56 protein-coding genes, 1 tRNA gene and 1 riboswitch (1 of these 58 cut by a window edge) are annotated in these 55,731 nt (G+C 72.0%); of the genes, 34 read left to right on the top strand and 23 right to left on the bottom strand.

Annotated features, from left to right (window positions below):
• The 4 genes in view from ACFWJO_RS11905 to ACFWJO_RS11890 are tightly spaced (at most 44 nt apart) and all read right to left on the bottom strand, a layout consistent with a single transcriptional unit that may run on beyond the window.
• Positions 1–199 carry the 5' portion of an MBL fold metallo-hydrolase gene (locus ACFWJO_RS11905; protein WP_386864572.1) on the bottom strand. The gene continues 644 nt to the left of window position 1, outside the view, so the window shows 199 of its 843 coding nt (coding positions 1–199); the start codon lies at positions 197–199; its stop codon lies beyond the left edge, outside the window.
• Positions 200–211: 12 nt separating this feature from the next.
• Positions 212–613, bottom strand: coding sequence for a VOC family protein (locus ACFWJO_RS11900; RefSeq protein WP_386864571.1), 402 nt, complete (start codon positions 611–613; stop codon positions 212–214).
• A 44-nt stretch (positions 614–657) separates the two neighbouring features.
• Positions 658–855 (bottom strand): DUF397 domain-containing protein, encoded by a 198-nt coding sequence (locus ACFWJO_RS11895; RefSeq protein ID WP_386864570.1) that lies wholly within the window; start codon positions 853–855, stop codon positions 658–660.
• Positions 837–1,679, bottom strand: coding sequence for a helix-turn-helix domain-containing protein (locus tag ACFWJO_RS11890; protein ID WP_386864660.1), 843 nt, complete (start codon positions 1,677–1,679; stop codon positions 837–839). The genes ACFWJO_RS11895 and ACFWJO_RS11890 overlap by 19 nt, the downstream gene beginning before the upstream one ends.
• Positions 1,680–1,905: 226 nt before the next feature.
• On the opposite strand from ACFWJO_RS11890, the gene ACFWJO_RS11885 reads away from it, so the two are divergent.
• The gene (locus ACFWJO_RS11885; RefSeq protein ID WP_386864569.1) at positions 1,906–2,259 is read left to right on the top strand and encodes a hypothetical protein; all 354 of its coding nucleotides are present in this window, start codon (positions 1,906–1,908) and stop codon (positions 2,257–2,259) included.
• On the opposite strand, the gene ACFWJO_RS11880 is transcribed toward ACFWJO_RS11885, so the two are convergent.
• Positions 2,235–2,705 (bottom strand): carboxymuconolactone decarboxylase family protein, encoded by a 471-nt coding sequence (locus ACFWJO_RS11880; protein ID WP_386864568.1) that lies wholly within the window; start codon positions 2,703–2,705, stop codon positions 2,235–2,237. The genes ACFWJO_RS11885 and ACFWJO_RS11880 overlap by 25 nt on opposite strands.
• 40 nt (positions 2,706–2,745) lie before the next feature.
• Positions 2,746–5,154: a YfhO family protein gene (locus tag ACFWJO_RS11875; protein ID WP_386864567.1), complete on the bottom strand. Its 2,409-nt coding sequence runs from the start codon at positions 5,152–5,154 to the stop codon at positions 2,746–2,748.
• A gap of 125 nt (positions 5,155–5,279) precedes the next feature.
• Here ACFWJO_RS11875 and ACFWJO_RS11870 point away from each other — a divergent pair, with 125 nt between their 5' ends.
• From ACFWJO_RS11870 to ACFWJO_RS11855, 4 genes are all read left to right on the top strand, one after another.
• The gene (locus ACFWJO_RS11870) at positions 5,280–6,296 is read left to right on the top strand and encodes a glycosyltransferase family 2 protein (protein ID WP_386864566.1); all 1,017 of its coding nucleotides are present in this window, start codon (positions 5,280–5,282) and stop codon (positions 6,294–6,296) included.
• Positions 6,293–6,709: a GtrA family protein gene (locus ACFWJO_RS11865; RefSeq protein ID WP_386864565.1), complete on the top strand. Its 417-nt coding sequence runs from the start codon at positions 6,293–6,295 to the stop codon at positions 6,707–6,709. The genes ACFWJO_RS11870 and ACFWJO_RS11865 overlap by 4 nt, the downstream gene beginning before the upstream one ends.
• Before the next feature lie 81 nt (positions 6,710–6,790).
• Positions 6,791–7,432: a SurA N-terminal domain-containing protein gene (locus ACFWJO_RS11860; RefSeq protein ID WP_386864564.1), complete on the top strand. Its 642-nt coding sequence runs from the start codon at positions 6,791–6,793 to the stop codon at positions 7,430–7,432.
• Between the two features lie 19 nt (positions 7,433–7,451).
• On the top strand, positions 7,452–8,459 hold the full coding sequence (locus ACFWJO_RS11855) for a nucleoside triphosphate pyrophosphohydrolase (RefSeq protein ID WP_386864563.1): 1,008 nt from the start codon (positions 7,452–7,454) through the stop codon (positions 8,457–8,459).
• 61 nt (positions 8,460–8,520) lie between these two features.
• Here the strand turns inward: ACFWJO_RS11855 and ACFWJO_RS11850 are convergent, their stop codons facing one another.
• Positions 8,521–9,738, bottom strand: a complete 1,218-nt coding sequence (locus ACFWJO_RS11850; RefSeq protein ID WP_386864562.1) for a globin domain-containing protein — start codon at positions 9,736–9,738, stop codon at positions 8,521–8,523.
• 95 nt (positions 9,739–9,833) lie between these two features.
• The gene (locus tag ACFWJO_RS11845; RefSeq protein WP_386864561.1) at positions 9,834–10,679 is read right to left on the bottom strand and encodes an alpha/beta fold hydrolase; all 846 of its coding nucleotides are present in this window, start codon (positions 10,677–10,679) and stop codon (positions 9,834–9,836) included.
• A 123-nt stretch (positions 10,680–10,802) separates the two neighbouring features.
• Here ACFWJO_RS11845 and ACFWJO_RS11840 point away from each other — a divergent pair, with 123 nt between their 5' ends.
• The 11 genes from ACFWJO_RS11840 to ACFWJO_RS11790 all read left to right on the top strand — a co-directional run bounded on the left by ACFWJO_RS11840 (position 10,803) and on the right by ACFWJO_RS11790 (position 23,316).
• On the top strand, positions 10,803–11,411 hold the full coding sequence (locus ACFWJO_RS11840; protein ID WP_386864560.1) for a TetR/AcrR family transcriptional regulator: 609 nt from the start codon (positions 10,803–10,805) through the stop codon (positions 11,409–11,411).
• Between the two features lie 19 nt (positions 11,412–11,430).
• On the top strand, positions 11,431–12,705 hold the full coding sequence (locus ACFWJO_RS11835; protein WP_386864559.1) for a cytochrome P450: 1,275 nt from the start codon (positions 11,431–11,433) through the stop codon (positions 12,703–12,705).
• Between the two features lie 119 nt (positions 12,706–12,824).
• Positions 12,825–13,844, top strand: a complete 1,020-nt coding sequence (locus tag ACFWJO_RS11830; RefSeq protein ID WP_386864558.1) for a transglycosylase family protein — start codon at positions 12,825–12,827, stop codon at positions 13,842–13,844.
• A gap of 257 nt (positions 13,845–14,101) precedes the next feature.
• Positions 14,102–14,275, top strand: a riboswitch (cyclic di-AMP (ydaO/yuaA leader).
• A gap of 3 nt (positions 14,276–14,278) precedes the next feature.
• Positions 14,279–14,983, top strand: a complete 705-nt coding sequence (locus ACFWJO_RS11825; RefSeq protein WP_386864557.1) for a transglycosylase family protein — start codon at positions 14,279–14,281, stop codon at positions 14,981–14,983.
• A 266-nt stretch (positions 14,984–15,249) separates the two neighbouring features.
• Positions 15,250–16,536: a phosphopyruvate hydratase gene (gene eno, locus ACFWJO_RS11820; RefSeq protein ID WP_384421286.1), complete on the top strand. Its 1,287-nt coding sequence runs from the start codon at positions 15,250–15,252 to the stop codon at positions 16,534–16,536.
• A gap of 138 nt (positions 16,537–16,674) precedes the next feature.
• Positions 16,675–17,145 (top strand): septum formation initiator family protein, encoded by a 471-nt coding sequence (locus ACFWJO_RS11815; protein WP_386864556.1) that lies wholly within the window; start codon positions 16,675–16,677, stop codon positions 17,143–17,145.
• A 26-nt stretch (positions 17,146–17,171) separates the two neighbouring features.
• Positions 17,172–17,711 carry a DUF501 domain-containing protein gene (locus ACFWJO_RS11810; protein ID WP_386864555.1) on the top strand — a complete coding sequence of 180 codons (540 nt, stop codon included), beginning with the start codon at positions 17,172–17,174 and terminating at the stop codon, positions 17,709–17,711.
• Entirely contained in the window at positions 17,708–18,622 is a 915-nt protein-coding gene (locus tag ACFWJO_RS11805; protein WP_386864554.1) for an exopolyphosphatase, read from the top strand. Before ACFWJO_RS11810 ends, ACFWJO_RS11805 begins: the two co-directional genes overlap by 4 nt.
• Before the next feature lie 380 nt (positions 18,623–19,002).
• Positions 19,003–20,382 carry an NAD(P)/FAD-dependent oxidoreductase gene (locus ACFWJO_RS11800; RefSeq protein WP_386864553.1) on the top strand — a complete coding sequence of 460 codons (1,380 nt, stop codon included), beginning with the start codon at positions 19,003–19,005 and terminating at the stop codon, positions 20,380–20,382.
• 244 nt (positions 20,383–20,626) lie between these two features.
• Positions 20,627–21,931, top strand: coding sequence for a class I SAM-dependent methyltransferase (locus tag ACFWJO_RS11795; RefSeq protein WP_386864552.1), 1,305 nt, complete (start codon positions 20,627–20,629; stop codon positions 21,929–21,931).
• Between the two features lie 161 nt (positions 21,932–22,092).
• The gene (locus ACFWJO_RS11790; protein WP_386864551.1) at positions 22,093–23,316 is read left to right on the top strand and encodes a phospholipase D-like domain-containing protein; all 1,224 of its coding nucleotides are present in this window, start codon (positions 22,093–22,095) and stop codon (positions 23,314–23,316) included.
• 99 nt (positions 23,317–23,415) lie between these two features.
• Here ACFWJO_RS11790 and ACFWJO_RS11785 read toward each other — a convergent pair whose 3' ends face one another.
• Together ACFWJO_RS11785 and ACFWJO_RS11780 are read right to left on the bottom strand one after the other, a co-directional pair.
• Positions 23,416–25,944, bottom strand: a complete 2,529-nt coding sequence (locus ACFWJO_RS11785) for an ABC transporter permease (RefSeq protein ID WP_386864550.1) — start codon at positions 25,942–25,944, stop codon at positions 23,416–23,418.
• Between the two features lie 97 nt (positions 25,945–26,041).
• The gene (locus ACFWJO_RS11780; protein WP_384421302.1) at positions 26,042–26,812 is read right to left on the bottom strand and encodes an ABC transporter ATP-binding protein; all 771 of its coding nucleotides are present in this window, start codon (positions 26,810–26,812) and stop codon (positions 26,042–26,044) included.
• Between the two features lie 456 nt (positions 26,813–27,268).
• Here ACFWJO_RS11780 and ACFWJO_RS11775 point away from each other — a divergent pair.
• Both ACFWJO_RS11775 and ACFWJO_RS11770 read left to right on the top strand, forming a co-directional pair.
• A tRNA-Leu gene (locus ACFWJO_RS11775) sits at positions 27,269–27,350 on the top strand.
• 118 nt (positions 27,351–27,468) lie between these two features.
• Complete coding sequence (locus ACFWJO_RS11770; protein ID WP_386864549.1) at positions 27,469–28,371, top strand: Bax inhibitor-1/YccA family protein; 903 nt, start codon at positions 27,469–27,471, stop codon at positions 28,369–28,371.
• Between the two features lie 91 nt (positions 28,372–28,462).
• Here ACFWJO_RS11770 and ACFWJO_RS11765 read toward each other — a convergent pair whose 3' ends face one another.
• Entirely contained in the window at positions 28,463–29,023 is a 561-nt protein-coding gene (locus ACFWJO_RS11765) for a TetR/AcrR family transcriptional regulator (protein ID WP_386864548.1), read from the bottom strand.
• A 102-nt stretch (positions 29,024–29,125) separates the two neighbouring features.
• On the opposite strand from ACFWJO_RS11765, the gene ACFWJO_RS11760 reads away from it, so the two are divergent.
• On the top strand, positions 29,126–30,001 hold the full coding sequence (locus ACFWJO_RS11760; protein ID WP_386864547.1) for an alpha/beta fold hydrolase: 876 nt from the start codon (positions 29,126–29,128) through the stop codon (positions 29,999–30,001).
• Positions 30,002–30,004: 3 nt separating this feature from the next.
• On the opposite strand, the gene ACFWJO_RS11755 is transcribed toward ACFWJO_RS11760, so the two are convergent.
• Positions 30,005–30,235, bottom strand: a complete 231-nt coding sequence (locus tag ACFWJO_RS11755) for a DUF4287 domain-containing protein (protein WP_384421309.1) — start codon at positions 30,233–30,235, stop codon at positions 30,005–30,007.
• Positions 30,236–30,334: 99 nt separating this feature from the next.
• Between ACFWJO_RS11755 and ACFWJO_RS11750 the strand changes: the two genes are divergently transcribed.
• Complete coding sequence (locus ACFWJO_RS11750) at positions 30,335–30,664, top strand: hypothetical protein (protein WP_386864546.1); 330 nt, start codon at positions 30,335–30,337, stop codon at positions 30,662–30,664.
• A gap of 15 nt (positions 30,665–30,679) precedes the next feature.
• Here the strand turns inward: ACFWJO_RS11750 and ACFWJO_RS11745 are convergent, their stop codons facing one another.
• The 3 genes from ACFWJO_RS11745 to ACFWJO_RS11735 form a co-directional block, all read right to left on the bottom strand.
• Complete coding sequence (locus tag ACFWJO_RS11745; RefSeq protein WP_386864545.1) at positions 30,680–31,573, bottom strand: hypothetical protein; 894 nt, start codon at positions 31,571–31,573, stop codon at positions 30,680–30,682.
• Between the two features lie 234 nt (positions 31,574–31,807).
• Positions 31,808–33,028 (bottom strand): acetyl-CoA C-acetyltransferase, encoded by a 1,221-nt coding sequence (locus tag ACFWJO_RS11740; protein WP_386864544.1) that lies wholly within the window; start codon positions 33,026–33,028, stop codon positions 31,808–31,810.
• 340 nt (positions 33,029–33,368) lie between these two features.
• Positions 33,369–34,511 (bottom strand): SGNH/GDSL hydrolase family protein, encoded by a 1,143-nt coding sequence (locus ACFWJO_RS11735; RefSeq protein ID WP_386864659.1) that lies wholly within the window; start codon positions 34,509–34,511, stop codon positions 33,369–33,371.
• A 129-nt stretch (positions 34,512–34,640) separates the two neighbouring features.
• Between ACFWJO_RS11735 and ACFWJO_RS11730 the strand changes: the two genes are divergently transcribed.
• Positions 34,641–36,035, top strand: a complete 1,395-nt coding sequence (locus tag ACFWJO_RS11730) for a cystathionine beta-synthase (protein WP_384423241.1) — start codon at positions 34,641–34,643, stop codon at positions 36,033–36,035.
• Between the two features lie 360 nt (positions 36,036–36,395).
• The gene (locus ACFWJO_RS11725; protein ID WP_386864543.1) at positions 36,396–37,229 is read left to right on the top strand and encodes a MurR/RpiR family transcriptional regulator; all 834 of its coding nucleotides are present in this window, start codon (positions 36,396–36,398) and stop codon (positions 37,227–37,229) included.
• Between the two features lie 5 nt (positions 37,230–37,234).
• Here ACFWJO_RS11725 and ACFWJO_RS11720 read toward each other — a convergent pair whose 3' ends face one another.
• The 6 genes from ACFWJO_RS11720 to ACFWJO_RS11695 all read right to left on the bottom strand — a co-directional run bounded on the left by ACFWJO_RS11720 (position 37,235) and on the right by ACFWJO_RS11695 (position 41,293).
• Positions 37,235–37,606, bottom strand: coding sequence for a hypothetical protein (locus tag ACFWJO_RS11720; RefSeq protein WP_386864542.1), 372 nt, complete (start codon positions 37,604–37,606; stop codon positions 37,235–37,237).
• A gap of 29 nt (positions 37,607–37,635) precedes the next feature.
• Entirely contained in the window at positions 37,636–38,070 is a 435-nt protein-coding gene (locus ACFWJO_RS11715) for a roadblock/LC7 domain-containing protein (protein ID WP_128983634.1), read from the bottom strand.
• The gene (locus ACFWJO_RS11710; protein WP_386864541.1) at positions 38,070–38,849 is read right to left on the bottom strand and encodes a transcriptional regulator; all 780 of its coding nucleotides are present in this window, start codon (positions 38,847–38,849) and stop codon (positions 38,070–38,072) included. The genes ACFWJO_RS11715 and ACFWJO_RS11710 overlap by 1 nt, the downstream gene beginning before the upstream one ends.
• Positions 38,846–39,241 (bottom strand): hypothetical protein, encoded by a 396-nt coding sequence (locus ACFWJO_RS11705; protein ID WP_386864540.1) that lies wholly within the window; start codon positions 39,239–39,241, stop codon positions 38,846–38,848. Before ACFWJO_RS11705 ends, ACFWJO_RS11710 begins: the two co-directional genes overlap by 4 nt.
• 205 nt (positions 39,242–39,446) lie before the next feature.
• Positions 39,447–39,926, bottom strand: coding sequence for an SRPBCC family protein (locus ACFWJO_RS11700; RefSeq protein ID WP_386864539.1), 480 nt, complete (start codon positions 39,924–39,926; stop codon positions 39,447–39,449).
• A complete protein-coding gene (locus ACFWJO_RS11695) occupies positions 39,923–41,293 on the bottom strand; it encodes a diaminopimelate decarboxylase (RefSeq protein ID WP_386864538.1) in 1,371 nt (456 codons plus the stop codon). The genes ACFWJO_RS11700 and ACFWJO_RS11695 overlap by 4 nt, the downstream gene beginning before the upstream one ends.
• A gap of 112 nt (positions 41,294–41,405) precedes the next feature.
• On the opposite strand from ACFWJO_RS11695, the gene hutU reads away from it, so the two are divergent.
• The 5 genes from hutU to ACFWJO_RS11670 are packed head-to-tail and all read left to right on the top strand — an operon-like array spanning position 41,406 to position 47,592.
• Positions 41,406–43,070, top strand: a complete 1,665-nt coding sequence (gene hutU, locus ACFWJO_RS11690; RefSeq protein WP_386864537.1) for a urocanate hydratase — start codon at positions 41,406–41,408, stop codon at positions 43,068–43,070.
• A gap of 17 nt (positions 43,071–43,087) precedes the next feature.
• Complete coding sequence (locus ACFWJO_RS11685; RefSeq protein ID WP_386864658.1) at positions 43,088–44,290, top strand: allantoate amidohydrolase; 1,203 nt, start codon at positions 43,088–43,090, stop codon at positions 44,288–44,290.
• A complete protein-coding gene (locus ACFWJO_RS11680) occupies positions 44,287–45,621 on the top strand; it encodes a formimidoylglutamate deiminase (RefSeq protein ID WP_386864536.1) in 1,335 nt (444 codons plus the stop codon). Before ACFWJO_RS11685 ends, ACFWJO_RS11680 begins: the two co-directional genes overlap by 4 nt.
• A gap of 17 nt (positions 45,622–45,638) precedes the next feature.
• On the top strand, positions 45,639–46,886 hold the full coding sequence (gene hutI / locus ACFWJO_RS11675; RefSeq protein WP_386864535.1) for an imidazolonepropionase: 1,248 nt from the start codon (positions 45,639–45,641) through the stop codon (positions 46,884–46,886).
• Positions 46,887–46,908: 22 nt separating this feature from the next.
• Positions 46,909–47,592: a VOC family protein gene (locus ACFWJO_RS11670; RefSeq protein ID WP_386864534.1), complete on the top strand. Its 684-nt coding sequence runs from the start codon at positions 46,909–46,911 to the stop codon at positions 47,590–47,592.
• Positions 47,593–47,677: 85 nt separating this feature from the next.
• Here the strand turns inward: ACFWJO_RS11670 and ACFWJO_RS11665 are convergent, their stop codons facing one another.
• Entirely contained in the window at positions 47,678–48,319 is a 642-nt protein-coding gene (locus tag ACFWJO_RS11665) for a phosphotransferase (protein WP_386864657.1), read from the bottom strand.
• A 31-nt stretch (positions 48,320–48,350) separates the two neighbouring features.
• On the bottom strand, positions 48,351–49,211 hold the full coding sequence (locus ACFWJO_RS11660; RefSeq protein WP_386864533.1) for an RNA polymerase sigma factor SigF: 861 nt from the start codon (positions 49,209–49,211) through the stop codon (positions 48,351–48,353).
• Between the two features lie 169 nt (positions 49,212–49,380).
• Between ACFWJO_RS11660 and ACFWJO_RS11655 the strand changes: the two genes are divergently transcribed.
• The 7 genes from ACFWJO_RS11655 (at position 49,381) to ACFWJO_RS11625 (ending at position 55,556) form a co-directional block, all read left to right on the top strand.
• Positions 49,381–49,746, top strand: coding sequence for an STAS domain-containing protein (locus ACFWJO_RS11655; RefSeq protein ID WP_386864532.1), 366 nt, complete (start codon positions 49,381–49,383; stop codon positions 49,744–49,746).
• 229 nt (positions 49,747–49,975) lie between these two features.
• Positions 49,976–50,407: an ATP-binding protein gene (locus ACFWJO_RS11650; protein WP_386864531.1), complete on the top strand. Its 432-nt coding sequence runs from the start codon at positions 49,976–49,978 to the stop codon at positions 50,405–50,407.
• A 133-nt stretch (positions 50,408–50,540) separates the two neighbouring features.
• Positions 50,541–51,248 (top strand): peptidase, encoded by a 708-nt coding sequence (locus tag ACFWJO_RS11645; protein WP_386864656.1) that lies wholly within the window; start codon positions 50,541–50,543, stop codon positions 51,246–51,248.
• Between the two features lie 452 nt (positions 51,249–51,700).
• Positions 51,701–52,420, top strand: coding sequence for a hypothetical protein (locus tag ACFWJO_RS11640; RefSeq protein ID WP_386864530.1), 720 nt, complete (start codon positions 51,701–51,703; stop codon positions 52,418–52,420).
• 29 nt (positions 52,421–52,449) lie between these two features.
• A complete protein-coding gene (locus tag ACFWJO_RS11635; RefSeq protein WP_386864529.1) occupies positions 52,450–53,556 on the top strand; it encodes a hypothetical protein in 1,107 nt (368 codons plus the stop codon).
• A gap of 47 nt (positions 53,557–53,603) precedes the next feature.
• Positions 53,604–55,007 (top strand): hypothetical protein, encoded by a 1,404-nt coding sequence (locus ACFWJO_RS11630; protein ID WP_386864655.1) that lies wholly within the window; start codon positions 53,604–53,606, stop codon positions 55,005–55,007.
• 84 nt (positions 55,008–55,091) lie between these two features.
• The gene (locus ACFWJO_RS11625) at positions 55,092–55,556 is read left to right on the top strand and encodes a hypothetical protein (protein WP_386864528.1); all 465 of its coding nucleotides are present in this window, start codon (positions 55,092–55,094) and stop codon (positions 55,554–55,556) included.
• Positions 55,557–55,731 lie beyond the last annotated feature (175 nt).

The following is a 55,731-nucleotide window of genomic DNA, read 5'->3' as shown; positions in this document are numbered from 1 at the left end:
GATCCACGACGGACCAGGCCGCCTCCAGCCACTGGGAGCGCACCGCGGGCGCACCGGTGTCCACCAGGACCGGCTCGGCTCCCCGTATCACCATCGAATTCATCGGGAAGTGACCGACCGGCGGGGCCTCGAGGGCCCAGGGGATGACGAACGTCTCGTCGGCGATCTCGTACGGCTCCAGCAGGCTGAAACTTTCCATCGCGAAACACCCCTAGCCCTGCGGCGCCGGAAGGTAGAACTCCAGGGCGATGGTGTCCGGATCCTTGAAGTTGAGATGAATCCCCCCGGCGGGGTCCTCGAAGACGCCCGAGTGCCCGATCTCCTGCTCGTCCAGCCGGGACTCCCACGCCTCGATCGCCGCCCGGTCGGCGACGTGGAAGGCCAGGTGGTCGAGGCCGACCCGGCTCGGATCGAAGGCGTCCGACGGGTTCGTCGCCTCGTGCGTACGGAACCCGATGACCATGACGGGGGAGGCGACGGCCACGAAGGGCCCGAACTCGTCCTCGACGTCGAGCACCGTCTGCGTGTCGAGCAGGCGGTTGTAGAACTCGGCGCTGCGCTTCACGTCGCTCACGGTGAGAGTGACGTGCCCGATTCCAGCGATCTCGGGCATGGGCTGCCACCTCCTCCAGGGAGGACCGCTGTCTCTCTTCGATGCTACGCCGTGGCCTTCACGTCGGCGACGAAGGCGGACCAGGCGCCGGCCGCGAAGAGGAGGGCGGGGCCGGCGGGGTTCTTGCTGTCGCGGACGGGGACGAGGGGGAGGCCGTCGGCGACCTCCAGGCAGGCGCCGGCGTCATCGTTGCTGTACGAGCTCTTGCGCCAAGTGACGGTGCTCAGATCGAGGGCTCGCACTGTGCTTCCTCCAACGTACGCATGATGAACTTCCGTGAATCCACCGGGGAAAGGGCCAGATCCCGAGCTCGATCGTAGCGGAGCTGCAACAGGTCCACGTCGGCCGTTCCCTCGATCAGGCTTCCGGAAAAGCTGGTCTCCAGCCAGGCCACCACGCGGCCGTCCGCGAGCCTCAGGAACGTCACATCGGTGCCGTTCAGCGCGTACAACCCGGCGGAGTGCGGTACCACCTGGATGGTGACGTTCCGGCTGTCGCCCATCGTGAGCAGATGTTCCAGTTGCTCCTGCCAATGTGCCTGATCCGGCAGCGGCCTGCGCAGCACGGCCTCTGGCAGGACCGTGCGGAAGCCAAGGGCGTCGGCTCCCCTCAGGCGCTCCTGGCGCCCTAGACGTGCCTCGACATGGCGTGTCAGATCGGCGCCCTCAAGTGTGCCTGTCTCCATCAGCGTGCGTGCGTAGGCCTCGGTCTGGAGCAGGCCCGGGAACACGCTGGCCGCGTGGTTCCAGACGCTGACTGCCTCTGCCTCCAAGGCAAAGTACTGGCGATATTTCGCCTTGAACTGCGATTGGTCCCCCGCCGCGAGCTCCCACAGCGCCAGTAACAGCCCCGGCAACCCGTAATACGTGTCCAGCGCCTGGACGACCTCCGGGCCGCCGATCGTCTCGCCCTTCTCCATCTTCGAGAACAGCGTCGCGTCCCAGCCCAGCGCGCCCCCCAACGCCCGGTAGCTCAGCTTCCGTTCCAGCCGCAGCTTCTTCAGTTCCTCCGCGAACCGCTTCCTCGGCTCCTGGCTGCGGCCCGTGATCACCCGTCTCGGCGGCATCGCACACACGCACCTCTCCTGGAAGGTGTGGAATTACCGGATCAACGACGGGGAACAACGGCCGCCAATCCGGCCTCCCCAACCTGCCCCGGGTCCATTCTCGACATGCCCCATCACGGAGGGTAGTCCAACACCTGGAGCGGTTGTCATGGAGTGCGGCGATTTTGTGTACGACGAAGTTGCTTGTGTGGTAGGGGAGTTCCGGGGCCACGCCGGGCCCCACGCGATGCTCCGTCACCTCGGCGGCGGGCGGGAATGGCAGGCCGATCCCGCCCACCTCAGGCCCGCGACGCAGGACGAGCGCCTCAGCGCGGGCGTGCGCGCGGTGAACGAGCGGGCGCGGGCCGCGGCCGTGGCGTTCCTGGACGTGGAGCTTCCGGCGCCGCCCGTGCCCGTACCGGGGTGTGCGGAGTGTGACGGTCTGGCGGACCGGCGGCGCCGGGCGTGGCTGCGCTACGACGGCAGCGGGGAGGCGGACGCGAACGTGCTCCTCCGCCGTCATCTGGCGGAGGAGCACGGGGTGGAGCAGGAGGGGGTCCGGGGCGGGGGCGCCGGTCAGCCGAACTGGCCGACCTTGTAGTCGCCGCCGGGCATCTGGAGCATGACGTTCATGCGGTTGAACGCGTTGATGAGGGCGATGAGTCCGACGAGGGCGAGCAGCTGGTCCTCGTCGTAGTACTTCGCCGCGTTCTGCCAGACGTCGTCCGGGATGCCGCTGCCGTCGGCGATGCGGGTGCCGAGCTCGGCCAGTTCGAGGGCGGCGCGCTCGGCCTCGGTGAACACCTTGGCCTCGCGCCAGGCGCCGACCATGATCAGCCGCTGCGTGGTCTCGCCGGCCGCCTCCGCCTCCTTGGTGTGCATGTCGAGGCAGAAGGCGCAGCCGTTGATCTGGCTGGCGCGGATCTTCACCAGCTCCTGGGTCGACGCCGGAAGGCCGGCCTCGTTCAGGGCGTTGCCGGCCGCCGCGAGGTGCTTGATGAGCTTGCCGGAGACCGCGCTGGCGAAGGGGTTGAGGCGGGGTTCCATGAGGGGCTCCTTGTGTGCCGTTGTCATCGTCGCTACACCCCTATGACGAGACGGCCGGAGGGACTGTGACACGGCTGGACGTGACCTGCGTCACACGCGTGTTCGGGGTGTCCGGGTCGCCCGGTCCGGCGGACCGCCGACGCCGCCGCCGGTCCCACAGCACCCACCCGGCCGGCGTCAGCAGCGACGCGACCGCCGTCGCCAGGCCCAGGCGCAGGCCCGGCGGGCGGAAGTCGCAGGAGATCTCGTGCCGGTCCGCCGTCACCGGCGCCGACACCAGGCCGCCGTACGAGCCCGCCGGGCGCCCGTCGCAGCGCCAGCCGGGGATCCTCGGGGCGGACAGGACGACCGTGCCGGCCGTGCCGGGGCGGAGGGTGGCGCGGAAGCCGGTGCCGGTGACGTCGACGGCGGTCGGGGCGGTGGCCCGCAGGGCGGTGACGGCGGTGCGCAGGCGCGTGTGGTCCAGGCAGGCCAGCTCGCCCTTCGGCGGGACCTCGGCGCGCAGGCCCGGGACCTTCTGGACGCCCAGCGACACCAGGGCCGCCCGCCACTTCAGGAGCTGCCCGCGGAGCCTGACCGTGCGGTCGCCCAGGCGTGCCGTGCCCGTGAAGTCGGGCGACCAGAAGAACACCTCGGTGCCGACCCGGCAGGCGCCGTCCGCCGCCGGCGGCTCGTACACCCGGGCGCCCAGCAGGAGTTCCTGGTTGCGGAAGGGCGAGGCGCCGTACACCGGGGCCGGTCCCGGCGGCCGTACCGTCACCAGCGGCAGTGCCGGGCCCGTGCGGACCGCCTCGCCGTCCCGCAGCCGCGCGCCGACCGCGAACAGGGCGTCGGTCACCGGGTTGTCCAGGCTCTGCAGGTTGCGGCCGCGGGAGGTCCAGCCGACGCCGAGCGCGGCCATCGTGCGCGTGAGGACCTCGGGCGTGAGGCTGCTGTAGTAGGAGCCGCCCTGGCCGCCCAGCATCATCGGCTCGTTGCCGGTGGTCTGCGGGCGGCCGGAGTCGGTGCGGTACGCGGGCCAGCCGTCGGCCCCGTCGAGCGCGGCGGCCCGCCGGGAGTCGGCCGCGCTCCACGCCGGGTAGTCGTCGAGCCGCGCGAGCCGTTCCTTGTCGCCCCACGCCGTCGTCGCCGAGGCCTGCGCCACGAGGACCGCGGCGAGCAGCGGAAGCGCGAGCCGCCGGTGCCGTACGAGGACGACGGCGAGGCCCGCCGCGAACAGCGCGAGGCCCCAGGGCGTCACCTGGTCGCTGCCGAGGGCCGCGAGGGCGGGCACGCCCACCACGGCCACGCCGCCGAGCAGCGACCGCCGGTCCGGCGGCCCGTCGGCGAGCGCGGCCCAGGCCGCCAGGACCAGCACGCCCGTCAGGACGAAGGTCTGGCGGTACGGGCTGCCGTTCGGCGTCGCGAAGACGTGCCACACCAGGTGCGTCGGGCCCCACTGCAGCGACAGCGCGACCCCGGCGACCACCGCCGGCCACAGCCACATCCGCCGGAACAGCAGGGACGCGGCGAGCACCGGCACCGCCGTGAACACGAAGAGCGCCGGCGTCGAGAAGCCGTACGTGGCGGGCATCAGCCGGGCCGCCAGGTCCGCGCCGTCCGCCGGTACGAAGTCCCGGACGACGCCCGGATAGGCGTACCGCGTCCCGAGGAACACCGGCGCCAGCACCGGCGCGGCGAGCCCCACGCCCAGGAGCACGGTCACCGCGCCCCGCACGACCACCCGCCAGCGCGGCGCCGTCACGACCAGCACCAGGGCCGCTCCGAGGGTCGCCATGTAGGCGGTGTAGAAGTTCGCGGTCCAGCAGAGCGCGACCACCAGCGGCCCGAGCAGCGGGCGCCGTCCCTCCCGTACCCACACGCCCACCAGGCAGAGCAGCGGGAAGGCGATCAGGCCGTCCATCCACATGGGGTTGTAGACGGCCTCCAAGAGCGCCCAGCCGCACAGCCCGTACGCGGCGCCGAGCAGTCCCGCGCCCCACCGCATCCGCGGATCGGCGGCCGGCCGCATCCGCGGCAGCGTGAACGCCATGGCGGCCGCCGCGGCCGCCGTCTTGAGGACGGTGACCGCGTAGAGCGCGTACGCGAGGTCCGCGCGCGGCGCGAGCGCGACCAGCGGGGCGAAGGGGCTGGTCAGGTAGGTGCCGAGGTCGGGCAGGAAGCTGGTGCCCCAGCCCGATTGCCAGTTCAGGAGCAGCCCCCCGTCGGCCCGGCCGTGCAGCAGGTCCCACAGACGGGCGTGGAACGGCAGGAACTGGTTGCCCAGGTCGTTCACGCTGCGCCGGTGCGGCCCGAACGGGAAGGTGCGGGCGACGGCGTCCCCCGCGCACATGGCGAGGGCGGTGAGCAGCGCCGCCAGCAGGGGAGCCCGGCCGGCGGCCCGCGCGGCGGCCCGTGTGGCGGTACGCCCGGCGGCCCACCCGGGGACACGCGGTTTCGGGATCTTCATCGTCTCCCGAATATCGCATCCGAATGCGCGAAATCGTCCGCGACGCCGGGCAGTTCATTCAATGGTCGCCTCGACGTCACCGGTGGAATCCGGCGGCGACATCCGGACCGGTTGTCGTGTCGTGCGTGCTGCTCTCGATCGTGGTCCCGTGCTTCAACGAAGAAGAGATCATCGGTCGCTTCCACGACCAGGTGACGGCCGAACTCTCCCGTTTCGACGGGGAATTCGAGATCGTTTACGTGGACGACGGAAGTCGTGACCGAACGCTGCCCCTCCTGGAGGAGATCGCCGCCGGCGATTCCCGGGCGCGCTACGTCTCCTTCAGCCGCAACTTCGGCAAGGAGGCCGCCATGCTGGCCGGCCTCCGGCACGCGGCCGGCGACGCCGTCGTCATCATGGACGCCGACCTCCAGCACCCGCCGGAGCTCGTGCACCGCATGCTCACGCTGCACGCCGAGGGATACGACCAGGTCATCGCCCGGCGCACCCGCACCGGCGACCGGGTCACCCGCACCCTGACCGCCCGGGCGTACTACTGGGCGATCAACCGCCTGGTGGACGTCGAGCTGGTCGACGGCGTCGGCGACTTCCGGCTGCTTTCCCGCCGCACGGTCGACTCGATTCTCGAGCTGACCGAATACAACCGTTTCTCGAAGGGCCTGTTCGCCTGGGTCGGATTCCGGACGACGACCTTCGAGTACGAGAATGCGGTCCGTGAGCAGGGCCGTTCGAAATGGACGTTCGGAAAGCTGCTCAACTACGGCCTCGACGGCCTTCTCTCGTTCAACAACAAGCCGCTCAGGGCCGCCGTCTATCTCGGCATGGTCCTGGTCGCCGTGGCATTCGCGTACGCCGCCTGGATCGTCGGTGTCGCCCTGGTGAACGGCGTGGAGACGCCCGGCTACGTCACCCTGCTCGTGACGGTCACCGCGCTCGCCGGCGTCCAGATGGTGATGCTGGGACTGGTGGGCGAGTACGTCGGCCGTATCTACTACGAGGTGAAGCGGCGCCCGCACTACCTGGTGAAGGCGACGAACACGCGGGTTCCCGCGTCCGCGTCCGCAGCCGGGCCCGCGGCCGCGGCCGGGTCCGCGCCCGCGACCGCGCCCGGACCCCGCGACGAGGAGCTCATCCGTCGATGACGACCGCCTGGCAGGTGCTGCGCTTCGCCCTCGTCGGCGTGGTCAACACCGGTACGTACTACGGGCTCTACCTCCTGCTCGGGCTGTGGCTGCCGTACCTGGCCGCGCACGTCCTCGCCTTCGCGCTCTCCATGGTCGGCTCCTTCTTCCTCACCTCCTACTTCACCTACCGCACCCGCCCGACCTGGCGGAAGTTCCTGCTCTTCCCGCTCACCAACGCGGCGAACTTCGTCATCACGACCGTCGGCGTCTACGTCCTGGTGGACCTCCTGGACTTCGACAGCCGTTACGCGCCGCTGATCGCCGCGGCGGCCGCGATCCCCGTGACGTTTCTGCTCTCCCGGACGATCATGCTGGGACCCGACACCACCCGAACACGTGAGTCGTTGACCGAAACAGTCGCCGCCAAGTAGTGGCCCGGGCCACGGCGACTGCCTAACATCGATCACCGCACGGTCGTCCCACTGACGCACGACCCACGCCGGGAGGCTCCTTTGCACCGCCGCACTGCGCTCTCCGTCTCCGCCGCCGCCCTGCTCGCCGCGGCCCCGCTGCTCACCGCCTGCGGCAGTGACGCCCACCCGGGCGCGGCGGCCGTCGTCGGCGGGCAGCGGATCGAGGTCTCCAGCCTCCAGGCCCAGGTCGAGGACGTGCGGTCGGCCCAGCAGGCCTCGCCGAACGCGGCCCAGCTGATCCGGGAGACCGGCGACCTCAGCCGCCAGAAGCTGCACGACATGATCTTCGACCGGGTGGCCGCGAAGGTCGCCGAGGACAACGGGATCACCGTGAGCCGCGGCGAGATCCAGCAGGCGCGCGGCGAGTTCGTCCGCCAGAGCGGCGGCGAGCAGCAGCTGCGCGCCGCGCTGCTCCAGCAGCGGGGCGTGGCGCCCGACCAGGTCGACGACGTGGCCCGCCGGGCCGTCCTGATGAACAAGATCGCCGCGAAGCTGGGCGTCAGCAACACCCCCGAGGGCCAGAAGAAGCTCACGGAGGCCTTCAGCCAGGCGTCCAAGGCGCTCCGGATCGACGTGAACCCGCGCTACGGCAGCTGGGACGACGAGAAGATCCAGCTGGCCACGTACACGGCGCCGTGGGTGCGGCAGATCAGCCAGACCGCCCCGGAGGCCGGTGCCTGAGCCGAGGTAGGTTCGAGAGGTGAACGCTGACACCTCCGACTCCGGCACCCCCGGCATCACCGAGCCCTCCGGCACCGGCCGCATCGTCCTGCTCACCGCCAGCCACCGGGTGGCGCCCGGACTGCTCTCCTGGCCCGCCTGGCAGGCGCTGCGCACGGCGGACCGGGTGCTGTGCCCGGACGCGGACCACCCGCAGCTGCCGTACCTGCGGGAGGCCGCGGTCGCCGTCGAAGTGCTGCGGCCCTCCGCACAGGAGCTGGTCGAGGCGTGCGCCGGAGGCCGCACGGTCGTCGTGCTGCCGTCGGGCGAGGGCGATGCGGCGCTCACCGACGGGCTCGCGCGGATGGCCGGGTCCGGCCGGTTCGCGATGCCGGACCTGGAGCTGCTGCCCGGCTCGTACGACCTGCCGGGCGCCCGGCTCCTCGACCTCGTGCAGGTCATGGACCGGATCCGCCGCGAGTGCCCGTGGTCCTCGCGGCAGACCCACGAGGACCTCGCGAAGTACGGCATCGAGGAGGCCTACGAGCTGGTCGAGGCCATCGAGGACGGCGACCGGGAGGCGCTGCGCGAGGAGCTCGGCGACGTGCTGCTCCAGGTGGTCTTCCACGCCCGGATCGCGCAGGAGGCCGCGGAGGAGCCGTTCTCGGTCGACGACGTGGCCGCGACGATCGTGGAGAAGCTGATCCACCGCCACCCGCACGTCTTCGGCGACGCGACCGCCGAGACCCCGGAGGACGTCAAGGAGCACTGGCAGCGCACCAAGGCCGCCGAGAAGCAGCGGGAGTCGGTGACCGACGGCGTGCCGCTCGGCCAGCCGGGCCTCGCGCTCGCGGCGAAGCTCGCGGGCCGCGTCCGCACGGCCGGCCTCGACGTCCCTCCGCCCGCCGGCGAGGGCATCGGCTACGAACTCCTCGCCCTCGCGGTACGCGCGGAGGCCGCGGGCGTCGACCCGGAAGCCGCCCTGCGCGCGGCGGGCCGCCTCTACCGCGACGCGATCCGCACGGCGGAGGGCGTGGACCGGGCGTAGGGCCTGTCCGGCGGATCAGGGCCGGACATGCCGCCCCCTCTGCCGCTTCGCGGACAGTGGGTCAGGCGTACGGCTCGCGCGGGGCGCGGGCCTCGGGGTTGTGCCAGTGGAGCTGTGGCGGTTCGAGCAGCCACTCGGCCCGGGTGCCCGGGCGGGTGGAGAAGCGGCCCACGGCCGGCAGCCGGTCGTGGAAGATCCGGTCCGGGTCGGTGCCGAGGTCGGTCAGTTCCTCGGTGACCTCGGTGAGGAGACCGGGCGGGCCGGCGAGGTAGACGTCGTGGGCGGGCCAGTGCACGGCGGCGCGCAGCGCCTGCACGAGCCGGTCGGTGGCCTGGTCGCGGGGCCGGCCGGGAGCGGCGGTGATGTAGGTGACGTGGAGGCCGGGGATCAGCTCGGTGAGACGGTCCACGTCGGCCCGCCCGTACAGGTACTCCTTGGCGCGGGCGACCAGGAACAGCCGTCCTTCCAGGCGCGGTTCGTCCTCCGCCGCCTCTTCGAGCAGCGCCCGCACCGGCGCCCAGCCGGTGCCGCCCGCTATGTAGGTGCGGGGTTTGCCGGGCGGGGTACGGGCGGTCAGCGCGCCGCCCGGCGCGGACAGGCGCAGGGTCTCGCCGACCCGCAGCTGCTCGGTGAGGGCGGTGCTCATCAGCCCGCCCCGGATCCGGCTGACGTGCAGGTCGAGCGTGCCGTCGGGGCGGGGCGCGTTGGCGAGGGAGTAGGTGCGCCAGACCCGCGGCACGTGGAGCGTGCTGACGCTCACGTACTGCCCGGCGGCGTACGGGTAGGGGCGGCGGGGCCGCAGGGTGAGCAGCGTGAGGTCGGCCCCGTACCGCTCGTGGCCCACGACGTCGGCGTCCCACCAGGCGGGTTCGCCGTCCGCGACGGACTCGTCGGCCCCGGCCTTCATCAGGTCGGCGACGAACCCGTAGGCCTCGGTCCACGCCTTCTCCGCCTCGACGGTCCAGGCGGCGCCGGCGGTGTGCGCGAAGGCGGCGAGCAGGCTGGCGCCGACCGCGCTGTAGAGCGCGGGAGTGGCCAGGAACTTGCGGTGGTCGCGGCCCAGCTGCCCGAGGTAGCCCGCCAGGCCCGGGTCCTCCAGGTGCGTCACGACATGGGTCAGCGCGGCGAACAGCCGGTCCCGCTGCGGCGCCAGGTCCTGCGGGAACAGCTCGCGGACGCCCGGGTTGTGCCAGAAGAGGTGCGAGTAGAAGAAGGTGACGGCGTGCTCGGCCCGTCTCTCGACGACCGCGAACGTACTTCTGAGCAAATGGGCATCCACGCGGTGAATCTAAGCCACTCAGCGTCACCGCGCGGGCGGTCTTGGTACTTCACCTGCGGACGCGGCATCCCGGCGCTGCCCCACATGTGTCACCTTCAGCTGCCGGCGTGCTCCTCGTCTGCCGTCGTCGGCGCGCTGAAGAAGTCGGCGAGGGCCGGGGCCAGGACCTGCGGGGATATCGCGTGCTCCTCGCCGGGGAAGACCCGCAGGGTGTAGTTGCCGGCCGACGCGGCGAGCTCCCGCGCTCCGGTCAGCATGTGGGGCGCTCCCGCGTCGCCGCTGCCGACGAGGACGGGCACGGTCACCGACGCCCAGCGCCCGACCGGCAGGGGCCGGCCGGACATGGTGTCGCCCATGATCCGCCCGTCGTAGGGGAGGGTGCGGGCGACGGCCTCCATGGCCGCCCAGAACGGGGCCTGGCGCATGCCCGCGACGACTTCGTCAGGGAGTCCGACCGCCGCCGTCATGAAGTGGGCGACGGCGTCCCCGTACGCCTCCTTCGCCACCAGCTCCGTCAGGTGCTCGACGTAGTCGGCGGGCAGCGGCGGGCGGCTGTCGTCGGTGACGAACGGCGGCTCGTACAGGGCGAGTCGGGAGACGGTGCTGCCCCGGGCGGTGGCCTCCAGGGCGAGGACGGCGCCGGAGGACATGCCGAAGAGCATGGCCGAGCCGCCGGCCGGCCCCTGGATCAGCGCGTCCAGGTCCTCCACCTCGCGCCCCACCTCGTACGGCGCACTGTCGCCGCTGTCCCCGCGCCCCCGGCGGTCGTACGTGACGACGGTGAAGCGTTCGGCGAGCAGCTCCGCGAGCTCGGCGGAGTCGCCGCGGGTCATGAAGGCGCCGCCGACGAGGACGACGGCGGGCCCGGTGCCCCGGCGCTCGTAGGCGATGCGGGTGCCATCGGCGGAGGTGACGGTCGCGAAAGGCGTGCTGACGGACATAGAGGATCCCTTCCCCCGGAGATCTTGGGAACTGGACAGTACAGTACCCGCGCGAGTACTGGTCGGTCCAGTACTCTTTCGGGTGCGGGGACGACGACGAAAGAAGACAGAGGGGAGCCGGGGATGGACGCCCGATCGGCGCGCAAGCACCAGTCGATCCTGGAGGCCGCCACCGAGGTGTTCCTGTCCAGGGGATACGCGGGGACGAGCATGGACGACATCGCCAGGCTGGCGGCGGTGTCGAAGCAGACGGTCTACAAGCACTTCGCCGACAAGGAGAAGCTGTTCGCCGAGATCGTCTTGGCCACCACCGACGGCATCGACGGCATGATCGACGCGGTGGCGGACATCCCCGTCGACGCGGCGGGCCTGGAGGACGGCCTGCTCCGGCTGGCCCGACGGTTCACCGTCACCCTCACCCAGACGCACGTGCTCCAGCTGCGGCGGCTGATCATCGCCAACGCCGACCAGTTCCCCGAGCTCGGCGCCACCTGGTACGAGCGGGGCTTCGAGCGGGTCCTCGCCAACCTCGCGGACACCTTCCGGCGGCTCGCCGACGCGGGACTGCTCAGGATCGACGACCCGCTCCTCGCCGCCCACCACTTCGCCGGTCTGCTGCTGTGGATCCCGGTGAACAAGGCGATGTTCCACGGCAGCGCCCAGCACGACGACACCGACCTGGAGCGCTACGCCACCGAGGGCGTCCGCGTCTTCCTCGCCGCCTACCGCTGAGCCGGTCCGCCCGCCCGCCTTGTACGGTCGGAAGGTGAGCAGCACCTCCGGCACCCCCTCCGTACCGCCCGCCCCCGAGCTCTTCACCTGGGAGTTCGCCACCGACCCGTACCCGGCCTACGCCTGGCTGCGCGAGCACGCGCCCGTGCACAAGGCCACCCTGCCCAGCGGGGTCGAGGCGTGGCTGGTGACGCGGTACGGGGACGCCCGGCAGGCACTGGCCGACCAGCGGCTCTCGAAGAACCCGGCGCACCACGACGAGCCCGCGCACGCCAAGGGCAAGACGGGCATTCCGGGCGAGCGCAAGGCCGAGCTGATGACGCATCTGCTCAACATCGACCCGCCGGACCACACCCGGCTGCGGCGGCTGGTCTCGAAGGCCTTCACGCCGCGCCGGGTGGCGGAGTTCGCGCCGCGCGTGCAGGAGCTGACGGACCACCTCATCGACGGCTTCGCCGCGCGGGGGAGCGCGGACCTCATCCACGAGTTCGCCTTCCCGCTGCCCATCTACGCGATCTGCGACCTGCTCGGCGTGCCCCGCGAGGACCAGGACGACTTCCGGGACTGGGCCGGGATGATGATCCGGCACGGCGGCGGGCCGCGCGGCGGCGTGGCGCGCTCGGTCAAGAAGATGCGCGGCTATCTCGCCGAGCTCATCCACAAGAAGCGGGAGGAGCCCGGCGACGACCTCATCTCCGGGCTGATCCGCGCCTCCGACCACGGCGAGCACCTCACCGAGAACGAGGCCGCCGCCATGGCGTTCATCCTCCTCTTCGCCGGCTTCGAGACCACCGTGAACCTCATCGGCAACGGGGTGTACGCGCTGCTGCGCAACCCCGGGCAGCGGGCCCGGCTCCAGGACTCGCTGGCGGCCGGGGAGACCGGGCTCCTGGAGACCGGCGTCGAGGAGCTGCTGCGGTACGACGGGCCGGTGGAGCTCGCGACCTGGCGCTTCGCGACCGAGGCGCTGACCGTCGGCGGGCAGGAGATCCCGGCCGGCGATCCGGTGCTCGTGGTGCTCGCCGCGGCGGACCGGGATCCGGCGCGGTTCGACGGGCCGGACACCCTGGACCTCGCGCGGCGGGACAACCAGCACCTCGGGTACGGGCACGGCATCCACTACTGCCTGGGAGCGCCGTTGGCGCGCCTGGAGGGGCAGACCGCGCTCGCGACGCTCCTGACCCGCCTGCCCGATCTGCGACTTGGCGCCGATCCGGCGGAACTGCGCTGGCGCGGCGGGCTCATCATGCGCGGACTTCGCACGCTTCCGGTGGAATTCTCCCCCGCCCCCTGACTGACATCCCGTCAATACTGTGATGTTTACGTGATCTGCGCTGCATCAGCTTGTGACTCACGTTCGAATGCCGCTACTTTCACCCGCAGTCTCAGCTGTCACGCGAAAGGGCATTCCGCATGCGCTCCGGAAACGGACGACACCGCAGACCCCGCCAGGCCCCCGCCATCGTCGTCGCCGCGGGTGTGACCGGCTCGGCCCTGGCGTTGCCGCTGCTCGCCACGGGTTCCGCCTCCGCCGCCGACGCCGCCACGTGGGACCGCGTCGCCGAGTGCGAGTCGGGCGGGGCCTGGAGCGCCAACTTCGGCAACGGGCTCTACGGCGGACTCCAGTTCACCCAGGAGAGCTGGGAGCGCCACGGCGGCCTCGCCTACGCGCCGAGCGCGGACCTCGCGAGCCGCGCCCAGCAGATCGCCGTCGCGGACAAGGCGCTCGCGGCCGGCGACAACCAGTGGGCCACCTGCGCCCCGATCGCCGGACTGACCAACGACGGCAAGGCGCCCGGCGTCGACCCCGGCCCCGGCACGCCCGCCAAGGAGTCCACGGGCCCCCGCCCCGAGTCGAACCGCACCGACGGCCTGCCCGCCGGCTCCGCCGGGACCACTCCGGAGCCCTCGGCCTCGACCACCGCTCCGGCGACGCCCGCCACCCCGACGAGCCCGGCGTCCGGCACTCCCTCGGCCGGCACCACGACCACGCCCGCGACTCCCGCGACGCCCGGTACGCCCGTAACGCCGGGAACGTCCGACACGTCGGTCACGCCGGGCACCTCGGGAACGCCGGACGCGACCACCGCTCCCGGCACCGGCAAGCACCGGGGTGACGCCGCGACAGAAGAACCGGGCATGACGGACACCTCGCCCGAATCCGGACGCCACGCGGCCCCGGACCCGACCGCGGCCGACAAGACCGGTGAGGGTGCCGAGGGTTCGGCGGATACCGACAACACGGACAAGGCGGACGAATACACCGTCAAGCCGGGTGACAGCCTGTCGGGCATTGCGCAGGAGAACGGCCTCGCCGGCGGCTGGACCGCCCTCTATGACGCCAACAAGAAGACCGTCGGATCCGACCCCGACCTCATCATCCCTGGTCAGAGCCTTGAGTTGGAGCTCGACGAGCTCGTGGGCAAGGGGTAGTTCGGGGCTGAATGTCCGTTCTGTGTAAGTGAGACATGGGTCTCTCTTCTCGAACTGGCGTGTCGCGACCGCAAAGTTTGCCGGCGTCGCCCCTCACCTGCGTAAACGCCTCCTGACGGGGTGCAAGTAGGGGCGATTTTCCCGGGTTGATGCCCTTTGAACTTCTCCCGGGTGTGTGTCTACGGTCGTGACCGCTCGCCACCGCGGGCCCCGCCGACCGGTACGCCGAATCCTGCCGCCGGACGGAGGGAACAGTCGTCGCGCAAGCGCCGAAGGCAGGAGCGGGGGACCCAAGGTAAGTGCCGGCCCCGGCCGTTGAGACAGACGGCCGAAGACCGGCTTGGGGTGAAGCCGCGTGCCAGGACACGCGGCCGGGCAGCTCACTCGCCCGAACCCGACAGCTCACCTCGCAGGCGTCGGTGAGGAGAACTTCCATGCTGCTTTCCGGCAAGGGCAAACACCGCCGTTCCTCCAAGGCCACCCGCGCCATCGCGCTCGCCGGTGCCGCCGGCGTCGCCGTCGCGGCCCCGCTGATGGCCGCCGGCACCGCCTCGGCCGCCACGGCCTCCGAGTGGGACGCCGTCGCCCAGTGCGAGTCCGGCGGCAACTGGTCCATCAACACCGGCAACGGCTACTACGGCGGCCTGCAGTTCTCGGCCTCCACCTGGGCCGCGTACGGCGGCACCGCCTACGCCCCCACCGCCGACCAGGCCTCCAAGTCGCAGCAGATCGCCATCGCCGAGAAGGTCCTCGCGGGCCAGGGCAAGGGTGCGTGGCCGAGCTGTGGCGTGGGCCTCTCCAGCGCCACGTACAGCGGCGGCTCCGCCGAGAGCACCACTCCGCAGCGCTCCACCGAGCAGCCGACGACCCGCAGCGAGCAGCGCCAGGCCCCGAAGCAGTCCGCCCCCAAGCAGACCGCTCCGAAGAAGGCCGACGCCAAGAAGACCGTCACCACGCCGACCGGCAAGAAGGTCAAGAAGGGTGACGGCGAGTACAAGGTCGTCGCCGGCGACACCCTCAGCAAGATCGCCCAGGCGCACGGCGTCAAGGGCGGCTGGGCCAAGCTCTTCGAGCTGAACAAGGACGTCGTCGAGGACGCCGACCTGATCTACCCGGGCCAGCAGCTCCACCTCAAGTGAGCCTGCCGACCCTCCCGCGGTGAGTGACCACCCCGGTCCGGAGTGCCCTTCCCCCGTGCGCTCCGGGCCGGGGTTTCCTCTGCCCCGCACCCTACTCGTGAGTAGGTAAGAGGTCTTTCGCCCCCAGATGCATGCCCTTGGGTCCTTTTTCGTCCCAGGGGGCGGGCGCCCGGCTGGCCGGAGCCCCCGAGCCGGTTAGGCTCGTGTCGCAAGGCGTACGAGACCTTGCCGCATGCGTCACAACCAGCGTCACATCCCAGAAGGAGATGCTCGTGCCGTCCATCGACGTCGTCGTAGCCCGGGAAATCCTGGACTCCCGAGGCAACCCCACGGTCGAGGTCGAGGTCGGCCTCGACGACGGCAGCACCGGCCGTGCTGCCGTCCCGTCCGGTGCCTCCACCGGTGCGTTCGAGGCCCTCGAGCTCCGCGACGGTGACCCCAACCGTTACCAGGGCAAGGGCGTGGAGAAGGCCGTTCTCGCCGTCATCGAGCAGATCGGCCCGGAGCTCGTCGGCTACGACGCCACCGAGCAGCGCCTGATCGACCAGGCGATGTTCGACCTGGACGCCACCCCGGACAAGTCCTCGCTCGGCGCCAACGCCATCCTCGGCGTCTCCCTCGCCGTCGCGCACGCCGCCTCCGAGGCCTCCGACCTGCCGCTGTTCCGCTACCTCGGCGGCCCGAACGCGCACCTGCTGCCCGTTCCGATGATGAACATCCTGAACGGCGGCTCGCACGCCGACTCCAACGTGGACATCCAGGAGTTCATGATCGCGCCGATCGGCGCGGAGTCCTTCTCCGAGGCCCTGCGCTGGGGCACCGAGGTCTACCACACCCTCAAGTCCGTCCTGAAGACCAAGGGCCTGTCCACCGGCCTCGGCGACGAGGGCGGCTTCGCCCCGAACCTGGGCTCCAACCGCGAGGCTCTCGACCTCATCCTCGAGGCCATCAAGCAGGCCGGCTACGTGCCCGGCAAGGACATCGCGCTCGCGCTCGACGTCGCCGCCTCCGAGTTCTACAAGGACGGCTCGTACGAGTTCGAGGGCAAGTCCCGCTCGGCCGCCGAGATGACCGAGTACTACGAGGAGCTCGTCTCCGCGTACCCGCTGGTCTCCATCGAGGACCCGCTGTTCGAGGACGACTGGGCCGGCTGGAAGACCATCACCGAGAAGCTCGGCTCCAAGGTCCAGCTGGTCGGCGACGACCTGTTCGTCACCAACCCGGAGCGCCTCGCCCGCGGCATCGAGGAGGGCTCCGCCAACGCCCTCCTGGTCAAGGTCAACCAGATCGGCTCGCTGACCGAGACCCTGGACGCCGTCGAGCTCGCCCAGCGCAACGGCTTCAAGTGCATGATGTCCCACCGCTCCGGCGAGACCGAGGACGTCACCATCGCCGACCTGGCCGTCGCCACCAACTGCGGCCAGATCAAGACCGGCGCCCCGGCCCGCTCCGAGCGCGTCGCCAAGTACAACCAGCTGCTGCGCATCGAGGAGATCCTCGACGACGCCGCGGTGTACGCGGGTCGCTCCGCCTTCCCGCGCTTCAAGGGCTGACCTGCCCTGACGACGTAGTTACGGGCTTTGCATCCGAAGAATCAAACAGGTAGCAAAGGCGTAGCGAAGCGAAGCGTCCCCGCACTCGGTCCCGTACCGTGTGCGGGGACGCACGTGTGATCAGGGGAGGCACTGGACATGGCCGTGAAGGACCGGGACCGGTTCTCGACCGCGACCCGGATCAGGCTGCTCGGCGAGCAGACCGCCGCCCGTGTCTACCGCTCCCAGACCCGCCGCCAGGCCCGCCGCTCCCGGCTCACCGGCCGCGCGGCCTTCCTCGCGCTCGTCGTCTGCTCGCTCGTGGTGGCCCTCGCCTACCCCATGCGGCAGTACGTCTCCCAGCAGGGCGAGATCGCCGAGCAGGAGCGCAGGGCCGCCGAGGCGGCGCAGCGGGTCGAGGAGCTGCGGGACGAGAAGGCCCGCCTCCAGGACCCGGCCTACGTCCGCCGCCTCGCCCGCGAGCACCTGCACTACGTGATGCCCGGCGAGACCGGCTTCACCGTGAACGACCCCGAGGCCGAGCAGCGGCCCCGCACCGAGCAGGGCGCGTCGGACCGCCCCTGGTACGACAACCTGTGGGACGGCGTGGACCGCGCCGACCGCCCGTAACCCTCCACTTCCTCAGCAAGGCAGACATGGAAACGCCCCCTCCGCAGACCGAACGCACCGAGCCCACCGCCGCGGACGTCGCCGCGTTCGAGGCGCAGCTCGGACGGCCGCCGCGCGGCCTGCGCGCCATCGCGCACCGCTGCCCGTGCGGCAACCCGGACGTCGTCGAGACCGCGCCCCGGCTCCCCGACGGCACGCCGTTCCCGACCACGTACTACCTGACCTGCCCGCGCGCCGCCTCCGCGATCGGCACGCTGGAGGCCAACGGGGTCATGAAGGAGATGCAGGCCCGGCTCGCCACCGACCCGGAGCTCGCCGCCGCCTACCGGGCCGCGCACGAGGACTACATCGCGCGTCGCGACGCCATCGAGGTCTTGGAGGGCTTCCCGAGCGCCGGCGGCATGCCCGACCGGGTCAAGTGCCTGCACGTGCTCGTCGGCCACTCGCTGGCCGCGGGCCCGGGCGTGAACCCGTTCGGCGACGAGGCGCTGGCGATGCTGCCGGAGTGGTGGGCGAAGGGCCCCTGCGTCACCCCCTGCGCCGACGAGGACGAGGAGCGGAAGTGACCCGGGTCGCCGGAATCGACTGCGGTACGAACTCCATCCGCCTCCTCGTCGCCGACGTCCACCCGGAGACCGGCGAACTCATCGAGCTGGACCGGCGGATGACGATCGTGCGGCTCGGCCAGGGCGTGGACAGGACCGGCCGGCTCGCGCCGGAGGCCCTGGAGCGGACCTTCGCCGCCTGCCGCGCGTACGCGGAGGTCATCGAGGAGCTGGGGGCGCACCGGCTGCGCTTCGTCGCCACCTCCGCCTCCCGCGACGCCGAGAACCGCGAGGACTTCGTCAACGGAGTCGTGGAGATCCTGGGCGTCGAGCCCGAGGTCATCACCGGCGACCAGGAGGCCGAGTTCTCCTTCACCGGCGCCACCGGCGAACTGCACGGCGACGACCGCCGTCTGGTCGTGGACATCGGCGGCGGCTCGACCGAGTTCGTGGTCGGCAACAAGCACGTCGAGGCCGCCCGCTCCGTCGACATCGGCTGCGTACGGCTCACCGAGCGGCACGTCCGGCACGACCCGCCGACCGCCGAGGAGATCGCCGCGATCCGCGCCGACGTCCGGGCGGCGATGGACCTGGCGGCCGAGACCGTGCCGATCGCCGAGGCCGAGACCCTGGTCGGTCTGGCCGGCTCGGTCACCACGGTCGCCGCGATCGCGCTGGGTCTGGAGGAGTACGACTCCACGAAGATCCACCACGCGCGGATCTCCCGCGCGAAGGTCGACGAGGTGGTGTCCCGGCTGCTCGCGTCCACGCACGACGAGCGCGCCGCGATCCCGGTGATCCACCCCGGCCGGGTCGACGTGATCATCGCAGGAGCCCTGGTCCTGGCCGAGATCATGGAGCGCACCGGCGCTGCCGAGGTCGTGGTCAGCGAGCACGACATCCTCGATGGGATCGCCCTATCCGTCGCATAGCGGGCGCCTATGAGCCCCCGTGAACGGCGGCGGACGGGGGCGCGTCGAAAAGGTTCGTGAAGTTCTTCACAAGAGAAAGGGCCCTGATGGCGCCCGCGGAGGGTCGTTGGTCCCTCCGAGGGGCTCCTCAGGGCCCTTTCGCAGGCGCGGAGGCCGATTCGCTCGATGTTTCCATCGTGTGAACGTGCCTTGCGGTTCAGCGTTAAGGAAGGCTCTCCAGGCCAGTTCACAAGGGGTGAACAACGTTCTCCCGTACCCGGTGGTTCCTTTGCTGGACCATGACCTGGGTCACGTGGGCCGCGGAGTGTAGCAGAGGTCCCTCGCATCCTTGTGAAGGGGCGCACGAGCGACCCCCCTGGGAGGGGTGGATACTCGGATGCATGAGCACCACGGAGCGTCCCAGGATCCTCGTAGTAGGCGGCGGGTACGTAGGCCTGTACGCAGCTCGGCGCATCCTCAAGAAGATGCGCTACGCGGAGGCGACCGTCACGGTCGTCGACCCGCGGTCGTACATGACCTACCAGCCCTTCCTCCCCGAAGCCGCCGCCGGCAGCATCTCGCCGCGCCACGTCGTCGTCCCGCTGCGACGCGTCGTGCGCGGAGCGGAGGTGCTCACCGGCCGGGTCACCACCATCGACCAGGACCGCAAGGTCGCCACGATCGCGCCGCTCGTCGGCGAGGCGTACGAGCTGCCGTTCGACTACCTGGTCATCGCGATGGGTGCCGTCTCCCGCACCTTCCCGATCCCCGGCCTCGCCGAGCAGGGCATCGGCATGAAGGGCATCGAGGAGGCCATCGGCCTGCGCAACCACGTCCTCGAGCAGCTCGACAAGGCCGACTCGACCACCGACGAGGAGGTCCGCCGCAAGGCGCTGACCTTCGTCTTCGTGGGCGGCGGCTTCGCCGGCGCGGAGACCATCGGCGAGGTCGAGGACATGGCCCGCGACGCGTCGAAGTACTACCAGAACGTGAAGCGCGAGGACATGCGCTTCATCCTGGTCGACGCCGCCGACAAGATCCTTCCCGAGGTCGGCCCGAAGCTCGGCCAGTACGGCAAGGAGCACCTCGAGAGCCGCGGCATCGAGATCTACCTCCAGACCTCGATGGACTCCTGCGTCGACGGCCACGTCGTGCTGAAGAACGGCCTCGAGGTCGACTCCAACACGATCGTGTGGACCGCCGGTGTGAAGCCGAACCCGGCGCTCGCCCGCTTCGGTCTGCCGCTCGGCCCCCGCGGCCACGTGGACTGCAACGAGAAGCTCCAGGTCAACGGCCTCGACTACGTGTGGGCCGCGGGCGACAACGCCCAGGTCCCGGACATGGCCTCGCGCCGCGCCGGTGTCGAGAACGCCTGGTGCCCGCCGAACGCCCAGCACGCCCTGCGTCAGGCCAAGGTCCTCGGCGACAACGTCGTGGCCGGCATGCGCGGCTTCCCGCAGAAGGAGTACGCGCACTCCAACAAGGGCGCGGTCGCGGGTCTCGGCCTCCACAAGGGCGTCGCGATGATCGTCATGGGCAAGACCAAGATCAAGCTCAAGGGCCGTCTCGCCTGGTACATGCACCGTGGCTACCACGGCATGGCGATGCCGACCTGGAACCGCAAGATCCGCATCTTCGCCGACTGGACCCTGGGCATGTTCCTCAAGCGCGAGGTCGTCTCCCTCGGTGCCATCGAGTCGCCGCGCGAGGAGTTCTACGAGGCGGCCAAGCCCGCCCCGGCGCCGGCCGCCCCGGCGCAGGAGAAGGCCAAGGCCTCGTAACACCCGCAGGACCGCACCACCTCGCAGTACGAGCAACACCCAGCAGTACCAGCAACACCCAGCAGTACCAGCAGTACGAGCAGTACGCGCAGGCCGTAAAAGGGCCGTCCGCCATCCGTGGTGCGGACGGCCCTTCGCGTGTTTTTCCCAGCGTTTACCCACGCGCTGGCATGGCTTCGGCCACGGACGGTGTTCTCCTGGTGACACGCATTTCTGGGGCACGAGATCACGGAGGTGTTGCACCATGGCCGACGCCGCGTCGCGGCTGACCGCCCTGGCCGAGGACGTCCTGGGAGCGAAGCTCCCGGTGCGGCTGCGGGCCTGGGACGGCAGCGAAGCCGGCCCAGCCGACGGCCCCGTCCTGATCGTGCGCGAGCGCCGCGCCCTGCGCCGACTGCTGTGGAAGCCGGGCGAGCTGGGCCTCGCGCGCGCCTGGGTGGCGGGCGAGATCGACGTCGAGGGCGATCTCTACGAAGTCCTGGACCGGCTCGCCGGGTTCATCTGGGAGCGCGGCCAGGAGTCGCGCGGCGCCCTGGAGACCGTGAGCGACCCGAAGGTGCGTGCGGCGGCCAGGGCCCTGCTCAGGCTGGCGGGTCCCTTCCCGCCTCCGAAGCCGCCGGTGGAGGAGATGCGCGGCCGCAGCGGCGCCCGGCACACCAGGCGCCGGGACAAGCAGGCGATCAGCCACCACTACGACGTGGGCAACGACTTCTACGAGCTGGTGCTCGGCCCCTCGATGGTCTACTCGTGCGCGTACTGGACCGACGGCGGGACCCTGGAGGAGGCCCAGCGCGACAAGCTGGACCTGATCGCCCGCAAGCTGCACCTGAAGGAGGGCGACCGGCTGCTCGACGTGGGCTGCGGCTGGGGCTCGATGGCGATCCACGCGGCGCGGGAGTACGGGGCGCGGGTCGTCGGCATCACGCTGTCGCGCGAGCAGGCGGCGTTCGCCCGCAAGCGGATCGCGGACGAGGGTCTGACGGACCGGATCGAGATCCGGGTCCAGGACTACCGGGACGTCCAGGACGGCCCGTTCGACGCGATCTCCTCGATCGGCATGGCCGAGCACGTGGGCGCGGAGCGCTACCGGGAGTACGCGGACGTGCTGTACCGGCTCCTCAAGCCGGGCGGGCGGCTGCTCAACCACCAGATCGCCAGGCGCCCGGAGCCCGACGAGGAGGCGTACCAGGTGGACGCCTTCATCGACGCGTACGTGTTCCCGGACGGCGAACTCGCTCCGATGGGCCGCACTCTGACGACCCTTGAGGACGCCGGCTTCGAAGTGCGCGACGTGGAGGCGATCCGCGAGCACTACGCGCTGACGCTGCGCCGCTGGGTGGCGAACCTGGAGCGGGAATGGGAGAAGGCGGTCCGGCTGACCTCGCCGGGCCGGGCGCGGATCTGGCGGCTGTACATGGCGGCCTCGGCGGTGTCCTTCGAGCGCAACCGGATCGGCGTCAACCAGTTCCTCGCGGTGCGGACGCCGGAGGCGGGGACGAGTGGGCTGCCGTTGCGGTCGCGGGAGTGGACCGAGCCCCGGGAGGACTGAGGAGTCCCTGCAGAGTCCCGGGAAGGCTGATTCCCAAGGGCGTTGATACGTTCGGAACTTGGCGTTCCGGGTAGGCGGGGTGTCGGTGTGCACCGACACCCCGCTCCTTCGGGTCCGGTTTGTCATGCATATGCCGTTCTGCTCGTTCCGAGGGGGAACTCTTGCGCCGTACCAGCCGTCCCAGCCGCCCCGGCCGTCTCCTGCTCGCGGTGGCCGCCGCCGTCGGCCTGCTCGCCGTCCCGTCGCCCGCGGGCGCCGCCGAGGCCCCGGTCACCACCACCGCCACCTTCAACGACCCGTCGGGCGACGCCACCGCCCAGAACCGGGTCCGTGACCACATCACCGACCTCATCGGCCGGGCCCCGGCGGGCTCCACCATCACCGCCGGGCTCTACACCTTCACCGACGACAGCGTCACCGACGCCCTCGGCGCCGCGAAGACCCGTGGCGTGAACGTCAGGGTGATCGTCGACCACACCTCCGCCACCATGGCCGGCGGCGAGTACGACCGGCTCGTGACCCGTCTCGGCACCGACCGCACCCAGGGCTCCTGGGTCTTCGCCTGCCCGGCCGGCCGCGGCTGCATAGGATCCCGGCAGCTGCCCGGCGACACCGACGGCGCCATCAACCACAACAAGTTCTGGCTGTTCTCCAGCACCGGCGGCGCGGACGACGTCGTCGTCCAGACCTCCGCCAACATGACCGGCGTCCAGCGCACCGACCTCTTCAACAACGCCGTCACCATCGTCGACAGCGGCCTCTACGGCATCTACCAGGCCTACTTCGCCGACCTGCTGCACCACGGCTCCTCGACCGGCGGCCTGAGCCACTACTACAAGACCCCGACCAGCCCCACCGGCCCGTACAAGGCGTACTTCTTCCCGCGCCAGGAGGCCGCCGGCAGCTCGTACGACTCCGACGCGAGCACCGACACGGTGAAGCTGATCCTCGACAACGTCAGCTGCGCCGGCGGCACCCAGGTCCGCATGGCCGCCAACCTCTTCACCCGCGACGAGGTCGCGAGCAAGCTCGTCGCCCTGAAGAACGCCGGCTGCTCGGTGATCCTCGCCCACGACGGCGCTCCGGGCTCGATGAGCGCGGGCGTCGAGTCGGTGATCTCCGGCAAGCTCACCCAGCGCGTCCAGTGCTACGAGGACCGGGGCACCGGCGTCGCCAAGGCGGGCCTGCACTCCAAGTACCTGCTCGTCGAGGGCACGTACGACGGCGTGGCCGGCCGGAAGCTGGTGTGGACCGGCAGCCACAACTACACCTACCCGGCGCTGCGGGCCAACGACGAGACGCTGCTGAAGATCGACAACGCGGCGCTCTTCGGCCTGTACAAGACCAACCACCAGTACCTGATGTCGTACTGCGCGGGCAGCTGACGCGGAGGAACGCCGAAGGGCCGGGTTCCCACGGGAACCCGGCCCTTCGTTGCGTACGTGCCGTACGTGCCGTACGCGCTGTCCGCGTCGTACGGAGACCTACTCGGCCTTGATCGCGGCCAGCATGTTCAGCTTCGCCGCGCTGCGCGCCGGCCACATGGCGGCCAGGACGCCGACCAGTCCGGCGAGGAGCAGGAAGATCCCGATCCGGCCCCACGGCAGGACCAGCGCGTAGTCCGGCAGGCTGTGCTTCAGCGTCTCGCCGATCGCCCAGCCCAGGAAGGAGCCGAGCCCGATGCCGACCACCGCGCCGAACAGCGAGATGACCACGGCCTCCAGACGGACCATCCGCTTCACCCGGCGCCGGTCGAGACCGATCGCCCGCAGCATGCCGATCTCCTGCTGCCGCTCGAAGACCGACATCGCGAGGGTGTTGACGACACCGAGGACCGCGATGATCAGGGCCATCGCCAGCAGGCCGTACATGATGTTCAGCATCATGTTGATGACGCCGCCGAACTGGTCGCGCATGTCCTTCTTGTCCATGACCGTCACGGCCGGGTTGTCGCCGAGCGACGTCACCACGGCCTTCTCGGCCGCGGCCGACGGGCCGCCGTCCATCTTCACGTAGATCTCGCGGATGTACGGCTTGGTGTCGTGCGCGCCGAGGACCTTCGCGTCCATGACCATCGGCGAGACGAACTCGCTGGCCTCGTAGACCGCGCCGACCTTCAGCTCGTCCTTCTTCTTGTCGGCGTACTCGACCGGCAGCGTCGAGCCGACCTTCCAGCCCTGCTTCTCGGCCGTCTTGTCGTCGACCGCGACCTGGCCCTCGGCGAGCGTGCCGAGCGAGCCGTTCACGACGTGGAGGTTGAGCACCTTCTCGACGTCGCCGGGGGTGACGCCGGAGACGGACTTGAAGTCGCCCTTCACCTGGACCCAGCCGGCCTGCTGCGGGGAGACCGCGACGGCGCCCGGGGTCTTGCGCACGGCGTCCAGCGCGGCCTGGCTGAGGCCCTCGCCGCTCGCCATGGTGATCATGTAGTCGGCCTTGATCTGGTCGGTCGTCATCCGGTCCACGGCCGAGCCGACCGTGGCGCCGAGCACCGAGAGACCGGTGACCAGGGTGAGACCGATGGCCAGCGCGGAGGCGGTGGCGCCGGTGCGGCGCGGGTTGCGGACCGCGTTCTGGCCTGCCAGGGTGCCGGCCACGCCGAAGGCCTTCAGGACCGGCTGGGCCAGCGCGATCACCGGGCGGGACAGCAGCGGGATCAGCACGATCACACCGATGAGGGCGAGGAACGCGCCTCCGGCGATCATCATCCGCCCCTCCTCGCCGCCCTGGGAGGCGCCGAGGGCGATGGCGCCCAGGCCGAGGGCGGTGACGATCGCGCCGATGGTGTTGCGCACGACGAGGGACTTCGTCGTGGCGACCGCGTGGACGCTGCTCATCGCGGCGACCGGCGGGATCTTCGCGGCCCGGCGGCCCGGCAGGAACGCGGCCAGCATGGTGACGAGGACGCCGACGGCGAGCGCCGAGACCAGCGGGGTCGTGCCGATGACCAGGTCGCCGGCGGGGACCTTCAGGCCGAAGGCGTTCATGCCGTAGCGCAGCCCGGCGGCGAGCCCGATGCCGAGCACGAAGCCGACGGCCGAGGCGACCAGGCCGACCAGACCGGCCTCCGCGAGCACGGAGCGGGTGATCTGCTTGCGCGAGGCGCCCACGGCCCGCATCAGCGCGAGCTCCTTGGTGCGCTGGGCGACCAGCATGGTGAAGGTGTTGGAGATCAGGAAGACGCCGACGAAGAGCGCGATGGCGGCGAAGCCGAGCAGCATCTGGTTGAGCGCGCCGAGGCCCGCCTCGATGTCCTTGGCCTGCTGGTCGGCGAGCTCCTGGCCGGTCTGGGCGTCGGCCTTGTCGCCGACGACCGGCTTCACGGCCGCGAGGATCTTGTCGGCGTCGGCGCCCGGCTCGGCGCTGACGTTGATGTCCATGAAGTGGCCGGGCCGCAGGAACAGCTTCTGGGCGACGTCGGTGTCGAACAGCACGAGGCTGCCGCCGGCGTTCACGGCGCCGTCCTCGGTGGTGAAGACGCCGGCGAGGGTGTAGGTCTCGACGGGGCCGTTGGTGGCCACCCGGACCCGGTCGCCGACGTGGTAGCCGCCCTTGTCGGCGGTGTCCTTGTCGAGCGCGATCTCGTCGTCCTTCACGGGGCCCGCGCCGGAGACGAAGGCGTACGCGGAGTCCTTGCCGTCCTTGCCGGGGGCGAAGTTGGTGCCCTTGTTGGACCAGCCGGCGCCGATCAGCTTGCCGTCCTTGTCCGGCACGCCGGCGAAGCCGTTGACGCGGCCGGTGGCGTCGGCGACGCCGTCGAGCGCGGCGATCTTCTGCCGGGTCTGCTCGGACAGGCCGGGCGTCGCGTTCGGGTCGTTCTGGTTCGGCGCCGCGCTGACGGCGACGGCGATGTCGTCGTAGCTCTTGGCCGACTGGTTGCGGAAGGCCTGGGAGAGGGTGTCGGTGAAGACGAGGGTGCCGGACACGAAGGCCACGCCGAGCATCACGGCGAGGACGGTCATCAGCAGCCTGGCCTTGTGCGCGAGCACGTTGCGCAGGGCGGTACGGAACATGGCTGTGGAGTCCTGGGAGGAAGAGGGCGGGTCGGCGCGGGCCGACGGGGCGGGGCGGAGCCCCGTAGGAGGTGAGGCGGGCTCGGGGCCGGTGGCCTCAGCTCGTGCGGCCCTTGGCGTCGAAGGCCTTCATGCGGTCGAGCACGCCGTCCGCCGTCGGGTGGAGCATCTCGTCGACGATCCGGCCGTCCGCCAGGAAGATCACGCGGTCCGCGTAGGAGGCGGCGACCGGGTCGTGGGTCACCATCACCACGGTCTGGCCGAGCTCGCGCACCGAGTTGCGCAGGAAGCCGAGGACCTCGGCGCCGGAGCGCGAGTCGAGGTTTCCGGTCGGCTCGTCACCGAAGATGATCTCCGGCTTGGAGGCGAGCGCGCGGGCCACGGCCACGCGCTGCTGCTGGCCGCCGGAGAGCTGGGCGGGGCGGTGGCTGAGCCGGCCGGAGAGGCCGATCATGTCGATGACCTGCTGCACCCACTGCTTGTCGGGCTTGCGGCCCGCGATGTCCATCGGCAGCGTGATGTTCTCGAGCGCGGTGAGCGTCGGCAGCAGGTTGAACGCCTGGAAGATGAAGCCGATCTTGTCCCGGCGCAGCTGGGTGAGCTGCTTGTCCTTCAGGGTGCCGAGCTCGGTGTCGCCGATCCGGACGGAGCCGGAGGAGAAGGAGTCGAGCCCGGCCACGCAGTGCATGAGGGTCGACTTGCCGGAGCCGGAGGGGCCCATGATCGCGGTGAACTCGCCGCGGCCGAAGCCCACGGTGACCCGGTCGAGTGCGACCACCTGGGTCTCACCCTGACCGTAGACCTTCGTCAGGTCGGTGGCGTGGGCGGCCACCGCGGTGGCGCGGTGCACGGTGGGGGTGGTGGTCACGACGGCGACTCCTGTCACTGCGGTTGATCGGGAACCACTCCATCGTGTCGTTCGTTCCGGCGCGGGTCGTCCGTCCACGTACCCGTTCCCGGGGCAGCCTGGAGTCGGACGCCCGGGCCCGCCGTCCTCCTGAGGTATGACGGCCGACCCTGAGGCGGAGCCGCGGTCCGGAGCCCCCCCGGCCGTCCGCCGGGGCCTCCCGATCCTGCCGCCGGGGGTCCGCGGGGCCTGATGGGGCGAAGGTGACGAAGTCCGTACGAACCTGCGGCGAGTTTTCGTCAATCCACCCCTGACGTCTTTGCGGCCGCGACCCCGGTCAGGCTTCGCCCCGACGCCCCTCACCTGCGCTGACGCACCCTCAGGTGTCAATAAAATAAGACAACATCGGACCGGCGTTCCGCTGAACGGGCGACGTGCCCCGATAGGCTCCTGTGCCAACGCGGAGGTTCGCGCCACGCCCGGATGGTGGAATGCAGACACGGCGAGCTTAAACCTCGCTGGCCTACAGGCCGTACCGGTTCGAATCCGGTTCCGGGCACTCCTCGACGCCCGCTCGACACGATCGTATAAAGATCCTCCCCCAGCACGAGGGGGTTTCTTTTGCCCTCGCATTACTCTTGACGCAAGGCCGCGCAGTGCGGCCATGGAGGAGTGAGATGAGGAGCAGCAACCCGGTCTTCTCGCGACGGGGGTTCAGCCGCGACAACGGCTACGCCGGCTTCAACGCGCAGCAGCCGCAGGCCGGGGGCCCCGCCGTCGGAACCAACCCGTACGCGACCGGCAACCCCTACGCGCAGGGTGAGGCCAACCCGTACGCGACCAACCCCTACGCGCCGCAGGACACCCAGCCCGGCGCGCCGCAGCAGGTCCGCGGCAACGTGATGACGATGGACGACGTGGTCAGCCGTACGGCGATCACGCTCGGCACGGTCGTCGTCACCGCCGTCCTGTCCTGGCTGCTGCTGCCGGTCGACCCGGCGAACCTGGGCAAGTCCTACGGCATCGCCGTCGGCGCGGGTCTCGTGGCCCTGGTCCTGTCGCTCGTCCAGTCCTTCAAGCGCAAGGCCTCGCCGGCGCTGATCCTGGCGTACGCGGCGTTCGAGGGCGTCTTCCTCGGCGTGATCTCGGCGGCCGTCTCGACGTACATCGCCGACGGCGTCGTCGCGCAGGCCGTGCTCGGCACCATGGCGGTCTTCGCCGGCGTGCTGATCGCGTACAAGATGCGCTGGATCCGCGTCACCCGCCGCTTCTACGGCTTCGTGATGGCGGCCGCGATCGGCTTCGTGCTGCTGATGGCGGTCAACCTGCTGTTCGCCGTGTTCGGCGGCGGTGACGGCCTGGGCTTCCGCAGCGGCGGCCTCGGCATCATGTTCGGCGTCATCGGCATCATCCTGGGCGCCTGCTTCCTGGCCCTCGACTTCAAGCAGGTCGAGGACGGCATCACGTACGGCGCTCCGCGCGAGGAGGCGTGGCTGGCGGCCTTCGGCCTCACGCTGACCCTCGTGTGGATCTACATGGAGTTCCTGCGCCTGCTGTCGATCCTCCAGGGCGACGACTGACGCACCGTGTGACACCTCGCGTGACACGCGAAGGGCCCGTCCGGCAGCAGCCGGGCGGGCCCTTCCGCTTTTCCGGGGGTTCCGGCCCGGATCAGTCCACGTGGGCGTCCAGGAGCACCCGGGCGGCGTCCTTGGCGTGGGCGGCGGGCTCGGAGGTGCCGTTGATGCCGGCGACGGCCATGGCGCCGTTGGCGAGCAGGGCCAGCTGGTCGGCGAGGGCGGGCGGGGCGTTCAGGGCGGCGGTCTGTTCGGCGAAGTAGTCCCGCAGGGCCTGCTTGTGGCCGCGGGCGATGTCCGCGATGTCGGGGGAGATGCCGCCCATCTCGCCGAAGGTGTTGATGAAGGCGCAGCCGCGGAAGCCGGGGTCCGCGAACCAGTCGCCGAGGTAGTCGAAGACCGCGAGGGCCCGCTGGTACGGGCTGGTGGCGTGGGTGGCGCCATGGGCGGCGATGGCCTCGCGCACGGCGCTGTCGCGGCGCTTGAGCACCGCCCAGACCAGGTGGTCCTTGGACGGGAACAGCTGGTAGAGGCGCTTCAGGGAGACGCCCGAGGCGCTGCGGATGGCGTCCATGCCGACGGCCTGGACGCCCTTCTCGTCGAAGAGGGCCTCGGCCGTCTCCAGGAGCCTCAGCTCCGCGGTCTCCGCGTCCATACCGACCACTCCTCGGGATAGCGGGCTTGCATGAGAACCATCGTTCTCCTACTCTACAAGGCATCGGGAGAACGCTCGTTCTCCCTCGAACGGGGAGGTCCCATGTCCAGCTTCGCCCTGCGCTCCCGCACCACGACCGTCGACGGCCTGGAGGTCTTCTACCGCGAGGCCGGAGACCCGTCCCGGCCCACCCTGGTGCTGCTGCACGGCTTCCCGAGCAGCTCGCACATGTACCGGGGACTGATGGCCGAGCTCGCCGACGCGTACCACCTGATCGCGCCCGACCACATCGGCTTCGGCGCCTCCGCCGCGCCCGCCGTGGACGGCTTCGACTACAGCTTCGAGAAGCTCACCGACATCACCCTGAAGCTCCTCGACCAGCTCGGCCTCGACCGCTTCGCGCTCTACGTCCAGGACTACGGCGCGCCCATCGGCCTGCGCATCGCCTCCCGGCACCCCCAGCGGGTCACCGCGATCGTCACCCAGAGCGGCAACGCCTACCTGGAGGGCTTCACGCCCTTCTGGGACGTGCTCTTCGCGCACGCCAAGGACCGGGAGGCCAACGAGGAGGGCGTCCGCGCGCTGCTGACCCCCGAGGCCACCCGCTGGCAGTACACCCACGGCGTCCCGGCCGACCGGCTCGACCGGATCGGCCCGGAGACCTGGACCCTGGACCAGGCCGGCCTCGACCGGCCCGGCAACCAGGAGATCCAGCTCCAGCTCTTCTGGGACTACCAGTTCAACCTGGACGGCTACCCGGCCTTCCAGGAGTACTTCCGCACCCACCGGCCGCCGCTGCTGGCGGCCTGGGGCCGGGGCGACGAGATCTTCGGCCCGGCCGGTGCCGAGGCCTTCGCCCGCGACCTGCCGGACGCGGAGATCCACCTGCTCGACGCCGGGCACTTCGCCCTGGAGACGCACGGCGAGGAGATCGCGGAACTGGTCCGCGACTTCCTCGGCCGTCACGTCGGGAAGTGACCGTCAGGTCATGCGGCGGGCGGCCCTCCGCAGGTCGTACTCGTGGATGATCGCCTTCGCGTGGCCGTAGGCGAGACCGTGCTCGCCGCGCAGCCAGCTGACCTTCTCCTCGAAGCGGATGAGGGACGGGCCCTCCTCGACGGCCCGCAACCAGTCGGAGATCTCACGACCGGTGCATCGGGGGATACGGGCGAGCAGGTTGCGGTGGGTCTCCTCGGAGAATGCGTGGGACATCGGCGCCTCCGGACGCGTTGTGCCTGTGCTCCTTCACGTCACCGTGCCCGAGCGTTCGCCCGTTGGCAATGGTCCCCGGGCGGCGCGTAGGGTCGCGGAGTGCGCGATACGACCGAACTGACCGCCGCAGCCGAGCGCTTCGCCGACCGGCTGCGGGCCGCCCCGCAGAGCCGCCTCCTGCGCGGCGCGGCAGCCGAAGGCCTGGCCCTGGCCAGGGAGTTGGCCACCCGGGCGCAGCGCCTGGAGAACCCCGGCGGGGAGCCGCGGATCATGCCGGACGCCGGCGTCTTCGCGGTCGCGGACCAACTCGCGGTCGCCGCCGCGGATCTGGCCGAAAGCATGCGAACGGCCCCGGCGGACGCCCCGGAGGGCGACCTCGACGAGGCCGTGAGACTGGTACGGGAGGCGGAGGCCCGCTCGGGCCTGTGAACCCGCCTGCAGGCCCTAGAGGCTGGCGATGACGCGGTCGGCGAGGATGTAGACGTTGTCCTCGGCCGCGTCGCCGCACGAGAAGGTCAGGGCGTAGGCGCCGGACACGCCCGAGCCGCCGAGCAGCACCGGGGTGTGGCCGGCGCGCAGGGCCTCGGCGAGGCGCTCGGCCGTCTCCCGGTGGCCCGGGGTCATACAGAGCGTGGTGCCGTCGGCGAAGACGTACACGTCCAGCGTGCCCAGCGGGCCGGGGCGGACGTCGGTCAGCGCCGTGCCGGTGTCGGCGAGCTCCTCGAGACGGGCCACTGTGCGCTCGTGGTCGGTGACCACGGGAGTGCGGACCGGCACGAAGTCCGGGTGCGAGGGGTGGCGGCGGCGCGCCGCGGCCAGCTCGGGGGAGTCCTCGGTGTACTCACCGGCGCCGGTGAGCTCAGGGAACTCCTCCAGGGCGTCGAAGGTGTCGAACACGTCCAGCGGGTCCTGTGCGGCGGTCTCGCGGCCGTCGAGCGCGGCGGCCTCCGCCTCCATGGCCTCCAGGGCCATCGCCTCCAGGCCCACGAAGTCGGCCTGGCGCGGGACGAAGTACGGGCCCTCCTCGGCGGGCGCGACCGGACCGCCCAGCAGGGACGGGGCGTCGGCGGCGTCGCGTGCCTCCTGCGCGGCCCAGAAGGCCCGCGCCTCGGCGAGCTCCCGCTCGCGCTCCTCGGCCAGCGCCTCGGCGACCGCGGCCCGTATCTCGGCGGCGTCCGACTGCCGGGCCGCGGGGACGGACACGCCCTGGGCCGCGGCGAGTTCGCCACGCAGCGCGGTGATCTGCTTACGGAGAGCGTGGGCCGAGTGCAGAGCGGCGGCGCCCACGGCCGTGGCAGCGGCGGTGGTCACCAGCAGGGCAAGAGACAGTGCGCTCACTGACGTACTCCCGATTCCGAGTCGATCCCCCGACTTCCTACATCAGAGTGTCGTGGGGTGGCGCCGCCTGTCAGTGCATTACGTCACGAAATGGACAGGTATTTGTGCCTGGTGTTTAGTCCCGATACCCCTGTGACCTGGGAAAAGAACTCTCCCCCGGGATGTATGTCACATCCTGGGGGAGATTCGGTCACGGCTTGGACGCGGCGCGGTTAGCGAGGGCTCCCGACGGGATCAGGACAGCCGCTCGATGACCATGGCCATGCCCTGCCCACCGCCGACGCACATGGTCTCCAGACCGAACTGCTTGTCGTGGAACTGGAGGCTGTTGATGAGCGTGCCGGTGATGCGGGCGCCGGTCATGCCGAACGGGTGGCCGACGGCGATGGCGCCACCGTTCACGTTGACCTTGTCGAGGTCGAAGCCCAGGTCCCGGTAGGACGGGATGACCTGCGCGGCGAAGGCCTCGTTGATCTCGACCAGGTCGATGTCGCTCGTGGTGAGACCGGCCCGCCGCAGCGCCTGCTTCGACGCCTCGACCGGCCCGAGGCCCATGATCTCGGGCGAGAGTCCGGAGACGCCGGTGGAGACGATCCGGGCCAGCGGGGTCAGACCCAGCTCGCGCGCCTTGGTGTCGGACATGATCACGACGGCCGCGGCACCGTCGTTCAGCGGGCAGCAGTTGCCGGCGGTGACGAGTCCGTCGGGCCGGAAGACCGGCTTGAGCCCGGAGACGCCCTCCATGGTCACGCCCGCGCGCGGGCCGTCGTCCTTGGAGACGACCGTGCCGTCCGGCAGCGTGACCGGAGTGATCTCCCGCTCCCAGAAGCCGTTCTTGATGGCCTGCTCGGCGAGGTTCTGCGAGCGCACGCCGAACTCGTCCATCTCCTGGCGCGTGACGCCCTTCCAGCGGGCCAGGTTCTCGGCCGTCTGACCCATGGCGATGTACGCGTCGGGGACCAGGCCGTCCTCGCGCGGGTCGTGCCAGGTGGAGCCCTCGGACTCGGCGACGGCGGCGGTACGGGCCTCGGCCTCGGCGAAGAGCGGGTTGTGCGTGTCGGGCAGCGAGTCGGAGTTGCCCTTCACGAACCGGGAGACCATCTCGACACCGGCCGAGATGAAGACGTCGCCCTCGCCGGCCTTGATCGCGTGCAGCGCCATGCGCGAGGTCTGCAGCGACGAGGAGCAGTACCGGGTGACGGTGCAGCCCGGCAGGTGGTCCATCCCCATCTGCACGGCCACGATGCGGCCCAGGTTGTTGCCCTGCTCGCCGCCGGGCAGACCGCAGCCGAGCATCAGGTCGTCGATGTCGCGCGGGTCCAGCTCGGGCACCTTGGCGAGGGCGGCCTGGATGATCGTGGCGGTCAGGTCGTCGGGACGCAGGTCCTTCAGGGAGCCCTTGAAGGCCCGGCCGATCGGCGAGCGGGCGGTCGAGACGATGACTGCTTCGGGCATCACGGCTCCAGGAGGTGCTGGGTGGGCGGACAGAAAGGGAAGTTACCCGTACGTACCGCGCGGGTCACCGCCCCGACGATGTGATGCGGACCTCTTTTCTAAGCGCTCGCTCAGCAACCCGAGCGGAGGCCCCCACCCAAGTGTGCGACCGAAAGGGACCCGAGGCCGACGACGGCGGGGAGGGGGCCGGGACCGGAGCGGGGGTGGGGGTGTCCGGACGTTTCGGCCTCCTCCACGAGCGAAGCGAAGGGTAGGTGGCAGTCCGGACACCCCCGCACCCGCGGAGGTCCCGGCCCCCGAAGGACCACGGCCCAGCCGCACCGCCCCGCCCCGTCCGACCTCACGGCTCCCGCGACAGCGGCACGTCGTCGGACGCCTCGCCCTCCAGCGCACCCGCACCGGCGTCCGGCACCGGCAGCCGCCGACGCCGCCGGTGCTTCAGCAGCGCCCACGGCGCCCGCGCCCCCGTGACCTCCGTACCGGCCTCCTTCGCCGCCTCGGCCGCCGCCTTCGCCACCGGCAGCATGTTCTCGCGCCGGGCCACGTCGATCCGGTCGGCCTCCGGCCACAGCCCGAGCGCCGCGCACACGGTCGGCAGGACCGCCATCGCGGCCGTCGCGTAGCCCTCCGCCGAGGGGTGGAAGTTGTCCACCCCGAACATCTCGCGCGGGTTCGCGGCGAACTCCGGCCCGAGCAGGTCGCCCAGCGACACCGTCCGGCCGCCCTGCTCGATCACCACGATCGTCTGCGCCGCCGCGAGCTGCCGCGAGGCCCGCCGGGCGAGCCAGCGCAGCGGCTGGTAGACGGGCTCGATCGTGCCGAGATCCGGGCAGGTGCCGACCACCACCTCGGCGCCGGCCGTCCGCAGCCGCCGGACCGCCGCCGCGAGGCAGCGCACCGACTGGGTGGCCGGCATCCGGTGCGTGACGTCGTTGGCGCCGATCATGATCACGCACACGTCCGGCGGTCCGGTCGGGGCGGCGAGCAGCAGCGAGACCTGTCGTTCGAGGTCGTCCGAGCGCGCGCCGGACAGTGCCACGTTGCGCAGGTCCACCGGCCGCTCGGCCACCGCCGCGAGCCCGGAGGCGATGAGCGCGCCCGGCGTCTGCCCGGCGCGGCGGACGCCCTGGCCGGCCGCCGTGGAATCACCCAGAAGGGCCAGCCGCAGCGGCGCCTCGGAGCCGTGCCGCCCGCCCCCGTGCTGCCCGGCCCCGTGCTGCCCGGAGCTCCCGGAGGCCCCGGAGCCCCCGGCTCCTACGGCCCCGCCCGGCCCGCCCGAGCCGCCCGGCCCGCCGCCCGCGCCGCCGGAGCCGTAGGACTGCCCGTAGCGCCCGTCCGCGCCCGGCGGCAGCGGTGCCACGCCGCCCCCCACCGACTTCTTGGCCAGGGCGACCTCCGCCAGGAGCACCCCGACGGCGGCCACGCCGAGCAGTCCGATGCTCCCGCCGCCGTACGCCGCTCCCGCCGCGATCCGCCGCGCCACCCGCGCTCTGGACATCGGGCCGCCACCTCCTTCGAGCCGTCTCGGTTACTCACTGCCCCGTAACCGGCTCCGACTACGCATCCCACGGAATACGCTGGCAGGACCATTACGGAGACCCCGGAGACTACGGTGCAATTCCACGACTCGATGATCAGCCTCGTCGGCAACACCCCGCTGGTGAAGCTCAACAGTGTGACGGCCGGCATTCAGGCGACCGTCCTGGCCAAGGTCGAGTACTTCAACCCCGGCGGCTCGGTCAAGGACCGCATCGCCCTGCGCATGATCGAGGCGGCCGAGGAGAGCGGCGCGCTCAAGCCCGGCGGCACCATCGTCGAGCCCACGTCCGGCAACACCGGCGTCGGCCTGGCGATCGTGGCCCAGCAGAAGGGCTACAAGTGCATTTTCGTGTGCCCCGACAAGGTGTCCACGGACAAGATCAACGTCCTGCGGGCCTACGGTGCCGAGGTCGTCGTCTGCCCGACGGCCGTCGACCCGGAGCACCCGGACTCGTACTACAACGTGTCGGACCGCCTCGTCCGTGAGACGCCGGGCGCCTGGAAGCCCGACCAGTACTCCAACCCGAACAACCCGCGCTCGCACTACGAGACCACCGGTCCCGAGCTGTGGGAGCAGACGGAGGGGAAGATCACCCACTTCGTCGCGGGCGTCGGCACCGGCGGCACCATCTCCGGCACCGGCAACTACCTGAAGGACGCCTCCGGCGGCAAGGTCCAGGTCATCGGCGCCGACCCGGAGGGCTCGGTCTACTCCGGCGGCTCCGGCCGCCCGTACCTGGTCGAGGGCGTCGGCGAGGACTTCTGGCCCACCGCCTACGACCGCAACGTCGCCGACCGCATCGTCGCGGTCTCCGACAAGGACTCCTTCCAGATGACCCGCCGCCTCGCCAAGGAGGAGGGCCTGCTCGTCGGCGGCTCCTGCGGCATGGCGGTCGTCGCCGCCCTCGAGGTCGCCCGGGAGCTCGGCCCCGACGACGTCGTGGTGGTCCTGCTGCCGGACTCCGGCCGCGGCTACCTCTCCAAGATCTTCAACGACGAGTGGATGGCCGACTACGGCTTCCTGGAGGACACCACCTCCGCGACCGTCGCCGACGTGCTCCGCCACAAGTCGGGCGGCATGCCCTCGCTCGTCCACATGCACCCGGACGAGACCGTCGGCCAGGCCATCGAGGTGCTGCGCGAGTACGGCGTCTCCCAGATGCCGATCGTGAAGCCGGGCGCCGGCCACCCCGACGTGATGGCCGCCGAGGTCATCGGCTCGGTCGTCGAGCGCGAGCTGCTGAGCGCGCTGTTCACCCAGAAGGCGTCCCTGGAGGACCCGCTGGAGGACCACATGTCCTCCCCGCTGCCGCAGGTCGGCTCGGGCGAGCCGGTCGCGGACCTGATGGCGGTGCTCGGCGACGCGGACGCGGCGATCGTGCTGGTCGAGGGCAAGCCCACCGACGTGGTCAGCCGCCAGGACCTGCTGGCCTTCCTGGCCGCGAGCGGCGGCCCGAAGCAGCACTGACGGCCGGTCAGCCCCCGCGGGAGCGGCGGCGGGTACGCGTTCGCGCAATCGGTACGAGCGCGACACGTACCCGCAGCACCCGCTTAACAAGGCACCGGCACAGTAGTCCTCGTCGGCGTCACGGACCTCCGGAGCGGCTCCCGGAACTCCTCGCACGCCGCGGACGCGGACCGGCCCTGACCCGGGCCCGTGTCCCTCGCGGGGACCGCCGTCGTCCCGCCCCCCGGAAACGGGGGTGCGGCGGTCCCCGCGCAACCTCCTCTTCCCCGGCGTCCCCAGCCGTCCCTTGCCTGTCTGCATATGTTCATGCAGAGTTCCAGGTGGATGAATAGGCAGACGGGTGGAAGGGGGACGGCAGGCATGAGCGACAGCCCGGCCGGACGGCTGCAGGCGCTCTTCGAAGGGCATCGGCTCACGCCGACCCAGCGGCGGATCGCGCACTGCATGGTGCGCCGCGCCGCCGACGTGCCGTTCCTGTCCAGCGTCGAGCTGGCCGAGCTCGCCGGCGTGAGCCAGCCCTCCGTCACCCGCTTCGCCGTGGCCCTGGGCTTCGACGGCTACCCGGCGCTCCGCAGGCACCTGAGGGAAAGCGTGCCCGCGGTCGCCGAGGAGCACGCCGCGCACAACGAGTACCAGCAGGCGGTGCTCGGCGAGATCGAGAACCTGAGGCACCTCGCCGAACTGCTCGCCGACCCCGCGCCCGTCGAGCAGGCCGGACGGCTGCTCGCCGCCTCGCGCCCGCTGCCCGTGCTGGGGCTGCGGGCGGCCTCCTCGCAGGCCCGGGGCTTCGCGTACTTCGCGGGCAAGGTCCACCCCGACGTACGGCTGCTCGACGAGGGCGGCTCGATGCTCGACGACCGCCTCGACGCGGCCGTACGGGCCGGGGCCTCGGCGCTGCTGTGCTTCGCGCTGCCCCGGCACCCGCGCGAGGTCGTCGACGCGCTCGCGTACGCCCGCTCGGCGGGCCTCACGGTGGTGACCGTCGCCGAGTCCGCGTTCGCACCCGTCGCCGCCCACAGCGACCTGCTCATCCCGGCCGCCGTCGGCACCGGCCTCGCCTTCGACACGGCCTGCGCGCCGATGCTGCTCGGCCGGGTGCTCCTGGAGGCGATGGCGGACGAACTGCCGGACGCCCAGGCCCGCCTGGAGGAGTTCGACGTGAAGGCGGCGGCGCGGGGCCTGTTCGTCGACTAGGCCGTCTAGACCTCGAGCTCCGCCTCGATCTTCTTGAGCTGGTGGCGGGCCATCGCCAGGTTGGCGCGGTTCTTGTCGAGGGCCAGGTAGAGGAAGAGGCCGGCCGAGCCCCGGGTCTTGAGCAGGCGGATCAGGTGGTACTGGCTGCCCAGGGTGATCAGGATGTCCTCGATCTCCTCGTTGAGGCCCAGCATCTCCATCGTGCGGACCTTGGCGCGGACCACGTCCGTGTTGCCGGCCGCCGCCACGTTCAGGTCGAGTTCCTTGCCGCCGCCGATCATGCCGAGGGCCATGCCGCTCGAGTAGTCGACGAGGGCGGCGCCGATCGCGCCTTCGATCTGGGCCGCTTCCTTCAGGGAGGTCTCGGTGTTCGCCATGCTGTTTCCTTCGTGAGAGGGGAATCCGGTCAGTTCGGGTCTCTGCGTTCCAGGGCGCCGTCGACGAGTTCGCCTATCCGTGCGCTGGACCGGCGGGCTTCCAGGTGGAGCCGGCCGACGTTGATGCGGGGTTCGGCGAGCAGGGTCAGGACGGCCGAGCCGCCCGCCGCGTACGTCGCCACGTAGCCGTGTTCGCCGCGGACCAGGAGCTCGCGGAAGCCGCCCTGTCCGGTGGTGTCGGCGAGCCGCTGCCCGACGCCCAGCGCGGCGGCCGTCAGTGCCGCCACGCTCTCCGCCTCACCGTCCACCGCGTCCTGGGCCAGGACCAGGCCGTCGGCGCTGGCCGTCAGGGCCCCGGTGAGCTGCGGCAGCCGGGCCCGCAGCCGTCTCAGCTCGACGAGCACCTCGGCTTCTGCGGTCATCATTTGTCTCCTCTCGGCGCGCAGGCGCAGGGCACGCCTCATCACAGAGCTGCCTCCAGGGCGTCGCGGAGCCGGCGAAGCAGGGCGATGTCGGGGTCGGGGGTGGCGACCGCCTCGCCCACCCACGCGGGGACGGAGGGCGGGGCCGGCGGCGGTGCCTCGTACGGGGTCTCGACCAGGCCGGCCGCGGCGAGCCGCCGGACGTCGAGCAGGGTGTGGAACGCGGGCCGGCCGAGCAGCCGGGCGAGGTCCGCCGGGGTGCGGACCCCGTCGGCCGCCGCGAGCAGCGCCCGCCCGCGGGCGCCGACCGGCTGGCCGGGGGCGGCCGGCCGGGGCACCACGGGCGCGCGGTCGACGGCGGGGTAGGGCCACACGCTGTCGAGGAGTTCGCGGCGGCGCAGCGTCTCGCGCTCGACGGCCCCGGTGTCGACCGGCCGTACCGTGCCGAACCAGTGCCCCACCCCGTACCGGAAGCGGGTGGGGCCGCTGGCGGGCGCGAGGGCGAAGAAGGCCGCGTCGAAGACGGCGCCGAGGTGGCATATCTCCAGCTCCCCGTCGTGCAGCCGGCCGCTGTCGACCAGGAAGCGGCCGACCGCGCCGCGTGCCCCGGCCCGGTCGACGGCCTCGTCCCAGCCCTCGCGTGGCAGCCGCCCGGCGGCGGTGAGCAGGACGTCGACGCCGGGGGAGTCGGGGCTCTCCGCGTGCACGACGCGGCCGTCGACGAGGTAGAGCGTGCCGTGGTCGCGCAGCAGGGCGCCGGTGGCCTTCTCGGCGGCGAGGCGGGTGAGCATCGGGGAGACGGGCGTGGCGGTGGCGTTCATCCGAGCACCAGCCGCTGGGCGAGGTCGCCGAGCCGGATGCGGGCGAGGGCGAGGTTGCCGGTGCTCCGGTCGAGCCAGAGGTGGAGGAAGACGCTGCTGTCGAAGGCGGTCTCGACGAAGCGGATCACGTGGTAGCCGGCGCGGGTGGTGACGATCAGGTCCTCGACGGGCGGGACGGCGGGGTCCGGTGGGGCGCCCTCGACGGCCGGGGACTCGAACTCGGCCGCGGCCCGCGCCAGTTCGGCGCTCTCGGCGGCGGTCGTCTCGTGGTCGCCGACCGGGGACTCGCCCGCCGCCCCGAGGGCCAGACCGCTGGTCCAGTCGACCAGCCAGGCCCCGCGTGCCCCCGGCAGGCCCATGGCCTCCAGCAGGCACTCGTCGATTCCGGGCACGCGTGATCCCCTCCCGATGCGGCGTGCGGACGTACGGCAGTAACGGTGACGCTACTCAACGTCGTGATCGTCGGCGGGAGTTCTGGCATTTTCCAGAGGAATTTGTCAGGACTGCTCGTCAGGACTGCCCGTCAGGACTACGCGCCAGGACTGCTGCTCGTCAGGATTGCTCGTCAGGAGTGCTCGGCCGTCGCTCCGGCCCCGCTCAGCCGCTGCTCTCGATCGCCCGCGCGATCTCGTCCAGGTCCTTGCCGAGGGCCTTCGCCACCGCCCGTGCGCCCAGGCGGCTGACCAGCCGGGTGAACAGGCCGGGGGTGCGGTCGTGGGCGGGGCGGGCGGTGAAGGTCATGCGGAGGGTGGTCGCGGTGGCGGAGGCCGCGGGCCCCTCGGGGGTGAGGGTGAGCTCGGAGGCGTAGTGCATGCCGTGGGAGTCGGCGACGGTGACGTACCGCTCGGTGGGCTCGCAGACGGTCACGGTCATCTCCTCCGTGGCGGCCTTGCCCATCATCCGGCGGGTCTCGCGCCAGCGGGTGCCCACCGCGAAGCCGCCCTCGGTGAGCACCTCGACCTTCTCGACGCCGGAGAGCACCCGCGGCATGTTCCGCAGGTCGGTGATCGATTCCCAGACCCGGCCGGGGGAGGCGGCGACCCGGCGTTCGACGACCACCGTCGTGGTTGCTGTCATGGCTCCATGGGAGCACCGGGGACGGACTCCCGCAGCGGCTGCCGCACGAGCGCGTCGGGATGTTCGCCGCCCGATTCGGCCACGATCTCGTCGAGCGTCTGGGCCCGGCGGACGGTGGTGAAGGCGACGCCGCCCGCGTCCGTCGGGGTGAATCCGTGCACGGCGGGCCGGGGCAGGCTGTTGTACGCGTAGTGGTGGGCGAAGTAGTACGCGCCGGTGTCCGGTACGGCCACGATGTCGCCGGGGCGCAGCAGCGGCAGGGCCTGGCCGGTGCAGAGCAGGTCGCCGGCGAAGCAGGCGGGGCCCGCCACGTCCTGGACGAGGGGCTCGCCGGTGCGGGGCCGGCCCTCGGAGTCGTAGCCGAGGATCCGCAGCGGCCAGGACTCGGGGGCGTAGACGGTGCGGGTGGCGACCTGGACGCCGGCGTGGGTGACGGCGATGGGGCGGCCGCCGGAGGTCTTGGTGTACTCGACGCGCGCCAGGACGGTGCCGTGCTTGGCGAGCAGCGAGCGGCCGAACTCGGTGACCAGGGCGTACCGCCCGTCGAGCAGGCCGGGCACGGTCGAGGCGAGCAGCGCCGCGTACTCGGCGTGGGTGGGGGTCTCCTCGTCGGAGGCGAAGTTGACCGGCAGCCCGCCGCCGATGTCGACGGTGTCGATCTGCTGCCGGCCGGCCTTGGTGTTGATCTCCTCGGCGAGCTCGTACGCCTCCCGTACGCCTTGGGCCATCAGGGCGAGCGGGATGCCCTGGGAGCCGGTGTGGGTGTGCAGGCGGGTGAGCCAGGGGCGGTCCAGATAGGCCTGGACGACCGCCTCCCGGGCCCCCGGGTCGCGCAGGGCCACGCCGAACTTGGAGGTGGCGGTCGCGGTGGACAGCGCGCCGATGGTCCCGGCGCCGACCTGGGGGTTGACCCGGACGCCGAGCGGCGAGGCGGTGGGCGCGGAGGCGACCAGGGCGTCGATCCTGGCCAGTTCCTGGAGGTTGTCGGCGTTGACCGCGATGCCGAGCGCGAGGGCCTGGCGCAGCTCGGCGGGCGTCTTGGCGGGGGAGTCGAGGACGGTGCGGGCGGGCGGCACGCCGGCGGCGCGGGCCAGGGCCAGTTCGCCGGGGCTCGCGACCTCGACGCCGAGGCCCGCCTCGTGCAGCAGGCGGAGCACGGGCACGAGCGGGCAGGCCTTGACGGCGAAGGCGTGCAGCACCGGTGCGTCGGTGACGGCGGCGAAGGCGCTGGTCAGGGCGGCGGCGGAGGCGCGGATTCCGGCGGTGTCGAGGAGGGCGACGACGGGTTCGGCGGCGGACAGGAGGCCTTGCTCGACGGCGGCGCGGACGGCCTGGTCGCGAGCGTGCTCCCGACGGGTCGAAGTCATGCCTTCATCCCACCACCGGGCGGGTCCGCCCCGCAGCTGTTGACTAAGACTATTCAGTCGCTCAGGATGTGAATACCTGAATGAATAGCCGACGAGCCGAGGAGGCATCGCCATGTCAGGACCCCGCCCCGTACGGGCCCCGCGCGGTACGGAACTGAGCGCCCTGGGATGGCAGCAGGAGGCCGCCCTCCGGATGCTGCAGAACAACCTCGACCCCGAGGTCGCCGAGCACCCCGACAAGCTCGTCGTCTACGGCGGCACCGGCAAGGCCGCCCGCGACTGGCGCTCCTTCGACGCCATGGTCCGCACCCTGAAGACCCTCAAGGCGGACGAGACCATGCTCGTCCAGTCCGGCCGCCCGGTCGGCGTCATGCAGACCCACGAGTGGGCCCCGCGCGTCCTCATCGCCAACTCCAACCTCGTCGGCGACTGGGCCAACTGGGAGGAGTTCCGCCGCCTGGAGCAGCTCGGCCTCACCATGTACGGCCAGATGACGGCCGGCTCCTGGATCTACATCGGCACCCAGGGCATCCTCCAGGGCACCTACGAGACCTTCGCCGCCGTCGCCGCGAAGAAGTTCGGCGGCAGCCTCGCCGGCACGATCACCCTCACCGCCGGCCTCGGCGGCATGGGCGGCGCCCAGCCGCTCGCCGTCACCATGAACGACGGCGTCGCCATCTGCATCGACTGCGACCCGCGCGCCATCGAGCGCCGCATCGAGCACCGCTACCTCGACGTGAAGGCCGACAACCTGGCCCACGCCCTCCAGCTCGCCACCGAGGCCCGCGACGCCCGCCGCCCGCTCTCCATCGGCCTCCTCGGCAACGCCGCCGAGCTGCTCCCGCAGATGCTCGCCGAGGGCGCGCCGATCGACATCGTCACGGACCAGACCTCCGCCCACGACCCGCTGTCCTACCTGCCCGTCGGCGTCGCCTTCGAGGACATGGCCGACGCGGCCGCCAAGGACCCGGCCGGCTTCACCCAGCGGTCGCGCGAGTCCATGGCGAAGCACGTCGAGGCCATGGTCGGCTTCATGGACGCCGGCGCCGAGGTCTTCGACTACGGCAACTCCATCCGCGGCGAGGCCCAGCTGGCCGGCTACGACCGCGCCTTCGCCTTCCCCGGCTTCGTCCCCGCCTACATCCGCCCGCTGTTCTGCGAGGGCAAGGGCCCGTTCCGCTGGGCCGCCCTGTCCGGCGAGGCCTCCGACATCGCCAAGACCGACAAGGCGATCCTCGACCTCTTCCCCGAGAACGAGTCCCTGCACCGCTGGATCAAGATGGCCGGCGAGCGCGTCCACTTCCAGGGCCTGCCCGCCCGCATCTGCTGGCTCGGCCAGGGCGAGCGCGACAAGGCCGGCGCCATGTTCAACGACATGGTCGCCGACGGCACCCTCGCCGCGCCCCTCGCCATCGGCCGCGACCACCTCGACTGCGGCTCCGTGGCCTCCCCGTACCGCGAGACCGAGGCCATGCTCGACGGCTCCGACGCCATCGCCGACTGGCCGCTGCTCAACGCCATGGTCAACGTCGCCTCCGGCGCCTCCTGGGTGTCGATCCACCACGGCGGCGGCGTCGGCATGGGCCGCTCCATCCACGCCGGCCAGGTCTCGGTGGCCGACGGCACCAAGCTCGCCGGCGAGAAGATCCGCCGCGTGCTGACGAACGACCCCGGCATGGGCGTCATCCGCCACGTCGACGCCGGCTACGACATCGCCGAGCGGGTCGCCGACGAGAAGGGCGTCCGCGTCCCGATGCGCGAGGGCGACGACGCGTGAGCACGTCCTTCCACGCCATGTGGACGTCGCTGCGGCCCACCGGCCGCAGCGACGCCTCGGGCGGATACCGCCGCTACGCCTGGACCGGCGCCGACGCCGACTGCCGGCTCTGGTTCCGCATGCAGGCGGAGGCCCGCCGCCTCGACGTCGAGACCGACCGCAACGGCAACCAGTGGGCCTGGCTCGGCGACCCCACCGCCGGTGACGCCGTCGTCACCGGCTCCCACCTGGACTCCGTCCCCGACGGCGGCGCCTTCGACGGCCCGCTCGGCGTCGTCTCCGCCTTCGCCGCCCTCGACGAACTCCGCGCCCGCGGCGTCTCGTTCCGGCGGCCCCTCGCCATCGTCAACTTCGGTGACGAGGAAGGCGCCCGCTTCGGGCTCGCCTGCGTCGGCTCCCGGCTCACCTCCGGGCAGCTGACCAAGGAGAAGGCCTTCGAACTGCGCGACGCCGACGGCATCAGCCTCCCGCAGGCCATGGAGGCCGCCGGCTACGACCCCGAGGCCATCGGCCCGGACCACGAGCGGCTCGCCCGCATCGGCGCCTTCGTCGAACTGCACGTCGAGCAGGGCCGCGCCCTGGACCTGTCCGGCGACGCCGTCGGCATCGCCTCCGCCATCTGGCCGCACGGCCGCTGGCGGTACGACTTCCACGGCGAGGCCAACCACGCGGGCACCACCCGGCTCGTCGACCGGCGCGACCCGATGCTGCCGTACGCCGAGACCGTGCTCGCCGCCCGCCGCGAGGCCGAACTCGCGGGCGCCGTCGCCACCTTCGGCAAGATCGCCGTCGAGCCCAACGGCGTCAACGCCATCCCCTCGCTCGTGCGCGGCTGGCTCGACGCGCGCGCCGCCGACCAGGAGTCCCTGGACGCCGTCGTCGCCGGCATCGAGACCGCCGCCCGCGACCACGCCGTGCGCCAGGGCGTCGACCTCGCCGTCGTCCGCGAGTCCTTCACCCCGGTCGTCGAGTTCGGGCACGCGCTGCGGGAGGAGATGGGGCGGATCCTGGGCGAGACGACCGGCGACAAGGTCCCGGTCCTCGGGACCGGCGCGGGACACGACGCGGGAATCCTGTCCGCCTCGATCCCGACCGCCATGCTGTTCGTACGGAACCCCACGGGCGTCTCGCACTCCCCGGCCGAGTTCGCGGCCGAGGACGACTGCGTGGCGGGCGTCCGCGCACTCGCCGACGTACTGGAAGGACTGGCGTGCAGGTGACCACGACGTACTGGCTCGAGCACGCCTGGCTCGGCACGAACGTCGAGCCGGGCGTCGTGCTCGACGTCTCCGACGGCCGCATCGCGGCCCTACGGACCGGCGTCGACACCCCGCCGCCCGGCGCCGAGGTGCTGCGCGGCTTCACCCTCCCCGGCCTGGCGAACGCACACTCGCACGCCTTCCACCGGGCCCTGCGCGGCACCGTCCAGGTCGGCTCCGGCACCTTCTGGACCTGGCGCGAGGTCATGTACACGGTCGCCCAGCGCCTCACCCCCGACAGCTACTTCGCCCTCGCGCGCGCCGTGTACGCGGAGATGGCCCTGGCCGGCATCACCTCCGTCGGCGAGTTCCACTACCTGCACCACGCGCCCGGCGGCGCCCCGTACGCCGACCCCAACGCCATGGGCGAGGCCCTCATCGCGGCCGCCGCGGAAGCCGGCATCCGGATCACCCTCCTCGACACGGCCTACCTCTCGTCCGGCTTCGGCGCGGCACCGGAGCCGCACCAGCTCCGCTTCAGCGACGGCACCGCCGACGCGTGGGCGGAGCGGGTGTCGCTCCTGAAGGAGCGCGAGGGCGTCCGGATCGGTGCGGCCGTCCACTCCGTACGGGCCGTCCCGGCCGACCAGCTGTCGACGGTGGCCGGCTGGGCGCAGGACCGTCAGGCCCCGCTCCACGTCCACCTCTCCGAGCAGACCGCCGAGAACGAGGCCTGCCTCGCCGCCCACGGCCGCACGCCGACCCAGCTCCTCGCCGACCACGGCGTCCTGGGCGCGCGGACCACGGGCGTCCACAACACGCACATGACGGACGCCGACATCGCGCTGATCGGCTCCACCACGACCGGCACCTGCATGTGCCCCACGACGGAACGGGACCTCGCGGACGGCATCGGCCCCGCCGTCGCCCTCCAGCGCGCCGGATCCCCCCTCTCCCTCGGCAGCGACAGCCACGCGGTCGTCGACCTCCTGGAAGAGGCCCGCGCGATGGAACTCGACGAGCGCCTGCGCACCCGCACCCGCGGCCACTGGACCGCCGCGGCACTGCTGCGCGCGGCGACCGCGGACGGCCACGCGGCCCTCGGCTGGCAGGACGCGGGCACCCTGGAGACCGGCGCGCTCGCCGACTTCACGACGATCGCCCTGGACTCCGTCAGGACAGCGGGGCCGGCACCGCGTCTGGCAGCCGAGACGGCGGTATTCGCAGCGTCGGCCGCGGACGTGCGGCACACGGTCGTGGGCGGGCGTCACGTCGTACGGGACGGGGTCCACTCCTCCGTACCGGACGCCGGCCGCGCCCTCGCGGACTCGATCGCCGCCCTGCGCGGCTGAAGGAGAGATCTCTCAAGATGAACACGGGCCCGGCGGCGAGGAACAACCCCGCGGCGACCTCCGCCCCCACGAGCGCGAACAGCGCCGTGGCGACGACCGCCACCGCCATCGTCAACATCGCCAGTCTCGTCACCAACGACCCCTCCCTCGGTGATGGAACTCCTCTCGGCCTGATCCAGGACGCGGCCGTCGTCATCGAAGGCGACCGTGTCGTCTGGGTCGGTGAATCAAGCAAAGCACCCGCCACTGACAACCGGGTCGACGCCGGCGGCCGGGCGGTCGTCCCCGGCTTCGTCGACTCCCACTCGCACCTGGTCTTCGCGGGCGACCGGACCGCCGAGTTCCACGCGCGGATGTCCGGCCAGCCGTACCAGGCGGGCGGCATCCGCACGACGGTCGCGGCCACGCGCGCCGCGTCCGACGCCGAGCTCTCCGCCAACGTCGCCCGCTACATGTACGAGGCGCTGCGCCAGGGCACGACCACTTTCGAGACCAAGTCCGGCTACGGCCTGACGGTCGAGGACGAGGCCCGCGCGCTGCGCGTCGCCGCCGAGCACACCGACGAGGTCACGTACCTCGGCGCGCACATCGTGCCGCCCGACTACGCCGACGACCCGGCCGGGTACGTGGACCTGGTGACCGGCGAGATGCTGGACGCCTGCGCCCCGTACGCCCGTTGGGTCGACGTGTTCTGCGAGAAGGGCGCCTTCGACGGCGACCAGGCCCGCGCGGTCCTCACCGCCGGGCAGGCGAAGGGCCTGCAGGCCCGCGTCCACGCGAACCAGCTCTCGTACGGCCCCGGTGTGCAGCTGGCGGTGGAGCTGGACGCGGCGAGCGCGGACCACTGCACGCACCTGACGGACGAGGACGTCGACGCGCTGGCCAACTCGTCGACGGTCGCCACCCTTCTCCCGGGCGCGGAGTTCTCGACGCGGGCGCAGTGGCCGGACGCGCGCCGCCTCCTGGACGCGGGCGTGACCGTCGCCCTGTCCACGGACTGCAACCCGGGCTCGTCCTTCACGTCCTCCGTGCCCTTCTGCATCGCGCTCGCGGTCCGCGACATGCGGATGACGCCGGACGAGGCCGTCTGGTCCGCCACAGCGGGCGGTGCGGCGGCCCTGCGCCGCACGGACGTCGGCCGCCTGAGCGTGGGCGCCCGCGCGGACCTGATGATCCTCGACGCGCCGTCGCACGTGCACCTGGCGTACCGCCCGGGTGTTCCGCTGGTCGCGGAGGTCTGGCGAAAGGGCCTGCGAACGGTCTGAAGCCGCGGCTAGGTTGGCGCGCATGCAGACGCCCCCTCAGCCCCCTCAGTCTCCTCGGCCCCAGAAGATCCGCCCGAGCCGCTTCCGCGAGACTCCCGGCCTCGACGACTGGCGGGTCCTCGGCGAGGGCGCCTGTGCGTACTTCCGCACCGGCACCTTCGCCGCGGGCGCCCGCTTCGTCGCCGAGCTCGCCGCCCTGCCGGAGACGGCGGACCGCGCCCCGGACGTGGACGTCCGCCCGGACGGGGTCACGGTCCGCCTGGTCACGGCGACGGACGAGCTGTACGGCCTGACGGAGCACGACCCCGCCCTGGCGCAGCGCATCTCCCGCCTGGCGGCGGACCACGGCCTGGTCCCGGACCCCTCCGCCCTGAGCACGGTCCAGGTCACCGTGGACGCCCTGTCCATCGACAAGGTCACGCCCTTCTGGCGCGCCCTCCTCGGCTACGAGCACCGCGCGGGCAGCCCGGAGGACCTCATCGACCTCCGCCGCCGCAACGCCGCCTTCTACTTCCAGCAGATGGACACCCCGCGCCCCCAGCGCAACCGCGTCCACGTCGACGTCTGGGTCCCCCACGACCAGGCCGAGACCCGCATCGCCGCCGCCCTCTCAGCCGGCGGCACCCTCGTCACCGACGCCCACGCCCCGTCCCACTGGGTCCTCGCGGACCCGGAGGGCAACGAGGCGTGCGTGGGCACGCTGTGACCTCTGCGGACCCGACGCCCCGAAGCTGATGCGGCCGGGCGAAGTGCCGGGTGACGTGCAGGTCGGCTGTTTTGGCGGGCTTGGGCTACGGGGCCAGGGTCGTGACCAGGTGGCCGGCCGTCGGTACGGCCGTGCGTTCCGACGGGGACAGGTTCGGGTCCGCCGTGCGGAGGGTGGTTGCCTCGGGGAGGTGCGGCGTGACCGGGGTGGTCAGGTGGGTGAGGAGGGTTGTCAGGGCCGTGCGGGCGCCTTCCGCGTACGGGGCGGCGGAGAGGGCCGCCTCCGCGAGGAGGAGGGCGGACATCGCGCGGTCCAGGCCCGGCGGGCCCTCGCGGGCGGTGCGCCAGTCGATGACGACGGGGCCCTTCGGTGCGAGGACGACGTTGCCGGGGTGGAGGTCCAGGTGGATCCACGGTGTGGTGCCGAGGCGGTGGAGCAGGTCGGCGAGGAGCGCGCCCGCGGCCTCGGGAGTGACGGCGCCCGCGGCCGCCGACTCCAGCAGCGTCGGGCCGTGCAGGCGCTCCATGACCAGGTCCGGGCCCGACGCGCGGGCGACCCGCGGCACGGGATAGCCGCGCCGCGCGAGGTCGCGCATGATCCTGGCCTCGGGCTCCGCGTCACCGCCGTCGCGGTAGCGGCGCAGCACCCGGCCCTCGTCCGGTCCGGCGAGGGCGTACACGTCGGCCGACCGGCCCGTACCGAGCAGCGCGCCGGTCCCGACGGGCATGTCGTTCACGGCGCCCCCACCCTGTCCGGCCTCACTCCTCGGCCGTCAGGCCCTTGCGCAGCCGCGCCAGCGTACGGGACAGCAGCCGCGACACGTGCATCTGCGAGATGCCCAGCTCCTCGCCGATCTCCGACTGGGTGAGCCCGGCCGTGAAGCGCAGCGACAGTATGCGGCGCTCGCGCGCCGGAAGCGACGCGATCATCGGCTTGAGCGACTCGACGTATTCGATGCCCTCGATGCCGTGGTCCTCGTAGCCGAGCCGGTCGGCGAGGGTCGCGCCGTCCGCGTCGGTCTCCTCGGGCGGGGCGTCGAGCGAGCTCGCGGTGTACGCGTTGGCCGCGGTCATGCCCTCGACGACCTCTTCGGTACGGATGCCCAGCTCGCGGGCGAGCTCCTCGACGGTGGGCGCCCGGTCGAGGCGCTGGGCGAGTTCGTCGCCGGCCTTGGCCAGGTCGAGGCGGAGCTCCTGGAGCCTGCGCGGGACGTGCACCGACCACGAGGTGTCGCGGAAGAAGCGCTTGATCTCGCCGATGATCGTCGGCATCGCGAAGGTGGGGAACTCGACGCCCCGCGCCAGTTCGAAGCGGTCGATCGCCTTGATGAGGCCGATGGTGCCGACCTGGACGATGTCCTCCATCGGTTCGCTGCGGGTGCGGAACCGAGAGGCGGCGAACTTGACCAGGGCCAGGTTGAGTTCGATCAGGGTGTTGCGGACGTACGCGTACTCGTGCGTGCCCTCCTCCAGGTCGCCGAGGCGGGCGAAGAGGGTCTTCGACAGGGCGCGCGCGTCGTGCGGCGCGATCTCGTCGGCGTGCGGGATCCGCGGGAGTTCCGCGAGGTCCTGGGCCGTCTGGTCCGGTACGTCGAGCCGGGGGGACATGGTCTCCTCCATCGTTGTCTCGCTGCGGTTTGCGGCGCCTCCAAAGCCGGCCAAGTGGAAGGTGTCCTTCTAGCCCTACCGGTTCGACCCCGATGGTTGCAAGTGGCAATTGTCCGGTTCATTACGGTATGGGGTGGAGCTTGTGTGCGGCGCACGCGGGTGCGCTTGTATGGTTCGACGCATGTACCGCCAGCACATCGGCAGCGCACCCGGGCGGTTCCGGGTCGAGGTCCGGACCGTGGGGGCGAGCGAGGTGCTCACCCCTGTGGGTGAGCTCGATCACCACACCGCCGAACTGTTGCGTGCGCCACTCGACCACGCGCTCGACGAGGGCCGGACACGCCTCGTACTCGACTGCTCACGCCTCGAGTTCTGCGACTCGACCGGACTGAACGTCCTGCTCGGCGCCCGGCTCAGAGCCGACGCCGCCGGCGGCGGGGTTCATCTGGTGGCGATGCGGCCCCCGGTGGCCAGGGTCTTCGAGATCACCGGAGCGGACGCCGTCTTCACCATCCACGACTCGCTCGACTCGGCCCTTCCCGGCTGAGTGGGTCGAGTGGCTGGATGGTTGAACGGTTGAATGGTGAATTGCTGAACGGCCGAATTGCTGAACGGCCGAACGGCTGAATGGCTGAGGGGGCGAGTGGTTGAGTGGTCGAGTCCGCCCCCCGGGGCCGTCCGGCGCCCGGCCTACCAGGCCCGCCCCCGCCACCCTGTGTCCTGAACCCGTCAAACTCGTCAAACGGTTGAACCGGCTGAATCGGTGAGGTGAAGCGTTGAAGGAGACCGCCTCCGGCGACCCCGAGGTCCGCACCCTCGCCCTCGGGGCGGCCAGTGGCACCGTTCCGCTCGCGCGTGACTTCACCCGGCAGGCGCTGCACGACTGGGGCTGGCTGCCGGCCGCGACCGCCGACCGCAGGGCCGCCGCCGAGGACGTCCTCCTCGTCGTCTCCGAACTCGTCACCAACGCCTGCCTGCACGCCGAGGGCCCGGAGAGCCTCCGCGTGCTGCGCCTCGCCGGCGTGCTGCGCCTCGAGGTCGTCGACCGCGGCGCCGGCCAGCCCGCCCCGCGCACCCCGCACCGCGCCGGGCGGCCGGGCGGCCACGGCATGTTCATCGTCCAGCGGCTCTGCCGCGCCTGGGGCATCGACCGCGTGCCCGGCGCCCCCGGCAAGACGGTCTGGGCGGAACTCGCCGCACCCGCGTAGGGCGCCCGCGCATCCCGCCCGAACGCCCCGTAGGACTTTCACATCCTTCTCTCTTCCCTCTACAAGGCCCCCGGCGTACCTTGACGGCCAATCTGATATACCGTCAGCAACCTTGCGGTGAGGGGTGTTCGAGGTGCCGGACCCGAGGAGAACGGCCCGTGGGCTGACGGTGGCGATCGCGGTGGCGGGCTCGGCCGTCCTGCTGTCCGCGCCCGCCGCCCACGCCGCCGTCGTCGACGTCGACTACGCCTGCGAGACCAAGATCGGCCCCAAGAGCGCGGTCTCGCCCGTCGACATCAAGGCCGAGAAGAACGGCAGCTCGTACAGGATCACGATGTCCTTCGACAAGGGCGTCTCCGACAGCCCGATCGAACTGCCCAAGGGCGTCATGACGCCCCGCGCCGAACTCGTCGTCGGTGGCGCCGACAGCGGGAAGGTCCAGGTCAAGGGCGTGCCCAACTCGGCCGCCATTCCGCCCAACACTCCCATCAAGATCGGGCAGTTGACCGGCACGTACACGCCGAAGAAGAGTGGCAGGGTCACCTTCACGGCGGGCACGCTCACCGTCCACGCTCTCGGCATGGACGCGGCCGTCTGCAAGCCCTCCAACAACCCCAAGCCCTCGCTCGAACTCGACGTGACGGCCGCGGCGGGCGGCGGTTCCGGCGGCTCCGACGACTCCTCGGGCGGTACGACGCAGTCGGGCGGCGGCCGGCTGCCCAAGACCGGCCCGCTCGACTCGGCCGCCGCACTCGGCACCCTCGGCGGCACCGTGCTGCTCACCGGCACGGCCGGGGTGCTCTGGCTCACCCGTCGCACGGCACGGCACACGGCACGCTGATGCGGGCGGCACGGGCCGGGAACGGGCCTCGGCTTGGTGACGCGGACGGGGCGGCGCCCTTCCGGTACGGGCTTGGGCGCGGCGACGCGGGCGGGGCGGGGCTCTTCCGGTGCGGCCTTCGGCGCGGCGGTGTCGGTGGCCCCGGCGGCGGCAGCGGAGGCAGCGGGGCCGGCGGAGGGGGCGGAGGCGGTGGCCGGGCCGGCGCGGGCGGTCTCCTTCGGCCCGCGCCCAGCCGCGCCGCCGCCGCGCTCCTCGTGCTGCTCTCGGCCGCCCTGCCGGCGGCCGCCTCACCCGCCTCGGCCCACGCCTGGAAGGCGCCACAGGCCCAGCCGGAGGCCGCACCTCCGGCCCAGCGGCCCCCGCAGGCCGCACCTCCGGCCCAGCGGGCCCCACAGGCCGCACCCCCCGCCCAGCACGTCCGACTTCCCGACACGCAGCAGGGCCGTCAGGCCATGGCGCCACCCGCCCCGGCCCGCTGGAGTGCCGTGCCCGCCGCCGGGCGGCCGTACGTCTACCTGGAGGGCCCGGTCGGCAGCGTGCTCCAGGACACCCTTTCGGTCACCAATCCCGGCGCCGAACCGCTCACCGTCCGGCTCACCGGACAGGGCGCGGCCGTCGCCTTCGCCGTGCGGACGGTGACCGTGCCCGCGAGGACGCGGGCCGACGTGCCCTTCGCCGTCACCGTCACCGCCGACACCCCGCCCGGTGACCATCGCGGCGAAGTACGGGCAAGCGCGGGCGGACGCGAGACCACCGTCCCGCTCCACCTGCGGGTCAGCGGGCCGCGGCTCGCCGCGCTCACCGTCGAGGACGTCGCTGTCGGGCGCTCGGGCACCCTGCGCTACACCCTGGTCAACCGTGGCAACACCGTGCTCGCCCCGCGCCTCGCCGTCCGCGCCGAGGGCCTCTTCGGCACCGTGCTCGACCGCCCCGAACACGCCCTTCCGCTCGTCCTGCGGCCCGGCGAACGCGTCACCCGCACCGAACCCTGGCCCGACCCGCCCTTGCTCGACTCGGTCACCGTGCACCTGACGGCCGGCGCCCCCGGCGCGGCACCGGCGACCGCCCGCGCGGACGCCGCCTTCGCCTCCGCGGCGGGCGTCGGCGCCCTGGCGGCCGTCCTCCTCGCGACGGCGGGCTCGGCCACGTACGCGATACGGAGGAGACGATGACGTACCCGCGTACGGCACCACGTACAGCCGTGACCGCAGCCGTGGGCGCACCGCTCACCGCACCGCTCACCGCACCGCTCACCGCACCGCTCACGGCACTACTCACCGCACTGCTCACCGCCTTGCTCGTCGCCCTGCCGTCCGCCACCCCGGCCGTCGCCGCGGCGGGCCCCACCGTCGCGCTCTCGCAGGGCGAGGGCGGCAAGGGCGGCGAGATCACCGTGAGCGGCACCGGCTGGAAGCCCGGCGCGCTGCTCATGCTGCTGATCTGCGGGCAGGCCGCGCCCGGCAAGGGCGTCATCGGCGGCACCAACTCCTGCGCCAACACCGACGGCCGCGCCGCCACCGTCGACGCCAAGGGTGCCTTCAGCCAGAAGCTGCCGGTCGCCGAACCGCCCGAGCCCTGCCCCTGCGTCGTCCACGTGGCCGGAGTGACCGGCCAACAGGACACCGTGGACGTCGAGTTCACCGTCGCCGGGCACCCCACCGAGCCACTGCCCGAGGACGCCGGCAGCGGCCGGCTCGTCGTACTCACCTCCGCCCGGCTGGAGGGTTCGAGCGGCGTCCTGGTCTGGTTCGGCGCGCCCGCGCGCCGCGAGATCGTCGTCACCCTCGGGAACCTCGGGCAGACTGCGGTCAAGGACCCGGTCTTCGAAGTCGGCACCAGCCACGGGGTGTTCGCGCCGCAGTACGAGGAACGCCAGTGGCGCGGCACCATCGAGCCCGGCCGCAAGGCGCTGGTGAGGCTGCCGGTCGAGCTGACGGCGGGCGCCCACGGCGACTACCAGGTGTCCGTGCGCCACGGCGGGAAGGTCCTGGTCGAGCAGCCCTGGGGCGTCGGCCGCCCGTACGGCGTCACGCTCTTCTGGGTGCTCCTCGCGCTCGTCGTCCCGGCCGCCGTCTTCCGCATCGGCATGGCGGTCGTCGACCGGGTCCGCCCGCAGGGCGCGCACGGGCCGCACCGGCCCCGCCGGACATCCCGCCGCACGCCCGGTGAACCGGGGCGCTCACCGGGCGGGGCGCCCGTACCCGTACCGGCGGCGCCGTCCGCCGACGAACCGACCGCGGTCCTGCCGTGGTTCACCCCCGATTCCGCACCGTCAGAGAACAGCCCGACGACGAAGGGACAGTCGTGAGGACGACACGCACGACACGGAGGATCAGCGCGGCCGGCGTCGCGCTGATGCTCGGCGGCGCGGGAATCCTGCTGGCCGCCGGCCCCGCCATGGCGGCGGAGGTCTCGTACAAGACCGAGTGCATCCCGCCCTCCATCTCCGGCCTCCCGCCGGTGCAGGGCACCACCAAGGTGCAGATCACCGCGCCCGCCGAGGCCAAGGTCGGTGACGAGGTGGAGGTGGTCTGGAAGACGGTCCAGGCCGCCTCCAAGAACCCGGACATCCTCGACCTGGAGAAGGACACGGTGAAGCCGACCGGCGTCGTCAAGCTGGGCGGCGCGGCGAGCGGCACGCTGGCGATGGAGGGCCCGCGGCAGAACCCGCCGATCCCGAAGAACAGCCCGATGGTCCTGCCGGACATGAAGGGCAGGCTGAAGCTGGAGAAGGCGGGCGAGATCACGCTGACGCCCGACAAGTACACGATCAACGTGTCCAAGCCGATGTCGACGGACACGAAGTGCTCGCCGAAGGAGACGGTCGCGGTCGGCGCCACGATCAAGGTGACGGACGGCGGCGGTTCCTCCAGCGGCGGCACGACGACGTCCGGCGGCACGTCGACATCGGGCGGTACGTCGACGTCCGGCGGTACGTCGACGTCCGGCGGCACGTCGACATCCGGCGGTACGTCGACGTCCGGCGGTGGTACGACGACATCCGGCGGTACGACGACCACCGCGGGCGGTACGACGACCACCGGCGGCACCACCACTTCCGGCGGCAGCACGACCTCCGGCGGCACCACCACCTCCGGCGGCACCGCCACCTCCGGCGGTGGCGGCGGGCAGACCGACTTCCCCGGCAAGGAAGTCGCCGTGAATTTCGCCTGCCAGGCCCCCGGCCCCGCGTCCATCGCCTCCAAGGTCACCATCAACGCCAGGAAGAACGGCGGCTCCTACGACCTCACGGTCAGGACCGCCAAGGGCGTCATGAACAGCCCGGCCGCCCTCCCCAAGGGCGCGCTCAAGCCCTCCATGGCCGTGAGGATCGGCGGTGCCGACAGCGGCACGGTCACCGTCACCGGCGCGCCCAACCCCGAACCGCTGGAGGCGGGCAAGCCGGTCGACCTGACCGACATGACCGGCACGTACAAGCCGGGCGCGTCCGGCAAGGCCACCCTGAGCCCCGGCAAGCTGACGATCAGCGTGACGCTCGGCGGCTCGCCGATCGTCATCCCGTGCGAGGTCAAGGGCTCCGTGCAGGCCTCGCTCACGCTCGACACCGAGAAGCAGGCCGGCGGCGCGGCCGGCGGCTCGTCGACCATCACGTCCGGCGGAGGTTCGGGCGGCGGGCTCGCCGAGACCGGTGCCGAGGACGGCGGCGCCCTGCGCGCCCTCGCCCTGGTCGCGGGCACGGTGATCCTGCTCGGCGGCGCGGTGTTCACGTTCACCCCGTGGGCGCGGCTCCGTAGGTAGCGGGACGGAGCGGCCCATGGGAGGCGGTACTCAGCGTCTACTCATTACCCTCGGTAGTCCTTGTGTCGCCCCGAGCGTGAATGGTTGTCTCCAGGTGTTCGCCCGAGCGAACGCCTGGACACGCACGACCTGCTCGACCAGCAGGTGAACGACGTGCCGGGCCCTCACGAAGGGCTCGGCACGAGGAAAGGAACGCACATGCGCTGGGGGAAGAAGCTCGCGTCCGGAGCACTCGCCGTCATGCTGGGTGCCGCGGGCACCGGACTGCTCGCCGCCGCACCGGCCCAGGCCGCCGGAAAGTACACCTGCAAGGCGTACGCGAGCATGGACAAGCTGGGCCGGCCCACGGCGTACTCGACCTGCAAGTCGGGCAGCGGCAAGGCCGTCAAGCAGCACCGGGTCGTCATCAAGTGCGACCAGGTGCAGGGGGCGCGCGAGCACGTCATGACCTGGACGCTCTACGGTCCGTGGGTCGGGCCGGGCCAGAAGTCCAACGTCCGGTGCGGTACGAAGAACTTCCTGCGCGGCTTCAGCGCCCAGACGCGCTGACGACCGGACGCGCTGACGACCGGACCAGCTGACGACGAAGGGCCTGGCCCGGCACCCGAGAGGGGTGCCGGGGCCGGGCCCTCTCACCAGGAGTCCTTTAGGGAGTCCACACACATCTCCCCCGGAAGCGCGGATCTTCTTTCCCCCTGTCCCGGAAGCCCAGCCCACGGCGACG

It is taken from the genome of Streptomyces sp. NPDC127092 (genome assembly GCF_042722475.1).
Taxonomy (GTDB): domain Bacteria; phylum Actinomycetota; class Actinomycetes; order Streptomycetales; family Streptomycetaceae; genus Streptomyces.
This window is presented reverse-complemented; position numbering and strand designations above follow the sequence as displayed.

Bases quoted from the DNA above. Each gene is read 5' to 3' on its own strand.
- ACFWJO_RS11900 (WP_386864571.1), bottom strand. From the start codon at position 613: ATGCCCGAGATCGCTGGAATCGGGCACGTCACTCTCACCGTGAGCGAC.
- ACFWJO_RS11890 (WP_386864660.1), bottom strand. From the start codon at position 1,679: ATGCCGCCGAGACGGGTGATCACGGGCCGCAGCCAGGAGCCGAGGAAG.
- ACFWJO_RS11885 (WP_386864569.1), top strand. From the start codon at position 1,906: ATGCTCCGTCACCTCGGCGGCGGGCGGGAATGGCAGGCCGATCCCGCC.
- ACFWJO_RS11880 (WP_386864568.1), bottom strand. From the start codon at position 2,705: ATGGAACCCCGCCTCAACCCCTTCGCCAGCGCGGTCTCCGGCAAGCTC.
- ACFWJO_RS11875 (WP_386864567.1), bottom strand. From the start codon at position 5,154: ATGAAGATCCCGAAACCGCGTGTCCCCGGGTGGGCCGCCGGGCGTACC.
- ACFWJO_RS11865 (WP_386864565.1), top strand. From the start codon at position 6,293: ATGACGACCGCCTGGCAGGTGCTGCGCTTCGCCCTCGTCGGCGTGGTC.
- ACFWJO_RS11845 (WP_386864561.1), bottom strand. From the start codon at position 10,679: ATGTCCGTCAGCACGCCTTTCGCGACCGTCACCTCCGCCGATGGCACC.
- ACFWJO_RS11840 (WP_386864560.1), top strand. From the start codon at position 10,803: ATGGACGCCCGATCGGCGCGCAAGCACCAGTCGATCCTGGAGGCCGCC.
- ACFWJO_RS11830 (WP_386864558.1), top strand. From the start codon at position 12,825: ATGCGCTCCGGAAACGGACGACACCGCAGACCCCGCCAGGCCCCCGCC.
- ACFWJO_RS11825 (WP_386864557.1), top strand. From the start codon at position 14,279: ATGCTGCTTTCCGGCAAGGGCAAACACCGCCGTTCCTCCAAGGCCACC.
- eno (WP_384421286.1), top strand. From the start codon at position 15,250: ATGCTCGTGCCGTCCATCGACGTCGTCGTAGCCCGGGAAATCCTGGAC.
- ACFWJO_RS11815 (WP_386864556.1), top strand. From the start codon at position 16,675: ATGGCCGTGAAGGACCGGGACCGGTTCTCGACCGCGACCCGGATCAGG.
- ACFWJO_RS11810 (WP_386864555.1), top strand. From the start codon at position 17,172: ATGGAAACGCCCCCTCCGCAGACCGAACGCACCGAGCCCACCGCCGCG.
- ACFWJO_RS11800 (WP_386864553.1), top strand. From the start codon at position 19,003: ATGAGCACCACGGAGCGTCCCAGGATCCTCGTAGTAGGCGGCGGGTAC.
- ACFWJO_RS11795 (WP_386864552.1), top strand. From the start codon at position 20,627: ATGGCCGACGCCGCGTCGCGGCTGACCGCCCTGGCCGAGGACGTCCTG.
- ACFWJO_RS11785 (WP_386864550.1), bottom strand. From the start codon at position 25,944: ATGTTCCGTACCGCCCTGCGCAACGTGCTCGCGCACAAGGCCAGGCTG.
- ACFWJO_RS11770 (WP_386864549.1), top strand. From the start codon at position 27,469: ATGAGGAGCAGCAACCCGGTCTTCTCGCGACGGGGGTTCAGCCGCGAC.
- ACFWJO_RS11765 (WP_386864548.1), bottom strand. From the start codon at position 29,023: ATGGACGCGGAGACCGCGGAGCTGAGGCTCCTGGAGACGGCCGAGGCC.
- ACFWJO_RS11760 (WP_386864547.1), top strand. From the start codon at position 29,126: ATGTCCAGCTTCGCCCTGCGCTCCCGCACCACGACCGTCGACGGCCTG.
- ACFWJO_RS11755 (WP_384421309.1), bottom strand. From the start codon at position 30,235: ATGTCCCACGCATTCTCCGAGGAGACCCACCGCAACCTGCTCGCCCGT.
- ACFWJO_RS11740 (WP_386864544.1), bottom strand. From the start codon at position 33,028: ATGCCCGAAGCAGTCATCGTCTCGACCGCCCGCTCGCCGATCGGCCGG.
- ACFWJO_RS11725 (WP_386864543.1), top strand. From the start codon at position 36,396: ATGAGCGACAGCCCGGCCGGACGGCTGCAGGCGCTCTTCGAAGGGCAT.
- ACFWJO_RS11720 (WP_386864542.1), bottom strand. From the start codon at position 37,606: ATGGCGAACACCGAGACCTCCCTGAAGGAAGCGGCCCAGATCGAAGGC.
- ACFWJO_RS11715 (WP_128983634.1), bottom strand. From the start codon at position 38,070: ATGAGGCGTGCCCTGCGCCTGCGCGCCGAGAGGAGACAAATGATGACC.
- ACFWJO_RS11710 (WP_386864541.1), bottom strand. From the start codon at position 38,849: ATGAACGCCACCGCCACGCCCGTCTCCCCGATGCTCACCCGCCTCGCC.
- ACFWJO_RS11700 (WP_386864539.1), bottom strand. From the start codon at position 39,926: ATGACAGCAACCACGACGGTGGTCGTCGAACGCCGGGTCGCCGCCTCC.
- ACFWJO_RS11695 (WP_386864538.1), bottom strand. From the start codon at position 41,293: ATGACTTCGACCCGTCGGGAGCACGCTCGCGACCAGGCCGTCCGCGCC.
- hutU (WP_386864537.1), top strand. From the start codon at position 41,406: ATGTCAGGACCCCGCCCCGTACGGGCCCCGCGCGGTACGGAACTGAGC.
- ACFWJO_RS11685 (WP_386864658.1), top strand. From the start codon at position 43,088: ATGTGGACGTCGCTGCGGCCCACCGGCCGCAGCGACGCCTCGGGCGGA.
- hutI (WP_386864535.1), top strand. From the start codon at position 45,639: ATGAACACGGGCCCGGCGGCGAGGAACAACCCCGCGGCGACCTCCGCC.
- ACFWJO_RS11670 (WP_386864534.1), top strand. From the start codon at position 46,909: ATGCAGACGCCCCCTCAGCCCCCTCAGTCTCCTCGGCCCCAGAAGATC.
- ACFWJO_RS11665 (WP_386864657.1), bottom strand. From the start codon at position 48,319: ATGCCCGTCGGGACCGGCGCGCTGCTCGGTACGGGCCGGTCGGCCGAC.
- ACFWJO_RS11660 (WP_386864533.1), bottom strand. From the start codon at position 49,211: ATGGAGGAGACCATGTCCCCCCGGCTCGACGTACCGGACCAGACGGCC.
- ACFWJO_RS11655 (WP_386864532.1), top strand. From the start codon at position 49,381: ATGTACCGCCAGCACATCGGCAGCGCACCCGGGCGGTTCCGGGTCGAG.
- ACFWJO_RS11640 (WP_386864530.1), top strand. From the start codon at position 51,701: ATGGCGCCACCCGCCCCGGCCCGCTGGAGTGCCGTGCCCGCCGCCGGG.
- ACFWJO_RS11630 (WP_386864655.1), top strand. From the start codon at position 53,604: ATGCTCGGCGGCGCGGGAATCCTGCTGGCCGCCGGCCCCGCCATGGCG.